This is a genomic window from Weizmannia sp. CD-2023, assembly GCF_036225245.1.
In the GTDB taxonomy this organism is placed as follows: domain Bacteria; phylum Bacillota; class Bacilli; order Bacillales; family Bacillaceae_C; genus Weizmannia; species Weizmannia faecalis.
In genome coordinates, this window is record NZ_JARTJQ010000103.1 from 1 (window position 1) to 43,418 (window position 43,418).

The 43,418-nt window shown below is 43.2% G+C and carries 32 protein-coding genes and 1 pseudogene; 7 read left to right on the forward strand and 26 right to left on the reverse strand.

Annotation, left to right across the window (positions count from 1 at the left end; translation table 11 throughout):
- The 4 genes and pseudogenes from P9687_RS15010 to P9687_RS15025 all read right to left on the reverse strand — a co-directional run.
- Positions 1 to 1,080, reverse strand: a 1,080-nt coding sequence (locus tag P9687_RS15010) for a PTS transporter subunit EIIC (protein WP_328228554.1), incomplete at its 3' end; no start/stop codon positions are given.
- 397 nt (positions 1,081 to 1,477) lie between these two features.
- Positions 1,478 to 2,221 (reverse strand): MurR/RpiR family transcriptional regulator, encoded by a 744-nt coding sequence (locus tag P9687_RS15015; RefSeq protein WP_168985613.1) that lies wholly within the window; start codon positions 2,219 to 2,221, stop codon positions 1,478 to 1,480.
- Between the two features lie 629 nt (positions 2,222 to 2,850).
- Positions 2,851 to 3,819, reverse strand: a pseudogene (locus P9687_RS15020) (AEC family transporter).
- 24 nt (positions 3,820 to 3,843) lie between these two features.
- The gene (locus tag P9687_RS15025) at positions 3,844 to 5,493 is read right to left on the reverse strand and encodes a malolactic enzyme (RefSeq protein WP_328228556.1); all 1,650 of its coding nucleotides are present in this window, start codon (positions 5,491 to 5,493) and stop codon (positions 3,844 to 3,846) included.
- A gap of 539 nt (positions 5,494 to 6,032) precedes the next feature.
- On the opposite strand from P9687_RS15025, the gene P9687_RS15030 reads away from it, so the two are divergent.
- Positions 6,033 to 6,929, forward strand: a complete 897-nt coding sequence (locus tag P9687_RS15030; RefSeq protein ID WP_168985615.1) for a LysR substrate-binding domain-containing protein — start codon at positions 6,033 to 6,035, stop codon at positions 6,927 to 6,929.
- Between the two features lie 718 nt (positions 6,930 to 7,647).
- On the opposite strand, the gene P9687_RS15035 is transcribed toward P9687_RS15030, so the two are convergent.
- From P9687_RS15035 to P9687_RS15060, 6 genes are all read right to left on the reverse strand, one after another.
- Positions 7,648 to 8,397, reverse strand: coding sequence for an SDR family NAD(P)-dependent oxidoreductase (locus P9687_RS15035; protein WP_110134206.1), 750 nt, complete (start codon positions 8,395 to 8,397; stop codon positions 7,648 to 7,650).
- A gap of 297 nt (positions 8,398 to 8,694) precedes the next feature.
- Positions 8,695 to 9,951: a dicarboxylate/amino acid:cation symporter gene (locus P9687_RS15040; RefSeq protein ID WP_035183448.1), complete on the reverse strand. Its 1,257-nt coding sequence runs from the start codon at positions 9,949 to 9,951 to the stop codon at positions 8,695 to 8,697.
- 1,090 nt (positions 9,952 to 11,041) lie between these two features.
- Positions 11,042 to 11,518, reverse strand: a complete 477-nt coding sequence (nrdG, locus tag P9687_RS15045) for an anaerobic ribonucleoside-triphosphate reductase activating protein (RefSeq protein WP_168985616.1) — start codon at positions 11,516 to 11,518, stop codon at positions 11,042 to 11,044.
- Complete coding sequence (locus P9687_RS15050; RefSeq protein ID WP_168985617.1) at positions 11,515 to 13,386, reverse strand: anaerobic ribonucleoside triphosphate reductase; 1,872 nt, start codon at positions 13,384 to 13,386, stop codon at positions 11,515 to 11,517. Before P9687_RS15050 ends, nrdG begins: the two co-directional genes overlap by 4 nt.
- Positions 13,387 to 14,163: 777 nt before the next feature.
- Entirely contained in the window at positions 14,164 to 15,243 is a 1,080-nt protein-coding gene (locus tag P9687_RS15055; protein WP_035183444.1) for a PRK06851 family protein, read from the reverse strand.
- Positions 15,244 to 15,377: 134 nt separating this feature from the next.
- Entirely contained in the window at positions 15,378 to 16,427 is a 1,050-nt protein-coding gene (locus tag P9687_RS15060; protein ID WP_035189972.1) for a 2,3-butanediol dehydrogenase, read from the reverse strand.
- A 448-nt stretch (positions 16,428 to 16,875) separates the two neighbouring features.
- Here P9687_RS15060 and P9687_RS15065 point away from each other — a divergent pair, with 448 nt between their 5' ends.
- Entirely contained in the window at positions 16,876 to 17,901 is a 1,026-nt protein-coding gene (locus P9687_RS15065) for a CdaR family transcriptional regulator (protein ID WP_168985618.1), read from the forward strand.
- A gap of 244 nt (positions 17,902 to 18,145) precedes the next feature.
- Here P9687_RS15065 and P9687_RS15070 read toward each other — a convergent pair whose 3' ends face one another.
- From P9687_RS15070 to P9687_RS15140, 15 genes are all read right to left on the reverse strand, one after another.
- Complete coding sequence (locus tag P9687_RS15070) at positions 18,146 to 19,291, reverse strand: glycerate kinase family protein (RefSeq protein ID WP_168985619.1); 1,146 nt, start codon at positions 19,289 to 19,291, stop codon at positions 18,146 to 18,148.
- Between the two features lie 12 nt (positions 19,292 to 19,303).
- Positions 19,304 to 20,599, reverse strand: coding sequence for a GntP family permease (locus P9687_RS15075; protein ID WP_168985620.1), 1,296 nt, complete (start codon positions 20,597 to 20,599; stop codon positions 19,304 to 19,306).
- Between the two features lie 991 nt (positions 20,600 to 21,590).
- Positions 21,591 to 22,502 (reverse strand): ribose ABC transporter substrate-binding protein RbsB, encoded by a 912-nt coding sequence (gene rbsB / locus P9687_RS15080; RefSeq protein ID WP_429906469.1) that lies wholly within the window; start codon positions 22,500 to 22,502, stop codon positions 21,591 to 21,593.
- Positions 22,503 to 22,550: 48 nt separating this feature from the next.
- Complete coding sequence (locus P9687_RS15085) at positions 22,551 to 23,495, reverse strand: ABC transporter permease subunit (protein ID WP_013860508.1); 945 nt, start codon at positions 23,493 to 23,495, stop codon at positions 22,551 to 22,553.
- Positions 23,479 to 24,978, reverse strand: coding sequence for a sugar ABC transporter ATP-binding protein (locus P9687_RS15090; RefSeq protein ID WP_168985621.1), 1,500 nt, complete (start codon positions 24,976 to 24,978; stop codon positions 23,479 to 23,481). Before P9687_RS15090 ends, P9687_RS15085 begins: the two co-directional genes overlap by 17 nt.
- 46 nt (positions 24,979 to 25,024) lie before the next feature.
- Positions 25,025 to 25,417, reverse strand: a complete 393-nt coding sequence (gene rbsD, locus P9687_RS15095; protein ID WP_035183437.1) for a D-ribose pyranase — start codon at positions 25,415 to 25,417, stop codon at positions 25,025 to 25,027.
- Positions 25,417 to 26,298, reverse strand: coding sequence for a ribokinase (rbsK, locus tag P9687_RS15100; RefSeq protein ID WP_014097051.1), 882 nt, complete (start codon positions 26,296 to 26,298; stop codon positions 25,417 to 25,419). The genes rbsD and rbsK overlap by 1 nt, the downstream gene beginning before the upstream one ends.
- Before the next feature lie 2 nt (positions 26,299 to 26,300).
- A complete protein-coding gene (locus P9687_RS15105) occupies positions 26,301 to 27,278 on the reverse strand; it encodes a LacI family DNA-binding transcriptional regulator (protein WP_168985622.1) in 978 nt (325 codons plus the stop codon).
- A gap of 310 nt (positions 27,279 to 27,588) precedes the next feature.
- Positions 27,589 to 27,810: a hypothetical protein gene (locus tag P9687_RS15110; RefSeq protein WP_168985623.1), complete on the reverse strand. Its 222-nt coding sequence runs from the start codon at positions 27,808 to 27,810 to the stop codon at positions 27,589 to 27,591.
- Positions 27,807 to 28,721 carry an Rpn family recombination-promoting nuclease/putative transposase gene (locus P9687_RS15115; RefSeq protein WP_168985633.1) on the reverse strand — a complete coding sequence of 305 codons (915 nt, stop codon included), beginning with the start codon at positions 28,719 to 28,721 and terminating at the stop codon, positions 27,807 to 27,809. The genes P9687_RS15110 and P9687_RS15115 overlap by 4 nt, the downstream gene beginning before the upstream one ends.
- A 382-nt stretch (positions 28,722 to 29,103) precedes the next feature.
- Entirely contained in the window at positions 29,104 to 29,718 is a 615-nt protein-coding gene (locus tag P9687_RS15120; RefSeq protein WP_017552349.1) for a YcnI family copper-binding membrane protein, read from the reverse strand.
- A gap of 360 nt (positions 29,719 to 30,078) precedes the next feature.
- Positions 30,079 to 31,725 (reverse strand): copper resistance CopC/CopD family protein, encoded by a 1,647-nt coding sequence (locus P9687_RS15125; protein WP_168985624.1) that lies wholly within the window; start codon positions 31,723 to 31,725, stop codon positions 30,079 to 30,081.
- 411 nt (positions 31,726 to 32,136) lie between these two features.
- A complete protein-coding gene (locus tag P9687_RS15130) occupies positions 32,137 to 33,060 on the reverse strand; it encodes a PfkB family carbohydrate kinase (protein WP_014097039.1) in 924 nt (307 codons plus the stop codon).
- 468 nt (positions 33,061 to 33,528) lie between these two features.
- Positions 33,529 to 34,224, reverse strand: a complete 696-nt coding sequence (gene rpe / locus P9687_RS15135) for a ribulose-phosphate 3-epimerase (RefSeq protein WP_168985625.1) — start codon at positions 34,222 to 34,224, stop codon at positions 33,529 to 33,531.
- Between the two features lie 204 nt (positions 34,225 to 34,428).
- Complete coding sequence (locus P9687_RS15140; protein WP_168985626.1) at positions 34,429 to 35,424, reverse strand: LacI family DNA-binding transcriptional regulator; 996 nt, start codon at positions 35,422 to 35,424, stop codon at positions 34,429 to 34,431.
- A 641-nt stretch (positions 35,425 to 36,065) separates the two neighbouring features.
- On the opposite strand from P9687_RS15140, the gene P9687_RS15145 reads away from it, so the two are divergent.
- A complete protein-coding gene (locus P9687_RS15145; protein WP_211161889.1) occupies positions 36,066 to 37,523 on the forward strand; it encodes a PTS transporter subunit IIC in 1,458 nt (485 codons plus the stop codon).
- 127 nt (positions 37,524 to 37,650) lie between these two features.
- Here the strand turns inward: P9687_RS15145 and P9687_RS15150 are convergent, their stop codons facing one another.
- A complete protein-coding gene (locus tag P9687_RS15150; protein WP_168985627.1) occupies positions 37,651 to 38,877 on the reverse strand; it encodes an MFS transporter in 1,227 nt (408 codons plus the stop codon).
- 636 nt (positions 38,878 to 39,513) lie between these two features.
- Here P9687_RS15150 and P9687_RS15155 point away from each other — a divergent pair.
- The 4 genes from P9687_RS15155 to P9687_RS15170 all read left to right on the forward strand — a co-directional run bounded on the left by P9687_RS15155 (position 39,514) and on the right by P9687_RS15170 (position 43,236).
- A complete protein-coding gene (locus tag P9687_RS15155) occupies positions 39,514 to 40,077 on the forward strand; it encodes a Uma2 family endonuclease (RefSeq protein ID WP_168985629.1) in 564 nt (187 codons plus the stop codon).
- Between the two features lie 148 nt (positions 40,078 to 40,225).
- Positions 40,226 to 42,055: a hypothetical protein gene (locus P9687_RS15160; RefSeq protein WP_237340422.1), complete on the forward strand. Its 1,830-nt coding sequence runs from the start codon at positions 40,226 to 40,228 to the stop codon at positions 42,053 to 42,055.
- Positions 42,056 to 42,073: 18 nt separating this feature from the next.
- A complete protein-coding gene (locus P9687_RS15165) occupies positions 42,074 to 42,445 on the forward strand; it encodes a hypothetical protein (RefSeq protein WP_168985630.1) in 372 nt (123 codons plus the stop codon).
- Positions 42,446 to 42,882: 437 nt separating this feature from the next.
- On the forward strand, positions 42,883 to 43,236 hold the full coding sequence (locus tag P9687_RS15170) for an Imm6 family immunity protein (RefSeq protein ID WP_328228916.1): 354 nt from the start codon (positions 42,883 to 42,885) through the stop codon (positions 43,234 to 43,236).
- The last annotated feature ends 182 nt before the right edge of the window (positions 43,237 to 43,418 follow it).

Consider the following 43,418-nt stretch of genomic DNA (forward strand, 5'->3'; position numbering starts at 1 on the left):
TTTACGTGCGGAATATGCGCTTAAACCGCTTAACCCGGCATGGACGACGAACAGAAGCGGCGCGACAAACATAAATGAGAACTCAATCGGTTCGGTTACACCGGCAATCAGCGAAGTCACCGCAGCCGGGATTAAAATTGCTTTTGCTTTTGCCTTGTTTTCCGGTTTTGCGGTATGGTACATGGCAAGACATGCGCCGAGCAAACCGAACATCTTGGATATCCCGCGGGCATCCCAAATGACGCTTTTATCCAGAAGGTGCGAACTCGGATTGGCGAGTTCCGCATAGTAAATATTTCTTGCCCCTTGATAAATATGGCCGCCGATTTCCGCGGTACCGCCTAATGACGTATATAAAAATGGAGTGTAGACCAAATGATGCAAGCCGGTTGGGATGAGCAATCTTTCCAGGGCGCCGTATAAAAACAGCCCAAAGTTTCCACTCCTATGAATCAACGTCCCAAGTGCATTGATGCCATCCTGCATAAACGGCCAAATATACGTAAGTGAAACCGATAACAAAATAACGGTTGGGATTAACACGATAAAAACAAATCTTGAACCCCCGTAAATCTGCATTGCGCCTTTAAATTCGGTGTCAATAAATTTGTTATGGATGTAAACCGTGACGAGCCCAAGAATAATGCCGAGAAACACACCCATATCCAGCACCTGGACACCTAAAACGAGCGTTTGACCGCTGCCGCCGCCTGCAAGTGCCTTCCCGTCAACGAGTAAGCCCCTGAGCTGCATAAATTTGTTCATCGCATTGACAAATACGAGGTAACTTAACACTGCTGTAAAAGCCGCAGTCGCTTTTTCTTTTTTTGCCAACCCGAGCGTAATCCCGACACAGAAGATGAGTCCGAGGTTTCCCAGTATAGGAACAAGGGAACCTGATAAAATCGTGCCAAATCCTGTAAAAAATGGATTATCTAAAAAGGGAACGCTTTCAATTAGCTTCTGATTGGTAAAGACATTCCCGAGTGCAATTAAAATACCAGCAATCGGCAAAATCAAAATAGGGATAAACATTGCTTTGGAAAACCGCTGCATGGCATCCATCACTTTTGCCTTCACCTGCTCCACCTCCAAATGTGAACTTCGTTTACATTGAGTAGTTTAGTCCTTTTATTTTAGACTGTCGATCGTTTCCGGACAGGAAAAAACGCGTTTCACAGATTGAAACACGTTTCACGGATCGAGGTCCAATTTGACAGGGGACAATGACTCTGCTATTTTAGGGCTTGCTGAATAAGCGAAATTCCTAGATTTGGCAAGGATCCTGATAGCTTTGGCAACCATTTAAATGCAAGGGTTTTACAACAAATCCAGGGAAATGCCTGCACTCGAAAGCCGATTCAACGTCCGGAGAAGATCAAATCACCCCTTTTCGCAAAAGGATTCTTCTATATTTTGAGACAGAGGTTGCAGATAAATTGGGCACAAACTCAGCATCGGATTTGTTCAGCAAGCCCTATTTTATTTGTTGAAAATATTCCTTGATCATATATTCGAACAGGATTAAGACATTCGGAAAGAAGAGATTTGGCAACATATTCCGGTCGTCGAGTTTATATTGGTCTGTTATTTTTAAGTTCAAATCAGACAACCCGGCTGCTGTGTTTTCTGTTTCTTTTGTAAAAGAGACGGTAAAAATCCCGTGTTCCTTTGCCAAAAATAGTTTGTCAATCACTTGTTTCGTTTCGCCCGATTTTGAGATGACAATCAGTGCCCCGACATCATCGAGGTTATTTTCAAACACCCCGATCGAATCCGTCCCCGTCGCAAAAATCGCCTTTTTTCCAAGCACCAGCAGTTTTTTGTACATATACTCCGCAATAATGGAGGAAAAACCGGTAGCATAGATAAAAATGAATTTTTCATTTAAATGCAGGACATTTTCGATAAATTTTCCGATACTTTCTTTTGAATTGTACTGTAAAGCCGGCTGCCCCGGTTCAAACGCTGACTGGCCGTCCTGTTCAAGTTCTACTTTTTTAATGAGCGGCAGCAACTGGTAGTACATGTCTACGAATCCTTTATACCCCAGCTTTTTCGATAACCGGATCACGGTGGCGGGAGACGTATAGTTTTCCTTTGCAATCTCCCGCACCCCCATCTGCAGCACATGATCAATGTTTTCAACAATATACTTTAAAATCTGCTCATCCAATTCAGTCAGTTTTTTCCCTTGGATCATTTTCTGAATATCGGCCATATTTCCCTCACGTCCGTATGTTTATGCTTCTATTATACCCGGTTTGAAAAATGATTGAAAACGGCCGGACCCCACCCCAATGTGTAAAACCTGTTCTTCAATTGCGTTAAGACGTTTTTTTCTTTCCTCATCCAGCGATTTGTGATATTATATCCGTGGGAAGACCTCAGGAAGACCTCTCTCTAGATGTTCATTTCAAGGTGTACATTTAGACAATAGAGTGTCTTCCCTTTTTTTCACTCATTTGCCCCTTCGAGTAAAATTTTACATATACGACCCCAATCCATGGTACAAAAGCCACCTGCAACAGAGGTTTAACCTGTTCTTCAATTGCGTTAAAACGCTTTTTTCTTTCCTCATCCAGCAATTCGTGAAATCATATCCATCTAGATGTTCATTTCGCTGTGTACATGTAGACAATAGAGTGTCTCCCTTTTTTTCACTCGTCTGCTTTTTCGAGTAAAATTTTACATATACGACCCGGCGGAAGCGGCGCCTTGCTTTGAGATTTTCTTTTTATGTAAAAACAGGAGACTGCCATTTTGCAATCTCCTGCCCGGTGGTACGGGATTTTGGCCCGCATTCAATAAACTGAATCGTTCACAACGCACTTCATGTTTTGATTCATGTTAAATAAACTGAATCACCTGCATTAAGACAGGAACAACGACAACAAACAACAACGTGCTTGTCGTGACCACATTTGTCGCATAATTGACATCACCGTGTGCTTCTGTAGCCAAAATCGGCAGAACAGCAAGCATCGGGGTTGCCGATTGGACGATTTGCGTTTGCTGCAACATGGCAGGCAAATGGGTGCCGGAGAAGTGGGTGCCCGTTAAAATCAAAACAATCAAAACGGCCGGTGATAACACAAACCTTCCTAAAAGCGCGAATATCGTATCCCGGTCAAACCGGATGCTTGAAAGGCCAGCGTTATACAGCACAATGCCGATATAAACAAGAGATAACGGGGTTACGATACTGCCCACATACGTTAAAGTGGAATCGATAAAGCCGGGTATTGGAATATTGAGAAGCAGGAAAATAAGCCCTGCGATAAAACCCAGTAATGGCGGCGGAAGAATTTTCTTCCAATTGATTTTATGTTTGCTCCCTTTTGATTTATCCTTTGTCGGATCATCATTGGAAATCAAAAATACGCCGAAAGCCCATGTTGAGACCGTATTAATGATATAGTAAATCAAAAAATACGGCAGGCTTTTTTCTCCAAACAACGCGATGTTTAGCGGCAGGCCGATAAAGATGGTGTTCGCATTGACAACAGCGTTCATAAAGATGCCACGGCGGCCCGGCCGGATTTTTAACAATTTGACGAGCGCATAGGATATACAGTAAGAGACGACGACCGAAATCGCCGGGTAAACCAGGCTGCCGGAAAGTTCCACCAAACTGTTGCGGGTAAATTATTTTAACACCGATACGAAGATGGATGCTGGCAGGGCAATTTTCGTAATCAGAGATGAAATACTTTTTCCGAAATTGTCATCAAACCATTTAAACTTTTTCAAAAAATAGCCCAGTGCAATCATTAAAATAATCGTGATCACACTTTGAATTGATTGTAAGAAGACCATATTTTTCACCCTTTTCCCACTGGCTTAGCTGAATACCAGCTCTTTATATTCGGCCTCCCATTTGATATCCCGGATCGCTGTTTTGACGTCCGTAATTTTTTTGCGATTTAAATTTTGATCCAGGACACTTTGGGCGACGACTTCGGCAATCCTTTGCGAAAACGCGGTCAGCTTGGAAACCGGCGGAAGAACGGCAGCGCCGGGCTTTGTTGTGTCCACAATTCCGCCTAATGCATGGCTTGCCTGCGATAAAATTTCCCCGTTTACAAGCCTTGCCGTAGAGGCAATCAAGCCGAGTCCGAGGCCCGGATACATGAGGGCATTGTTCGCCTGCCCGATCTCATAGGTGACCCCTTTATATTGGACAGGACGCGCCGGAATCCCGGTTGCGATCAGTGCCCTTCCATCTGTCCAGGCAATCAAATCTTCTGCTTTTGCCTCCGCCAATTTGGTTGGATTCGATAATGGGAAAATCACCGGACGGCTTGTATGGGCAGCCATTTCTTTAACAATCGACTCTGTAAAAGCACCAGGCTGTGTCGAGGTCCCAATCATAATCGTTGGATGGACGGCTTTCACTACGGCTTCAAGATGCGTGAGTTCACGGCTGTTTGGAAATTCCGCGCGGCTGCGGACAAAACCTTTTTGACCGGGGGTTAAGCCTTCCGTGTCTTCAAACAACAAGCCTTGTTTATCAACCAGGAAGAAATGCTTCCGCGCCTCTTTTTCAGACAACCCATGGCGCATTAATTCATCTAAAATCTGATTGCTGATACCGACACCGGCTGTCCCGGCACCGAAAACGAGAATGCGCTGATCGGCTAGTTTTTCCCCGGAAATGTTCATTGCTCCTAATATGCCAGCCAGGACCACAATGCCTGTGCCCTGAATATCATCATTGAAAGTTGGAATTTGATTTTGGTATTTTTCAAGAATCGTGGCGGCATTGGAACGTCCGAAGTCTTCCCAGTGAATAAGCACTTCCGGAAATAATGCCGTTGCCGCTTTTACAAACAAGTCAATAAAATCGTAATACCGCCCACCGCGGACACGTTTGTGTTTATTGCCCAAATAAAGCGGATCGTTTAACAATTTTTCATTATTGGTGCCGGCATCGATGACAACCGGCAGCACATGGGTAGGATTGATACCAGCTGCGGCGGTGTAAACCATTAATTTGCCGATCGCAATGTCAACGCCGTTTACGCCCCAGTCGCCCATGCCTAAAATCCCTTCCGAGTCCGTTACCACAATCAAGCGAATGTCCCGGCCCCCGGCTGCATTTTTCAACGTATCCGCTACATTTTCAGGATCATCAATGGACAAAAAGGCGGCATCTTGCGGGTTCATAAAAAGTTCATGATAATGTTCAATCGAATCGGCAACTGTCGGGTCGTAAACGATCGGCATAAACTCAACAATATGTTCATCCATTAAATGGTAAAATAAAGTGCGGTTTGTATTGTACAGCGTCATGAGAAAAATTCTTTTCTCTAAATCTGTTGGTTTGCTTTGATATTGGTGATAAGCCTGAACGGCCTGTTCTTCAATGGTTTGCACTTTTGGAGGCAATAGCCCCTCCAGATGGTAAGCTTTTCTTTCTTCTTCGGTAAAACCTGTGTTTTTATTGATAAAAGGATTATTCAAAATTTCTTGAGGTCTGATTGCCATGATGGATATTTCCTCCTTGACTGCATAATTTCTAATGAGTACAGTGAAAACTATAGCAGCGCAAAAAATTTATAGTCAAAACAAGGAGGTAAGCAAAAAAATATTTATATGAGGAAGACATGATTTTGCGGAAATCCGTCTCCTGTGCTATGTGAAGCGCTTAACAAACATTAGGGCCATTTGCACAGAACGAGGGAACGCGGGAGCACCTTTTTTGAACAGAATGTGAAGTTTTTTAATGGACGTGAGATTTTTTATGAACATCAAGGATTTACAATACGATCAAAAGCTGTATCAGGAAAAGCGTTACAAATAACGCGGCCGTTTGCGCAGAACGGGGAACGCGGAGGTACCTTTTTTGAACAGAATGTGAATTTTTTATTGGACGTGAGATTTCTTATGAACATCAAGGATTTACAATACGATCAAAAGCTGTATCAGGAGAAGCGTTACAAATACCGCGTCCGTTTGCACAGAACGGGGAACGCGAGGGTACCTTTTTTGAACAGAATGTGAATTTTTTATTGGACGTGAGATTTTTTATGAACATCAAGGATTTACAATATTATCAAAAGCTTTACCAGGAGAAGCGTTACACAAAAGTGGCGGACTATTTTCATGTCAGCCAGCCGGCAATTACCGCTGCCATCCAGCGACTTGAAAAAGAGCTTGGTACGCAGCTGATTATTAGGGACCAGTCCCATCACGAGATACGTTTTACAGAAAGCGGCCGACAATTTGAAAGGCATGCCACCCAAATGCTGAAAGAACTGGATATTGCCCGGCAGGAAATCAAGGCATTAAAAATGGAAAAGGTCTCCATTGGCTTGCCGCCGATTATCGGGAACTATTATTTCCCGGCCATTTCATCCATGCTGGCCAAAGAGCACCTGCTTCAAAATATCAATGTATACGAAGATGGTTCACAATCGCTGTTTCACAAACTGTTAGCCGGCAAAATTGATATGGCTTTGCTGGGAGCGATCCATCCGCTAGAAGACGAACAGATAACCAACCATTTGCTTGCTCGCAAAAAATTTAAAATTATTGTCAGCCCAAAACACCCGCTTGCCACAAGAAAATCCGTGGCTTTTCAAGAACTCAAAGACGAAACGTTCATTCAACTGAGCGACCATTTTATTCATCCGCTAGCTTTTGAAAGGCTCTCAAAACAAGCCCATATTCATCCCCCTGTTATTTACCGGACAAATGATATTCAAATCATTAAAGGCATGGTTGCTGAAAATGTCGGCATTAGTTTTTTTACAGAAATCGCCGTCTCGGATTATGACCCTGTCATGGCGTTGCCGCTTTCTGACCCCGACCAGCCGGAATTCCTTATTTCCCTGGCCTACCGGTCCAATCACATTTTAACACCTTTGCAGCAAAAATTGGTGGACGTGCTGACGAAGTGGGAACAGCGAATAAACGGTTCCTGATAAACGTTTGCGGCATGGAGGTTAAGTGAAGGAAACATCGATTTTGCTGGATGTCTTAATGTAGGGGGTGTTCTATGTGAAGGAAGCGAGGGAATTTTATCGGATATCTTAACGTAGACGCGTTCTATGTAAAGGAAGACCTTCGATTTTGCCGGGTATCTTAACATAGAAGCACTCTATGTTAAGGAAGACCCTCGTTTTCGCCGGATATCTTAACATAGGGGCGCTCTATGTTAAGGAAGCTCCTCGATTTTGCCGGGTATCTTAACGTAGAGGCATTCTATGTGAAGGAAGCTCTTCAATTTTCCCGGGTATCTTAACTTAGAAGCACTCTATGTTAAGGAAGACCCTCGTTTTTGCCAGGTATCTCAACGTAGACCCATTCTATGTTAAGAAAGGCCTTCAATTTTTACGGATATCTTAACGTAGAGGCACTCTATGTTAAGGAAGGCCCTCATTTTTCCCGGGTATCTTAACGTAGACGCGTTCTATGTAAAGAAAGACACTCGATTTCGCCGGATATCTTAACATAGAGACACTCTATGTTAAGGAAGCTCCTCGATCTTGCCGGGTATCTTAACATAGGAGCGCTCTATGTAAAGAAAGACCTTCGATTTTCCTCTTAACATAGAACACTTCCCGTTATGGAACGCGGGAAACTTCCGGCCATAACCTTGTATACAGCGCCCAATTCCGTAGATTGGGCGCTGTATGCACTCTATTTTGTATTGGTAAACCCACCGTCAATTCGGATGACTTCCCCGTTGATGTACTCCGCTTTAGAAGTTAACAAGAAAGTAACCAGTTCTGCCACTTCTTCCGGCGTACCGAGCCTTTTTTGCGGAATTCCGCGTGTAGCGTTCTCTTTCATTTCCGGATTTGCTTCATAAAAAGCTTTTACCATCGGGGTTTCCGTCGGGCCAGGTGCAATGGCATTCACGCGCAGCCCATCCTTTGCATACTCAGCCACCAAACTTTTCGTTAACCCTACAATCCCATGTTTCGTCGCAGAATATGTTACAACAGAATCCTGGCCAATGACGCCCGCACTTGAAGAAGTATTGACTATGGATCCGCCGCCGTTATTCACCATGACTTCCCCAACGTAACGGGTACCGTAAAGCGCTCCCAATAAATTGATCCCGACAATTTGATTGATTTCTTCAATGGTCGAGTCAAGAAAAAATGTTCCGCTCCCCGAAATGCCGGCATTGTTAAAGAAGTAATCGATTGTGCCAAACCGGTTTACAGTTTGATCCACATAGTTTTTCACTTCTTCCGGCTTTGAAACATCTGCTTTCACGAAGAAGGAATCAACCCCTAACGCCTTTACTTTTTCTACGGTTGCATTTCCGCCTTCTTCTTGAATGTCCACCACCACAATATGAACCCCTTCTTTTGCCAGTCTTAAGGCAACGGCCTGGCCTAAACCGCTCCCACCGCCTGTCACAATTGCCACTTTGTTCATATAAGCATCCTCCTTGGTTTGAAGTTCTTCCCCATTATAATACTTCACAGCGGCAAATGGAAATTTTTGGATCCCCTTTCAAACAGGAATGTTTTTTAAAACGTTTGCGATCCCAAAAAGGGGCTGTCCCAAAAGTCGTTAAACGGCTGATGGGAGCCCCTTGTAAGCATGATACAGTTGGCTGTTTAGGATCATTCATTTGAGCCACTATTCACACAAGCGTTTCATGAAATTCAGGATCATCAGTGCATGAGCCAAATAGAGGGGTTTTTGGGACATCATATGCCCCATTCCCGCTTATGACTGGCGAACCGATTGTGTTTCCGGGCGGGCAGCGAATGCTTCATTTGGATGGAACTCTTTTTCCCATTTGGAAACAACAATACTGGCAAGGCAGTGGCCCGGTGTATTGCAAGCCGTGCGTGCCATATCCAGCACCCGGTCAATCCCGGCAATAATAGCCACACCTTCAGCAGGTAGTCCGACAGCAGTTGCGGTAGCCAGAAGCACAACGAGGGAACCCATTGGAACAGCTGCAATGCCTTTTGAAGTCGCGATCAGAACCGCCATGACAATCAGCTGCTGTTCAAGGCTCATCGGTATCCCAAATGCCTGGGCAATGAAAATGGAAGCAACGGACAGGTACAATGTGGAACCGTCGCAATTTAACGATAGCCCGGCAGGAATAACGAACGAGACAACACGTTTGGAACATCCGAATTTTTCCATCCGCTCCATAAGCTGCGGAAGGACTGTCTCTGTGCTTGTCGTTGAAAAAGTGATCAGAAATAAGTCCCAGACCATCCGAAATACTTTGAAATAAGGAATTTTAAACATCCAGGCAATCAGCGGGAACAGGCCGAAAATGACGATTGCCAGGCCCAGATAGACAACCCCGATCAGTTTGGCCATCGGAATGAAAAGACTGATGCCAAACTGGCCGACGGAAGACGCCATAAGGGCACAGACACCAATCGGAGCGGTAACCATGACCATCTGTGTTAATTTAAACATCACTTTTGAAACCGACTCCATAAATTTCAATGCCGGCTCCGCTGCTTTCCCGATTGCCCCAGCTGCAACACCAAATAAAATGGCAAAGAAAATAACGGCCAGTAAATTATTTTGATCCATTGCATTCACGATATTGCTTGGAATGATGTTGACAATCATCGTTTTAAAATCAACCACTGTAGACGCGTTTGCTTTTACTTGGGAAATATCTGTTTTGGCCAAATGCGAAAGGTCCACCCCAACACCGGGTTTTAAGAGATTCACAAGCAGCAGGCCGATACCCAAAATAAGCGTCGTAATCAGCTCAAACCAAATCACCGTCTTTAGCCCCAATGAACCCATCTTTTTCATATTCCCGTTTCCACCAGAAGCCCCAACGACAATCGTCGTAAACACAATCGGAATGACAATCATTTTGATCAGGTGAATAAACATATCCCCGACCGGCCTCAATTTCGTCCCGAATTCAGGAAAAATGGCACCTAAAATGGCACCTACTATCAAGCCAATCATCACTTGAAAAGCAAAAAATTTTTTCATGTGACATCCTCCCCCCGAATGATAGATGAATCGCACGTAAAAATACGGAAGCTGAAATTTTACCTTTTGTCAGTCCAATTATGTGCCAATTGAAAATCTTCACAATCTATTATACCCGAGATTCAGACGCCTTTAAATTTAAAACTGCTAATCTGCTTTTCTAAACCGTTTCCAAGTAAATCGGTAGTCGGAAAAATCGAGCTATCATACTATCCGTCGAAAGATTTCGGGCTGCCCAAATGAATAAAAGGAAGAAACGGCAGCAACTGCTTTGCGCGTTTCTTCCTTTTGTTTCATCATTCGTCGGAACTAAATGTTCATTTCCTTTTTTATGTACATCCTTTTTTAAACAGTCATCATCGAGTATATTTTTGCCAACCCAAAACCCTGTGCGGGAATCGTTGTAAAACGCTACCCGCACTCGGCGGATCGGTACGATGTGGAATTTAACGTAAGCCTAAACCGGTTATTCGCAAAAATAAATAACATAACTTAAAATGAGTACCCATATAAAATATCCAATGATTGTCCCCGTAACAATTTTCATTGACCTTGTAAAACTTTTCATACAAACTCCCCCATTTGGATAGCGGTTATCCCACTTGTTCGATATACTTTTCTTTACCCTATGGCTGGAGGGTTAAAACAGATAACAGTAGCAATTTGTTTCTTTTATTCCAAAACCGGTAAAATTCTTTCCATTCAGCCAGTATTCTTTCCATCAGTCATTCGACAGCTTTGATTCATGATAAGTGAGGCAATTGAAACAATACTTTAGTATAGTTTTTTAAGATTGATATATTAAAATGTATGGTTCTATTAATCTACCGTTTGGGGAAATCTAGTAAAATCTTCCAATCATTTACTTTATAAAGCAAAAATGTGAGCCTATACCAAGTTAAAGCCATGCATTGCCATTTGGAAATGCGTAGCAAACCTGGCTAAAGATGTGCCAAGAAAAATGATGACGAAGATGACGGATGGTATCGTTTACAATGAAATCTCTCATCATATTATTCATCCGAACAAGCTAGGTTATACACCGGCAAAAACGGAGAGATGGCAACCATCTCTCCGCTTTTGCTTTTGATTAAAACGACTTTTCCATTTCCCACTTTGTTGTTAAATCAATGATCCGCTGATTTCTGCTCCCGCGAAATGATAAGGTTAGATCACGCTCTGCCAATAGAAACGGGCCATCAACGAGCACATCACAATATCGCAGCAACTCCTGTTGATAGGGATCATCGGAAGCAATTAATTGTTCAAATGTATAGCCTGAGTAAACCCAAATATTTTTTCCCAGTGCTTTTAATCGTTTTGCCACTTCGCACGCTTCTTGTGCTTGAAAAAAGGGTTCTCCGCCGGATAAGGTTACATCTGTCAATGGATTGCCAGCCACTTCTTCAACGACGTCTTCAACCGGCATCTCTGTCCCATTATGGATATTCCAACTCCTTGGGTTATGGCATCCCTTGCAAAAGTGCGGACAGCCTGCAAAAAAGATCACGGTTCGCAAACCTTCACCATCAACAACCGAATCGTGGATGATATTCATGACCCTCATTGATGTTTCACCCTTTCACTCTCTTCTGCACGTTTGGCTGAATTCCACCTTTTCATATCGCCAACCAGATAACCGGTTATTCGTCTAATGCGTCCAATCTTATTTTCATCGGCATTGTGGCAAACCGGGCACTCATTATCAATGATTCCCGAATAACCGCAGACGCCGCACTGGTCGACGGGATGATTGATGGCACCATAGCCAATATCATATTGCGCCATGGCTTTTACCAATCGATCCAAAGCACGGACATTTTTTGAAACATCTCCATCACACTCAATATAAGTAATGTGACCGCCATTACACAATTTATGAAAAGAACCTTCAATTTTTATTTTATCAATCGCCTTGATTTTATAGTAAACCGGGATATGGAATGAGTTCGTATAATAGGACCGGTCCGTCACCCCGGGAATTTTTCCAAACTCTTTTTGGTCATTTCGCGTAAACTTCCCTGATAACCCTTCTGCCGGCGTTGCAATTAAGGAAAAGTTTAAATCATAAGTCTCACTTGCTTTGTCCACTTTCTCCCGCATATGCTGAATGATACGATACCCTAATTGATAAGAATCATTGGACTCCCCATGATGTTTGCCTGTCAGTGCAACCAGTGCTTCAGCCAGCCCAATAAAACCAACACTTAATGTGCCATGCTTTAATACTTCTCCTACTTCATCATCCGGTTTTAAGTTTTCGCTATCCTTCCATATATGCTGACCATACAAAAAGGGGAAATTCTTTGCCTGCTTTTTTGCCTGAAAATGAAACCGTTCTAACAATTGTTGAATGGCAAGGTGAAGATAACGATCTAGTATATTAAAAAATTCACATTCATTTTTAGCAATCAGCGCTATTTTTACAAGATTAATAGAAGTAAAGGACAAATTCCCGCGGCGGATACTATTTTCTTTTCCATGGCGGTTTGCCATCACACGGGTGCGGCAACCCATATACGCAATTTCTGATTCCGGCGTGCCGTCATAATAGGGACGATTAAACGTGGAATCTATAAAACTAAAGTTTGGAAATAAACGTTTTGCCGTCGTTTCAAGTGCTAATTGGTATAGGTCATAATTTGGTTCCCCCGGTTCAAAATTAATCCCTTTTTTCATTTTAAAAATTTGAATAGGAAAAATGGGTGTCTCCCCTTTCCCGAGTCCGGCTTTCGTTGCCAACAACATATTTTTTACCAGCAATCGCCCGGCCTTGGACGTATCGGTGCCGTAATTAATAGAGACAAACGGGACTTGCCCGCCCCCACGGGAATGCATCGAATTACAATTATGAATAAAAGCTTCACATGCCTGGTACACATCCCGGTTGGTTTCTTCCCAGGCTAATGCCTCAAGCTCTTCGTTTGTATAGCTGGTGGCATAGGTTTTCAAACGTTTTTTATTTTTATGGAAGGTTTTCTCTATGTAAGGCGCAAGATCATAATCAAACATCGGGAAACTTTGTCCGCCATGCTGCATATTTTGATTGGCTTGGAAAATAATTGCTGCTAAAGCCATCGCGCTGCCAATGTCTTTCGGTTCACGCATATACCCATGTCCGGTATTAAATCCACCCTTTAATACTTCGCCCAGCGGAATCTGGCAACATGTTGTCGTACCTGTTACCATAAAATCAAGGTCATGGGGATAAATAAAATTGTCATCAATCGCCCTTACGACCTCTTTACGAAGCAACATTTGCTTTGCATAATATTTGCTGACTTCAGAAGAGATCTTTGACATTTGCCCCATTGGCGAAGATCCATCCATATTTGCATTTTCTTGCATTAAATCATGATTATGTGAAAACACAATCTCATTTAAGGCTTGCAGGGGAAAATCGCCACTGGTTTCTTGTTCATTTTTTGTAATCATTTTACCGATTCTCCTTTCTAACGCACCGGTTTTGGGCATGAAGAAAACTTGAACGTCCGTTTCTTTGGTGGCACACCATGCATTTTCAATGAAAAAGGGCTGCGGTGTAGTGGCTTAAAATTCCCGCAACATCCTTGGCGAACAACTCGTTCAACCGCGGAATAAACGGCGGCAAAAGCGGTAAAAATTTCATCCTCCGAAACATCAAGTTCTTACCTCTAAAACGCTTCTGATGGGCAATACAGCGGAACAGTTTTGTAGACAGCTCCGGATTTAAACTGGATTCCTTTTCAGACAGATATTGCCTTCTCACCCAAAACACTATATTTAGTATTTATTTTTGAAACAGCCAACTACATATAGTATCCTATCATAGTGTGTTTTGTATTTCAACACAAAATGAGGAGCGTTCCCGGAAAGTACATTTATGATTCGCGTCTTTCTTTTTCTTATACCTGCGGCCAATTTAGGAATCCGTTCCATTTTTAATACGTTGTAGCAACACCGGGGCGCGGGAAACCGGGAAAGTCGTAATATTTTTCAACAAGACGATGGCTCCTCATGTGATGCCTTTCATCAGGCAAATCGGTACCTGAGGAATCGCGTAATGACTTTCATCACTATCTCGAAAAATTGCACTGGCTGCTTTTCATTCCTCTATTGGTGTCGCGTTCACTCGGCATGAGCGTCTACTATGAAAAACACGAACCCTCTCGATGCCTTTCATTTCCTCCCCAAAAAAAGAATGCCGCAATTTCCCGGCGGCATCCCATTTTATCACGATTGCGTTTGCAAACGTTCAGCTTCCTGAATATCTTGGTTGATCTTGAGATAGATCTGATCCACTTTCGCGAAGTCCAGTGCCTCATGGTAGTACATTTCCAGTTCATCATTCAGCACTTTTGCCTCATGCAGCCAAGCGGTTCCTTCTTTCATTTTATCTTTGTACCGCTTATGGGCAGCTTGAATTTCGTTTGCGTATTTTTCATCCGTACCCGGCGTCACCGCAGCCGCGTACATATCGATCACTTCGTCCCCATTTCGCTCAGGGAAATATTCGTGCGGATCGGTACTGTCAAAAATGCAAAACCCGAGTTCCCTGACGATGACCATATCCAGGCTGTTTGGATCAAATCCGCAATGGTAAATCTCAGTCGTGAAACCTTTTTCTGACGCTTTGGACGCAATTTTTCTCAGCATCGTGGATTTGCCGGTGCCGGCCCGCCCTTTTATAAAATAGCGTTTCGATAACCCCTCCGTCAGATTTGGGATAAAGTCAACTGCTCCGTTTGGTGTGGCTGCCCCGAGAAAACGGTGGTACGCCGTTTGGCTCCCGTCCCCGGTTTTCCCGCCAAATAGCTTTTCAATCAGCTGCTGTGTCACCTGGCCTGCTTTTTCAAAGTCCATTTCTTTTAAGTAAATTGCCTCCAAGTCATCATGATGGCGCAAACTTTCCGCAAACGAATGGTACGCAGATTGATAGGCTTCCTGTATACGGCGATTCAGCTCTAATGCATCCCTTTCATATTTGGCGTCCAATGCGTCCTCCAGCATCATAACCGAATCATTTGTTTTCGGTTCAATCACATACGGCGCGTTTCCATCCACGACGCCTGTTTTTAATCCCGGAATCACTACGCCATCCAGCGAATCAGGAGCAGACGGGCAATGAATCAGTTCAAGATCATAACCTTTTTGCTTCCACACTTCCGCCAGTTTTTCCATGATATATGATTTCCCTGTCCTGCCATTTAAAATAAACACGCGATCCAAACCTTGCAAACTTGAATCCAAATAATGCGTAAACCCTTTCCCGGTATTGCCGCCTGCAAAATAGTGCAACACTTTTCCAGCCATATCCCGTCACTCCTCTGTTTGGGTAATTAACGGTTCTCCACATTAGCCTATGCGTCCCGCGAAAAGGTTGTGATTTCTTCTTGCAAAGAAAAGAGCCAGCCCGGAATCAGTCCGGGCTGGCCTCTTTAAACCGTTTATTTCTCCCCGCTCAATTTAACCAAAATTTTCGCCTGGGATTTGTCTTTGGTCAAAGCTTCGAAACCTTTTTCAACGATTTCTTCCAATTGGATATGGCTAGTAACGACGTCTTGCGGTTTCAATTGGCCGGATGCAATCAGGTTAATCGTTTGTTGGAACGTTTTCTTCGTGTAAACAATTGATGCTGTAACGCTAACACCTGTATTCGTTAACTGCATCGGGTTCCATTCTATCGGGCGTGCAAAGATAGAAATGACATCGACAATCCCGCGTGCTTTCGTTGCATCAAGTGCTTGTTTGAAAGTCGGAGCAACGCCGGCCACTTCAAAGGATACATCTACGCCACCTGGAACAAGATCACGGATGGTTTGGACGGCATCTTTTTCCCCGGAGTTAATAATGTCGGTCGCGCCTGCTTTTTTCGCAAGGTCCAGACGAGGTTGCGACAAATCCGCTACGATAATCCGGCTTGCACCTGCTGCACGTGCTGCAACAATTGTCAATAATCCGATCGGGCCTGCACCAAAAATCGCAACCGTATCGCCAAATCTTAAACCACTATCTTTCACAGCCTGTACAGCAACTGCGCTAGGCTCAACTAGTGCAGCTTCTTCCAAAGACAAGGAATCCGGCACGCGGTAAATATTTTTTTCCGGAATGTTGGCGTATGCCGCAAATCCGCCATTGCTATGTAATCCAATAAAAGCGTAGCCATCATAACGATCGAGTTCATCGGGGTTGGTTTCGTGAGTAATCGTCGGGTTAATGACAACCCTGTCGCCTGCTTTATACTTGGTAACCTTTGATCCGACTTCTTCAATCACACCGGCAAATTCATGCCCCATCGTGAGTGGCGCTTTTTCACCGGTAAATTCATTTTCTTCGCCAACAGGGATAAATACCGGTCCTTCCTGGTATTCATGCAAGTCACTGCCGCAAATCCCGGCCCATGCTACTTTTACTTTCACTTCATTCTCCTTTAACGGGCGCAATTCAACATCTTCCACACGAATATCTTTTTCTCCGTGCCATACTGCTGCTTTCATTTCTTCCACTCCCTTTGCCAAATTTTCCGCTGAATATCGTTTACCACAAATATTCTATTATTATAGTAATATTGTTATATATAAATAGCAATTAATACGCTTACATATTTTGGATCTTGGGCCAAAACGAGGTAAAATTGGGCTTTTTTATGATTCAATCAAGGAAACAGTTTTTATAAAATATCTTTAAGGATCCGGATTCAATATGCATGATCCCATCGACTTTCACATTCAGGGAAGGTGATCATCTTCTTATTCCCGTGGCCAATTTAAGAATTTGGCAATTTTAAAACTTTCGTCTCTCTTTTTGGAATTTGAAATAAACGAAAACAAGCATCTGCCCCGCTCCGGTTTTCATTACACTTTACATATTTTTAACCGGTCATACGCACAAGAAAAAAGCTACCACATGTGCTAAAATGGTTCATAAAAACGGGAGGAAAATGGCGTGGATCAGTGGCTGACGAAGGAACTTGCCCAAAAAATTGTGAAAAAAATGATGCTGGATATTCCTTACAGCATCAATATTATGAATGAAAAAGGTATTATTATCGGCAGCGGCGATCCAAAGCGGGTAGGCACCTTGCACCAGGGCGCGGTAAAGGCGCTGAAAACCGGGAAGATGGTTGAAATTTACGATGATCATCGATATGAGAAAAAAGGCACAAACGAACCGCTCGTTGTAAACAGTCAGCCGGTTGGCGTGATCGGAATCACTGGTGATCCGCAAGCTGTCCGCCCCTTTTGCAAACTTGTCAAAACAGCCGTGTCTTTGTTGATTGAACAAAATATGCTCATGGGGAACCAGGAAGCCGAACGGAATCGGAAAGCCGCTTTTCTTGAAACCATCCTGAATGAACAGAAAAACTACTCGCAAGAACTGATACGGGAAGCGGAACGTTATCGTATTCACCTGCATGAAGAAAACAGCGTGGTCCTCGTGAAGCCGAAGGAAAAAAGCAGCCGTTTCGAAACGATATATAAGCCCTTTCCTTTTTTCAAAAAACCGAATGAAAATCTGTATATCCTCATTTTGCAAAATCGAAAAGATATTCAAAAGATAGCTGAAAGCATATGGGCAATCGATCCGTTTGCCATTGTCGCGGCCGGCCTGCACGGTATGAATATTGCTTCCGGTTACCGCCAGGCAAAACTTTGTCTGTCCGTTTGCGAAAAGCTTCATTTACAAAACCGGTTTTTGGATTACGCTGACTGGAAATTTCCTGCTGAATTGTCCCAAACCCGCATTTTTCAGAAAGCCTTTGAAGAAACCTTGAGTTTGCCCGATTTGTATTTAGAAACTTTAACGGCTTTTATCAGCCATAATGGCAATCCTGCAGAAACAGCCCGGGCGCTGATGATTCACCGCAATACACTGTATTACCGTCTCGGCAGGATTGAAGAATTGACAGAAAAAAATCCGTTTCAGCTGTTTGATCTGTTCGAACTGGCATACCGGTTGCTGCGCAGATGAAAAGCGCAGCCTTTTTGCGGTCTGCGCTCGTTTGCGACTTTGTATGGAGGCTATGGGTTGTACAATGGCTAATATCCAGTACCGGAATTTTTAACGACATCCATTGGTTTGTATCATCAGGATGTCTATCTTGAAAATATACGCCGGCTGATTTTCTTTTTTTGATGGTGCCGCGTTCACTGTGGCATGGGCGTCTCATCACCGTTAACTCTTGAAGTCGTTTCGTGAAAATATGACACGCCCTTTACTGCTTCGCTTGCACGAGGAGACGCGCGATATTTTCGCATGTTCTCTCAATATTTGCAGCACCCGTTTGCAAAGCGTCTTCAAGCGCCATTGGGTAGGGCAGGATGCCAAAGATCGCATCAATGCCTTTTTCATATAAAACATCAATTTGTTCCCCGACATAACCGGCAACAGCAATCACGGGTTTCCCATGTTTTTTTGCTGCCTGGGCCACGCCATAAGGGGTCTTCCCGAACTGCGTCTGGAAATCGATGCTGCCTTCGCCGGTCAAAACGATATCAGCATCTTTTACTTTTTGCTCCAATCCGGTGTATTCCACGACAAGCTCGATACCGCTTTTTAACCTGGCACCCGCGAACACCATCAGACCGGCACCGAGGCCGCCTGCAGCCCCTGCCCCCGGGACCTCCGCAACATCTTTGCCAAGCTGTTCTTTAATGATGGCGGCATAATGCGAAAGGTTGGCATCCAAGAGCGCAACCATTTCTTTCGTCGCGCCTTTTTGCGGCCCGAATACATGGGAAGCGCCGTTTTCCCCGCATAAAGGATTGGTAACGTCGGATGCGACAAAAATTTGCACCTCTTTCAAGCGCGGATCAAGGCCGCCCAAATCAATTTCCGCCAAATCTCCGAGTGCGCCGCCGCCAAACGGAAGCATCCTGCCCCTTTCATCTAAAAATTTTACACCGAGCGCCTGTGCCATCCCGGCGCCCCCGTCATTTGTGGCACTGCCGCCAATGCCGATCAGAATCTGTTTTACTTTTTTGTCCAGACAGGCTTTAATCAGTTCTCCGGTGCCGTAGGTTGTGGTAACCAACGGATTTTTCGTTTCTTTTGTAACCAAATGAATGCCGCTTGCAGATGCCATTTCAATTACTGCCGTTTCCCCGTCTCCGAGAATCCCGTAACAGGCTGTGACCGGATGTCCAAGCGGCCCTGTGACGGCTTGCTGATAAATCGTTCCGTCTGTTGCATCCACCAGCGATTGAACCGTTCCTTCTCCGCCGTCTGCCATTGGTACCTGAATGCAAACGGCATCCGGAATCGCTTTTTTAATCCCCGCTTCCATTGCGGCACATACCTCTTTTGCCGTCATGCTTTCTTTAAACGAATCCGGCGCTAATAAAAAAACTGGATTTTTCATCATCTCACCCCATTAAAATAGAAATCCGTATAAAACGGTTGCCACAATCGCCATCGTTCCCCCGACAAGTGCCTCGTACGGAACGACGCTCATTCTTTCTTTTATGGACATATTCATGCTGCTGCCTGTGACATGAAAGTAATTTCCCTGCGGCAGCTGGTCAATGACTGTAGCACCGGTATGAACCATTGCCGCAGCTGCAATCGGAGCAGTCCCCATGTCCAGAATAGCTTTGCTGAACGAACCGGTTGCCAGGATGACCCCTGTTGATGTGGAAGCTGTAGCTGCCGCCATCAAAATGCCGGAAATGGGCGCCAGGAACGTCCCCGAGATGCCGGATGCTTTAATCAGTGCCACCACCTCAGTCGAAAGATTGGAAGCAGAAATGAGACCGGCAATGGCACCGGCTCCGATTAAAATCAGCACGGTTGCCGTCATATTTTGCAGGCCGGACGCTGAATAAGCCAGAATTTGTTTATGGTGGCCCATGGCGATCATTCCCAGAACACCGGCAATCGGTAAGATATACATGGCATCAACTTTAAATGAAGCCAGTACAGAGATATGAAAAATCTCACCGATTGGATTGATCATCAACAATACAATCGCAACAACCGGGGCGACGATGGCCCGCCTTAATGAAGGAAGATCACGGCTGTTGTGATCTGTCTCAATCATATCAGATCCAGTGATTTTTACGCCTTTGTGTTTAACTAAAGTTGCCACAATGACCGTAACGACCAAACCAAAAACAGCCGGAATAAAATCGTAAATCATTAAACGGCTCAATTCCACATGAAACCCATGTGCCGCTGCAATTGTATTCGGATTTGGCGATATCACGTTCCCCGCTTTGCCGCCCCCGGAAAGCGTCAGTAAAAGGGCAAGCTTTGAAATGCCCATTTTCTTTCCGACTGATAATGCGATCGGGGCCACAATTAAGACTGCAACAGGGATAAATACACCCACTGCCGTAATCACCATTGTTGCAAGAGCAAGGGATAAAATGGCTTTTCCTTCGCCAAACTGATTGACAATGGCTTGTGCAATTGTCTCAGCCGCTCCCGATTCCATCATTGTCCCGGCCAATATACCGGCGGCAAGAACCCGGATCACCGTTCCCATCACACTTTGTGTACCGGCAACCAGTATATTCACCGTATCTTCAAGATTCGCTCCTCCAATCAGCGCTCCCAAAATTGCGCCTAAAAACAATGCATATACGGGATTCAACTTTTTTAAAATAAGAATAATGGCAATCGCCAGCCCGATCAATGCACCGATCCAGCTGATTGTAACACTGCCCATGATGTAACCTCCTCGTTTGCTGTTTGTCTTTATAATAGTGAAAACCTTTTCAAAATAACATTGGAAAAGAAGAGAATTTTCTTGTGCATATGCCCAAATTCCGGGTGGTATGAGGTTGACAAGCAGGTCAAATCCTTCTGCGAGATAAACTGCCAAAATGGGCCGCACAACTGGTGAAACATTTTCCCACTTGAATTTCTATACAGTTTGTCTTTTATAAGAACGATGATAAGGACGTTTTTCATCCCGTTTCTTTGCCATTTGTCCTTCATAACATGGATGAAAGACATTTCACGCCAAGTTTCAAGTCAATTTGTCTTTCATGAACCCGATGAAGGACATTTCACATCGAGTTTCAATGCATTTTGTCCTTCATAACAAGGATGAAGGACATTTCACATGCGGATTCAAAGCATTTTGTCTTTCATAACACGGATGAAAGACATTTCACGCGTGGATTCAAAGCATTTTGTCCTTCATATCACGGATGAAAGACATTTCACGCCAAGTTTCAGGTCAATTTGTCTTTCATGAACCCGATGAAGGACATTTCGCACCTAGATTCAAGGCATTTTGTCTTTCATCACCCTAATAAAAGACGTTTCACACCTGAATCCAGACCAATTTTTCCTCATAAGCGAAACGAAAGACATTTCCCCGCTAAACTCAAAAAATATTGACCTCCCCGGTTGGTAAACCATCCAAACATTAAAAACGCACCCTCTTATTAGGATGCTGTTTTAGGCTGGCTGTCGCCCATCTCTTTTCAGCAAGAAGCCGTTAGTGCGGTATGAAGGAAGGACTCTATCACCTAAATGCTCATTTGTCTTTTACTCTGCGGTTTTGTAAATTATGTAAATGAAAAAACAGAACCAAGGTGCCAAAGCTATTGCTTTAAATTAAATTGACGATTATTTTGGCGAAAAAAATCAATAGCCCTGCTGAACGAACTAGATACGAAGGAAAATCCAGTCCGTTCAGCAGGCCATACTTATCTTTCCTTTACCAATTTTAACGGCACAGCAATACGGCTTTTGACTTTTTTCCCTTTTAATATTTTGGACGCGGCCTGAACGGCTTCTTTTCCGATTAGCACAGGCTGTTGGGCAACTGTCGCACTAAACTGTCCTTGTTTAACAGCTTTTAATCCATCATCCGTTCCGTCGAATCCCACCACAATTATATTCTTCCCTGAACTTTTAATCGCTTGGATGGCCCCTAAAGCCATTTCATCATTTTGGGCAAAAACAGCCTGGATGTCTTTGTGCCCTTGCAAAATATTTTCCATTACGTTCATGCCCTGCGTACGGTCAAAATTAGCTGTTTGTTTCGTAACAATATTTAATTCTTTATCTGCAATGGAGTCAAATCCCTGTCCCCGTTCACGTGAAGCAGATGCACCGGGTGTTCCCTGCAACTCTGCAACTTTTGCATTTTCCCCAACCTTGCTTATGATATAGTTTGCTGCCATCTTTCCGCCTTTCACATTATCTGAAGCAACTAAAGTTTCCACTTTCCCCTTATCTGCAGACCGGTCAAGCGTAATCACCGGAATGCCGATGTGGTTCGCGCTTTCAACTGCGGATGAGACAGCCGCAGAGTCTACTGGATTGATGAGTAAAATATCCACACCCTGCTGGATAAGATCTTCTATATCATTAATTTGCTTAGCGGAATCATTTTGGGCATCTGCCGTAATCACTTTCATTCCCTTTTCCTTCGCTTCCTGGAGCACGCCGTTTTTCAATGAAACAAAGAAAGGATTATCCAAGGTAGAAACACTTAAGCCGATTTTCATATCCTTTAATTCTTTATGATGGCCCGGTTTTGCCCATGACGGCGGTTCCATGGAACAGGCAGCTAAAGATAATATAAGCAAACATACAGTCATCATTTTCATCATCATTTTCATCATCTTTTTCATCATCTTTTTCATTATCTGCACCCCGCTTTACGATTTTTTCCGGTCAATTAAGACGGCAATTAAAATGACGACCCCTTTTACGACCTGTTGGTAAAAAGAAGAGACTCCCAGAATGTTTAATCCATTGTTTAATGTACCAATAATAAGTGCACCGACCAGTGTGCCGAAAATTCTTCCTTTGCCGCCTGACAGGCTTGTCCCGCCCAAAACAACCGCTGCAATCGCATCCATTTCATAAGAAGTGCCTGCTGTCGGCTGGGCCGAATTGAGACGCGAAGTTAAGATGGATCCGGCAAGTGCTGCCAATAACCCCGCCAGACTGTAAATTAACCACTTCACCCGGTCTACTTTAATTCCGGAAACAAGAGCAGCTTTTTCATTTCCGCCCACTGCATATGTTTTTCTGCCAAAAGAAGTTTTGTGCAAAATAAACCATAAAATGAAAAATGTGATAACCATCGTAATGGCAGGAACCGGAATGCCTAAGAAATAGCCGCGGCCAAACAACTGGAATGCTAAGTTATCGCCAAGTCCGGTAATCGGATTTCCGTTTGTATATACCATTGTCAAACCGCGGTATATCGTCATGGTTGCCAATGTTGCAATAAACGGGGCGACTTTTCCTTTTGTAATAAACAAACCGTTCACAGCGCCCAACAGCGCACCGATGAGGGCTGAAAGAACGATCGCCAGAATGGGATTCAGGCCTGCAACAATCATTCCTGCCATGAGGGCACTGGATAATGCCAGTGTTGAACCAACAGATAAATCGATTCCGCCGGTTAAGATCACAAAAGTCATGCCAAATGCGATCAATGCGTTAATCGATACTTGCCGCAATAAATTAAGCAAATTCAAAGGAGCAATAAATGAAGGATTCAAAATGGCAACAACAATAAATAACAAGATAAAAGCAAGTAATGGGCCGAGTTTTTGCAGAACAACTGTGCTTTTTTTAGTTGCTTGTTCCATGTTTTTTTCCTCCCGTCGCTAAGAACATGATATTCTCTTGTGTAGCTTCCGCTTTGTCCAATTCGCCGGCAATTTCTCCTTCATGAATAACAAGAACCCGGTCACTCATCCCAAGGATTTCCGGCAATTCAGAGGAAATCATGATGATGGCCATACCCCTTTCCGTTAATTCATTCATCAAATAGTAGATTTCACGTTTTGCGCCTACATCAATTCCTCTTGTCGGTTCATCAAGAATCAATACTTTTGGGGCTGTTCCGACCCACTTTGCAAGAACCACCTTTTGTTGGTTACCGCCGGATAGATCCCCGGCAACTGTTTCTGAGGAAGCGGTTTTAATTTTCAGCCGCTGAATCATCATGTCGACAAATGATTTTTCGTCAGCCGCTTTTATCACGCCATTTGGAGCAAAGCTTTCCAGGTTTGACAGTGCAATATTGTCACGAATTGTAAAATCAAGAATCAGCCCCTCATCTTTCCGGTTTTCTGTGATAAAAGCAATTCCTTTTTGTACTGCATCACTTGGATTTTTAATCCGGACCTTTTTCCCTTCAATAAAAATTTCGCCGGCATCGCAGGGGTCAATGCCAAATAATGCGCGCATAATCTCTGTTCTTCCTGCCCCCATTAACCCTGCAACCCCAAGGATTTCCCCGGATCGGACCGAAAAATGGATGTCCTTGAATTTTTGCCGGCTGGAAAAATGGCGGACTTCTAAAATCGTATTTCCTTGGCGGGCTGTTCTTTGTGGAAATTGCTCTTCTAAATCACGGCCCACCATTTTTCTAACGACTTCCTGATAACCGGTATCTTTCGTCCGTTTTGTATCGACTGTTTTACCATCCCGCATCACTGTAATCCTGTCGCTGATTTGAAAAATTTCATCCATTCTGTGAGAAATATAGACAATCGAAACATGATTCTTTTTCAGTGATTCGATGACAGAAAATAAAGATTGAATCTCACGGTCGGTTAAAGCAGCCGTTGGTTCATCCATAATCATGACTTCAGCATCTGTAAGCAAGGCTTTCGCAATTTCAATCATTTGTTGTTCGCCTACCGAACAGGCACCGGCCAGCCGGTCAAATGGCAAAGAAATGTTTAAACGATCGAATACGCCTTTTGCTAGCGCTTTCATTTCCTTCGTTTTTAAAACGCCAAAGGGACGTGTTATTTCTCTTCCAATATATAAATTTTCAAGGACAGTCATTTCCGGCCAAATATTTAATTCCTGATGGATAAATGCAATGCCGTCCTGTTCCGCCTCTTTTGGATTTTGAAAAAATGTTTCTTTGCCATCAATAATAATTTTGCCTTTATCTTTTTGATGGAGGCCAGTTAAAATATTCATTAAAGTTGATTTTCCAGCACCATTTTCCCCCATTAATGCATGGACCTCGCCGGGCAACAGCGAAAAATTTACACCTTCAAGCACCTTATTGGCACCAAAAGATTTATAGATGTCATGCATTTCAATTTGCATCGGGTTCCCTCCCTTTATTTTTGGCATCCCTTACTTTGTCGCATGCTTAGAAAAAAACACCCGCCTGTAAAATACAATTTGAATAAGCCGTCATTTCCCCGGTACGGATCACCGCTTTTGCTTTTTCTATCATTTTTTTAAAATCCTCATGTGGAACGAATGCTATCAAATTCGGAAACTGTTCATTTAAAAACGCCAGCTGGTCCGGGTTTCCGTCTTTCACTTCTTCTGCCGCAATGACTTTTTCTATCACCATGTCATCACAGACAGCCTTGACCACACTTTTAAACGAAGGGGTTCCCGGAGTTAATGCAAGGTCAATTTTCGGAACGCCTTTAGGAACCGGCAGTCCGGCATCGGCAATCACAAGCCAATCTGTATGTCCCAGGTCCGCCAAGACTTTTGTAATCGAGCTGTTCAACATTCCGTGCTTTTTCATCATCTTTTCCTCCCGTCTACTTCTTCGCGGGTGGGCATGCCGCCTTGTGCCCCGAATTTTGTCACCGACAACGAGGCAGCACGGTTTGCAAACAGGAGCGCTTCTTTTATTTCTTTCCCTTCTGCAACGGCTACTGCAAATGCGGCATTAAAAGTATCACCGGCTCCAGTGGTATCCACTGTTTCAACTGGAAAACTTGGCACGACAATCTCTTCTCTTCCGTCATAAAATCTTGCCCCGTTTTTCCCTTCTGTAATGATTAACTGGTTTGGATGCCGTTTTAATGCTTCGGACCTGTCTATCCCGTTGAAAAGGAAATTGCACTCATGCTCATTTGGCGTCAAGTATGCTGTTTTTTCAAGAATGGCTGGGGAAATTTTTCGTGCCGGTGCAGGGTTTAACAAGAGCGGAATCTGTTTTTTTTCACAAAGTTTCGCGACATATTCAACCGTTTCATATGGGATTTCTTGCTGGATTAAGACAATAGAAGAGCCTTCAAATGCTTCTTTTGCCTTTTCCACATAATCCGGTGTAACAAAATCGTTTGCTCCCTTGATAAAAATAATACTGTTGTCCCCTTCCGCCAACGTAATATGCGCGGTACCGGAACTGCAATGTGTAACCGGTTCCACATATTGTGTAGAGACATGATTTTGACGCAAATTTTCAATTAAGGCCGGGCCATACACATCATCCCCAACACAGCCAACCATGTTTACCTTTGCCCCAAGCCTTGCCGCAGCAACGGCCTGATTTGCTCCCTTTCCGCCCGGCACCGTCTTAAATGAGTGCCCTAAAATGGTTTCTCCTGCCTGTGGCCTTCTGTCAGCTGTCACGACGAGATCCATTGAGATGCTTCCGACCACTGTAATTTGCACCATTTCTATCCGCCTTCCTTTCTTGTTGTTTCCCTGTCTTTAAATGCAATCGGGAGTTTGATCTTCTTTTTCAAATTTGTCTGTTGATGCATGCATTCCAGCAAAAGTTTGGCAGCTTCCATTCCCATCTCATAAGCCGGCTGATGAATGGTAGAAAGCGCAGGATATACAAGCTGGCTGATGGGAATATCATCAAAGCCGATGATTTGCAGTTCATCGGGAATTTTTTTCCCTCTTGCCAATGCCTCCCGCAATACAGCAGTAGCCACCATATCATTGGCTGCAATGATTCCATCTGTATCCGGGTAACAGTCAAACAGCTGCTTTGCTGTTTCAAGGGCATGATGATACGAAAACGCGGTGTTCAATACTTGAAACCTTGCACTGGACCGGCCAAGTTCAGTTAACGCCGCCAAAAACCTTTCCTGGGCAGTGCGCAAATGATGCGGTCCTCTCATCAGTGTGATATTGCGGCTTCCCCGTTCGAGCAAAATTTGCGCAGCCAATTTTCCCCCAGCTTCCTGATCCGCGCAAACGGAAGGAAAGTCATCCTGAATTCGGTCTAGCAATACAACAGGAATGTCCAAACCGGCCCACTGTGAGATGTCATCGCTTGATGTACTGATAATCCCCATCACATTATGCTGTGAAAAGGCTTCTATATAATTCACTTCCTTCTCACGGCTTTCATCACTATTGCCAATCATGACATGGTACCCTTCTTCCTGGAAGAAATCCTCCACGCCCCTGGCAATCTCGGGGAAAAAAGGGTTTGTAATATCCGGGATAACAAGACCGATCAGCTTCGATTGATGGTGATAAAGTGAACGGGCCACTTCGTTTGGTTTGTACGCTAATTTCCGGATGGCAGCCTCAACTGCCTTCCGGGTATTTTCATTGACATATCCCTTTCCGTTCAGCACGCGGGATACCGTCGCCACCGACACACCCGCTTCACTTGCCACATCTCTGATCGTTGCCAAATGCCTCACCTTTCCTGTGTAACCGGTTACAGACAGTATAATAGATCGCGCGAAAAAATTCAACCCATTTATTGAACCGAACAACAATGGAATTTTCTTTGTTTCAAGAACTGCTTCTATAAGCGCCGGCCCGACTTTTGAAAAAATGCACGGGGGCTTAAGCTCCGGACATGGAAAAGTAACGGGTGCCTCCCGCAAGAAACAGCCCGTTTTACATGATAACTGATTTTTATACCCGCGGGCAAAATAGGAATTCGGCAAATCTAAGACAACTTCTTTTTCATCTAAACCTGGAAGCCTGACTCCCATCTTACGAATGCTCCAATTGCTGTTTTATTTTTTCCACAATGAATTGAAGATCCATACCCTCCTGCAACATTTTGATGGCAGTTGGAATCGTTTGTAACAATTCTTTTCTTTCTTCTTTTCTTCCTTTTTCTCTTCCTTCTTCTTTTCCCTTCCTATACCCGCGGTCAAGGTAAGAATTCGGCAGCTTTAGTACTTGTTCTGCTTCGTCACAAACCGGGCTCAATGCTTTTCCCCCTCTATCTGCCTTTTGATTTTCAGGATCTCCTCTTCACTCAAGCCGGATGCTTGGGCAATGATCTTCAAATCCACTTGATTTTTTAACAAGTTGACAATAAATCTTTTTAACTTTTCTTCACCTTCTTCTCTTCCTTCCTCTTTTCCCTTCCTATACCCGCGGTCAAAGTAAGAATTCGGCAGCTTCAATACTTGCTCTGCTTCATCCGGATCCAGCATTTTAATGTTTTCCATTACTTCCGCCTCCTCTTTTTCATTCAGTTTTAAATAAAAATCAAAGAAACCATATAACAGCCTCATTTTTGCAGGGTCGAGTTCCATCCGGGCCAGCATCCGCAGAAACTCCAGTTTGACCTGCACCCGCTCTTTTTTTGTATACCCCATTTTGCTCAGCAATGCTGCAGCAACGGGATTGTTGCTCCGGATATAATCTCTCCAGTTTTTCTTAATCAGATGAATGGATAAATAGTGAAAACGAAGAATTTCGATGTTGTGGAAGGCAAAGGTGTACGTATCGGGGGTCTCTGTTTTCTCCTCATAACTGAATACGGCAATCGGCAATACCGGTTTCCGGTGCCTGAGGCTGATCATCATGTAATAGCGAAACAGGCGTTCAGGAAAAAGTTTCTGGTAATACGACTGGGGCTCTACATGGATGAGAATCACGGTGTCTTTGCCTTTTACCTTCGTCTCGGCAAGGATGTCAACCCGTTTTTGTTCGCCGCCCGGAAAGTCCGTAAACTGTTCCTGCGACAAAAACCGCACCCGGCGGTAGTCGAGATCCGCTGAAAGATCCGGGAAAAAGGCATCCATAAACTCCTGAAAAAAGTTTTGGATCAGCTCCTTAAACAAACGGTCATGCACGTTGTAACCGGCCTGTTTTTCCATTACCAGTTCCAATGGCAAATCGCTCACTCCTTTTCTTATTTTTCAGTTTTATTTTATAGGACAAACGTCCGTTTTTCAATACCTACGTCTAATTCGGAACATTTGCCATCAACGAATTGACAAATTTGGCGGACAACCTGTACGCGCTCAACGTGCTTTGCCCTTTTAAATACTTTTCTTATCAGGATATTGTAAACGGAGACGGCCATAACCCCCTTAACGCTCTCCTTGTACTGCTGCTGATTGCCGCCTTTTCCGCCTGCACTTATTGTTTTACCGGAAACGGGACTTAAATATGTGATATATAGCGGGAAATTCTTGCTTTACGGCATTCTGCCATTTACAATCCGTGAAAAAAGCGCCTGCCGCCCCGGGCGGTGACAGGCGCACATTTTCATTTTTTTCGAAATGCTGTGATCAAGGCAACCAGTGATAGCACAACCGATACGATTGACAAGATGAGCGGCAGGGTGTTGGATGAAGAGCCGGATGTTTTGTCGCCGTTGGTTGTTGTTTCGTGGTTTTGGGCTTGACCGGTGTCCGATCCCTTCACTATTTTTGTAATTGAATGGGGATTGTCGCCGTTTTTGTCCTGCGTCCACTCGACAATACTACCGTCTTTGTAATATTGGTACGCGTCCCAAGCGATTTCGGTCTCATGATCCGGGTTTGCGGCAACAATTGTAAACTGCTGGAACTGGCCCGGTAAAATGCCTTTTCCATCAGCCTTGAAAGTAAAGGCCTTGGTTTTTCCGTCTGAACCTTTTTCGGCCGAATAGGTCCAACCCGGCACCGGTTCATATGATTCAATTTCGACGCCCTTTGGTGTTTTAATTGTGACTTTGGTCGTTGGAATATTTTTTTCTGTCGGCACTTTAATCGTATAGGTTTCCCACGCGCCGGTTGTAGATGTGGTCGGACTCACGGTTACGTGGGCACTTGCTACACCTGCAAACAGAAATAAACCGAAAAATGCCGGCAGCACGACTCTGACAAACTTTTTCAACATTTTTCCTTTTCTCCTTTCATTGGAACCGTTTTTTTATGCCGTCTTTTCCCCCTTAGTCAGGCTGGCTTGTGACACGAATGGAAAAATCTAAGTCAATCGTATTCAAGTCTTTCCAAAACTTAGACATGCCTATTCCAGCCTGATACAGAGAAACTGATCTTTTTCCCCTCAATCAGGCTTGTGACACGAACGAAAAAATCTAAGTCAATCATATGCAAGTCTTTCCAAAACTTAGACATGCCTATTCCAGCCTGATACACAGAAACTAATCTTTTTCCCCTCAATCAGGCTTGCGACACGAGCGGAAAAAATCCACGCCAATCGGTTTTTCCCAAACACACAGAAACTGATTTTTTCCCTTCATTCAGGCTGGCTGCCAACATGAACAGAGAAATCCGTGTCGATGGTATTCAAATCTTTTTTCAAAACGTGGACATGCACGTTCCAATGGCCTGCCATATTGAAATCCATTCCTTTTGCGCGGTAGTAACCGTCTTTGACTTTTTTCAATACTTTCGACTCGCTGCCCATTTCCATTTCAAGCGAAGTAAAAGTTAATGTCACTTGCTCGATATGCTCTATCGGCCGTCCATTGCGGTCTTTCAACGACAATGTAAATGTATTTTCCCCTATCACATTCGGAGTAGCCGAGAACGTCACTTCTTGTTGGTGGACAGTTTTCGTTTCTTTGAACGGTCCGGGTGCCGCCGTCGCAGTCGGTAAGTTTGTCAAAATGACAGAGAGGACAAGTACGGCAATCCCTGTTGCCAGTTCACCCGATACGGATGCAAAAAGTCCTTTTTTTCTGCTTCGCCTTCCGTTCCAAAAATTTAACGCGGCAAGCATGATCATCACGAGAAGCAACAGGATTTTAGCAAACAGCACTTTCCCATAAAAGGTCGTTACGAGTGATCGCAAGTTTGGCACATAGGTGATGCTGCCCAAAACGCCTGTCACAGCGAGCACAACGACAAGGGCAATACCCCATTTTGAAAATGCCCTGATCATCCGAAAATAATGCGGCTTTGTATCCTCATGCCTTGCCAATGGCATAAAGACGGCGAACATGGCCAGGCTGCCAATCCAAATTTCTGCCGAAAGCAAATGGAGAAAATCCAGCGTCACCTGCCATACGGGGTGCGGGGCTGAAGCAGCATGGCCAATCAACGCTTTAGTGAGCACCCATCCAAGCGCAGAAACGAGTGCTGCAAAAAGCAAAACAGGATTTTTCGTCTTTGAATGGAAAAATACCAAAGCAGCCAGGCACAGCAACAGGGCCATCTGTACCAGCCATATATGCCCAAAAGCCGTACTTGTCGTGAAACTTTTTAATACGCTGGCATGAAGCACATGGCGCCATGAAGTCGTCAGTTCAATGGACGCCGTTAAAGGCAAACTCAATAAAGTGCCCACAACCAGGAACAAAATACCCATTTGCAGCATCTTGCCGGATGCTTTCTTTATATATGAATTGTGGCCGGCCTCCCGCGGAACAATGAGCAGGGAAAAGAAAAACATGCCGGCAATACACGCAAAACTGGCATATTGCAGCCAGCGGATCAAAATCAAGTCGATTTTGGGCGTATACCCTGTTTCCGTTCCGGAAGTGGATGGTTGCTTCGCCTCATGTCCGGATCCAACTTGAAAAGGAATAACGCCTTGGACAGGGTGCCCGTCACCGGAAACCGCTTTCCATTGAATTTGATATGTACCTTTTGGCAAATTTGTGCGCAAGCCGCATTCCAAAACAGCCCCATTGCGGGAGTTGATCCTTCCGTCTTTCCGGTCAACCCGCTTCCCATCCTCATCAAATACTTGAATGGAATAATTGACGGGCTGGATTTTTTCATCAAATTGGATGGACACCTTTTTCGGCGGTGCTTTCCATACTTCATTTTCAGAAGGGCTGGATTTTACGATGTACGCATGTGCAGATGCCATGGAAGGTAAAAGTAGCACCCCGAACAAGAGCAAAACGGCAAATAAAAAATACTTTCTGGTCTTCAAATGAACCTCCCTCCTTTCAAAATGAGATCCGCGCGATTTTCCCACGATCAAATCCATCGTATACTTAGAAAAATGCAATAGATACCGGAGGACCGCTCCCCTAGGACAACCACTATTAGCTTAATATATGATTTCACGATTTACAAATGAGAAGGATTTTCAACAAGTGTTTGTGAAAAAGGAAGTACTTGCCACCCCCGCAATCTGCCAAACATCATTTGGCGCTTTACAGGTGACGGGTATTGTAACGGTAAATGCGTTCCTTTTCTGGGTTCGTTTTCCACATTTCAGTTCTTATGCTTTATACTCATCAAAAGCGATAGAATTTAAAACAAAAGACCTGGTTCCCTTCACATGAAAACCAGGTCTTGCCTTTATGGATCATTTGTCAATGCCTGTGGTGATTTGATCTCAACCGATTGTCAAGCCTTGATATTTTTTTATTTCTTCCAATGTTGGAATCGCGTCTTGTCCGCCGGCACGTGAGACTTTGATACCGGCCGCAACCGATGCAAACCGGGCCGCCGCCACAAGATCGTCCGTATCGATTAGCGCATCGGCAATGGCACCGGCATAGCAGTCGCCTGCCCCAACCGTATCCACAGCCTGCACTTGGATAGAATCGACAAAAGTGATTTTGCCTTGCTGAGAAACAAGGCTGCCTTTGCTTCCCATTTTAACAATGGCATTCGGGACTCCGAGTTCATGAATCTTTTGAGCCGCAAGCAGCGCACTTTCTTTATCCGTCACTTTAATACCCGTGATCGCTTCCGTTTCCTGGCTGTTTGGCAGTACAAGATCAGCATATCGGAAAGCCTCCGGTGTAATGCCGCCAGCCGGTGCCGGATCGAGAATAACATACATGCCGCGTTGTTTTGCCAGCTTCATGGCTGCTAAAATCGACTCTTTGCTTGTTTCCATTTGTATCAATAAAATTTTCGCTTTCAAATTCGCGAAAGCTTTTTCAATATCTTGCCCGGTTAATGCTTCATTGGCGCCGATTGTGCCAACCATCGTGTTTTCCCCTGACTGGTCCACAAGTGCAATAAACGTCCCGGTTCCGGCTTTATCTGTCTTCATAACGCCGGTGACATCCACACCCCGGCTGCGCAAATTTTCAAGCATCTGGTTGCCTGCGCTGTCATTGCCGACCGAACCAACCATTGCAACCTTTTTGCCAAGTGTTGCTGCGCTGGCTGCCTGGTTGGCACCTTTGCCCCCCGGCAGCATTTTAATCGATTGGCAAAATTCCGTATTCCCGTATTTCGGATAAGTTTCACAGTTTACCACAACGTCCATGTTAATGCTTCCTACCACCACAACATCGAATTCCATTGTCGGTTCCTCCTCTGTATGTCCGCTTTGAATGATGCAATTGCCACGATGCCTCATCTATCCTGAAAATATAGCGCCGGCTGATTTTCGCTTTCTGATGGTGCCACACTCACAGCGGCATGGATGTCTAATTGGACAAAAGATCAGACGGGATAGGTTGAATTGTCCAATTGGATATCCTAATTAGACAAAAACACTGCGGGGCAAATCAGAATTGGCCAATTGGATTTTCCAATTAGACGTAACCACTGATGAGGCAAGGCGAATTGGCCAATTGGATATCCTAATTAGACAAAAGGTCCATGTCTGCCAGGTGTTTTGTCCCGATAGGAGCTCTAATTAGACAAAAACACTGCGGAGGCAGTCGGAATTGTCCAATTGGATCCTCTAATTAGACATAAACACAAGCGAAGCAGGTTGAATTGTCCAATTAGGTCTTCTTTCCTGAAAATATGCGCCGGCTGATTTTTATTCTCCTGCTGATGCCGCGTTCACTGTGGCATGGGCATCTAATAAGTTTCTCGTACGTTCCACATTTTCCCGCAGCGTGCCTTCCTTTTTAAATACGGCGCTTGTTCCGCACACATACATTGTGGCGCCATTTTCTTTGCAGGTCGGAATCGTGGATGCACCGATATTCCCGTCTACCTCTATCTCAATATTAAATTTGTTGCGTGTGATGATTTCATGGAGCCGGGCAATTTTATCATATACAGCCGGAATAAATTTCTGGCCGGCAAATCCCGGATTTACCGTCATGACAACAACGTAATCGGTTACGTCATAGACATAATCCAGCACATCAAGCGGCGTTGCAGGATTAATGGCGACACCGGCTTTTAAACCCGCGTTCTTGATCCTGGCAAGTGCTCCCTGCAAATTATCGGTTGCTTCTGCATGAATGGAGATCATATCTGATCCACAGTCAGCAAATAAGTCAATGAATCTTTCAGGCTGTTTAATCATTAAATGTGTATCCAACGGTTTATCGGTCAACTTTCGGACGGTCCGGATAAAATCGGGTCCAAGTGTGAAATTCGGCACAAATAAGCCGTCCATCACATCAAGATGGTAAAAATCAACGCCGGCTTCATCCATCTCTTTTATGTTTTCTGCTAAATGTCCCAAATCTGCACACATCAAAGACGGTCCTATTTTATTCATCTTCTTCACTCCTCGTATAACCCCGCGCCATGGGGGGTATTTCGTTTTAAAACGGAAACCGAAACAGGGGCAACGCTCACTTGCATGAAGTCAAAATTAAAAACTTTGCCCCGGACTCATCATTTCCTTTTTTTGCTTCACAAATGGGACGGAATTGCCTTGAATCAAGGTGCAGCTCTCCATCCCCCGGAACCCTGCCGGCTATCAATCAACCGATGACTCCCGTACAACAAGTTCGGGTTTTACTTCATATTTCCTCGGTTTTTCGTTTTCATTCCGGATTAAACGGTTCAATTCCTCAATCGCCAGCCGGCCTACTTTATGTTTTTGCTGGTCAACCGTCGATAATTGTGGCGTGGAGAACCGCGAAAACTGGATATGATCATAGCCAACGATTTTCATATCGGAAGGCACTTTTAACCCGGCTTCCGTACAAGCGCGGATGGCCCCTAACGCCATGGCATCGTTCGAACTGAAAATGCCGTCAAAGGACGCTCCGCTTTTTATCAGGCCTTTCACCGCTTCATATCCGCTTTCCATGCTGAAATTCCCGTAAACTACCTGTGGCACTTGCCCATGCCCATCCTCTTTTAAAACTTCCAGGTAGCCGGTTAAACGGTCATTTGCACTTTTTTCATCTTTCGGGCCCGACAGATGGACAATTTTACGGCATCCGCCTTCTTTTATAAGGTGCCGTACCGCAAGTCTTGCTCCTTTTTTATGATCCACTGTAATGGAAGAATAAGGGTGGTCCGACTGCGATCTGTCGATGGTAATGGTACGGACTCCCCGGCTTTCCAGGAAATCGAGATCTTTTGTTTTCACGTACAGCGAATTAATAATCGCACCTGTTACATAGCTGCTTAGAACGGAATCCAGGTAGTATTTTACTTTTGCCCGTTCATCATCGCTGTTGCATAAATACACATGGTAACCATAAGCATTGGCAGCTTCTTCAATCGCCTTCACCAATTCCGGAAAAAAAGGATTTTCCAATGAAGGAATCAGCAAAGCAATTAAATTTGTATTTCCTTTTGATAAACTTTTTGCCAATGTATTCGGCTTATAGTTCATTTCTTCTGCAATTTTACGTACGCGTTCAATCGTTTCCGGGCTGGCTTCGCCTTTATTGTTCAAAATTCTGGATACCGTTGCAGTTGAAACACCGGCTGCTTTTGCCACATCGCGTATTGTTACCATGAGCATAAACTCCTTTTCGTCTTACGTAACCGATTACGTTACTAATGTAAGCCTTTTTCTTTATTTTGTCAACGGTTTCTTTTTGTAAAATCATTTTTTCTGTATATTTCCCGGTTTCCTTCTAATATTAGATGCTCATGACATATTAAATAGGGCACCCGCGGAAGAATGAAAATTAGCCGGTTAATATTTTCAAGAATTCGATTTACCAGCAACATGCATTTCAACAGCAGATATAAAATGAACTTAAATTTTTCGTGCCAACATTTAATGATGATCAGAATAGACATTGCTTCATATAAAGAAATAGTAATCACTTCTATAGCTGCAAAAAACGTTTGATTTCTCCTCTCCCTCAACTTTTGCGTACAAAGTTCTATGCATTTATGTTAGCAAAAGCCGCCAGAATTGTGCCAAGCCTAAACTTTTTGCCTATTCAACGCTGGCTGAAAAGCGAAAGCCGTTCCATTTTCCCGCAAAAAGGCCGCCTTTCAGAAAAAGGATCAAAATGCTAGAGGAAATTTGGATATATTTTCTTTTATGAAAACGGTTGAATTTTTTTTGGGAGTTTGCTATATTATAGACAATCCTTTTTGTTTCGTTTACGTAACCGGTTACGAGGCAAAAGGAGGGACACCACCATGATGATTGTCGATAAATTAAACGAAGGTTTTCGCTTTTTTATAGACTTAGGCGCACCAGCCATGATGTTTTTTATCATTACCATTTTATCTTTGTGTGTAGGCGTATCTATCTCGCGTTCCATTGAAGGCGGGATTCGGATGGCATTGGCGCTCACAGGTATGAGTGCCGTTATCTCATTATTGACAAGTGCGTTCGGCCCGGCCCTTCAAAACTTTGTGAAGGCAACCGGCGTATCACTTGGCATTACCGACCTGGGATGGGCGCCGCTAGCGGTGATCACCTGGGGATCGATTTACACACTTTATTTTGCTTTTATTTGCCTCATCACAAACTTTATTCTTTTGATTGCGAAGGCAACCAGCACATTAAATGTTGACTTGTTTAATATTTGGAACATTTCCGTTCTAGGATTGCTGATTTTGCATTACTCCGGAAACAATATGATCGTTACAACATTATTTGTCGCATTTGTTTACGCGCTGATGCTGATCAATTCGGATGTCATGAAACCGACCATTAATGAGCTCCTTGATTATGACCAAACCAATATTACAACAACGGCACACCCGTCATTGTTAGTCGCTCCGGTCGCGATGGTGTTTAACAAGGTGATTGATAAATTTCTCCCGTTTATTGATAAATTTGACTTTAATGCCGAAACCCTCAATAAAAAAATCGGTTTCTGGGGAAGCAAATTTGCGATTGGTGCATACCTCGGGATTTTCATCGGTTTATTGGGGCAGCAATCTCTCAAAGATACTTTTGCGCTTGCTTTTACCGCAGGGGTTTCGCTTGAATTGTTTGCTTTTGTCGGCGGATGGTTTGCCCCGGCGATTGACCCGCTATCAGACGGGATTACCCAAATCATGAGCAAGCGATTGCGCGGAAGAAAACTGTTTATCGCCATTGACTGGCCGATTCTTGCCCCAAGAGCAGAAGTTTGGGCGGTAGCCAACATTCTTGCGCCGATTCTGTTAGTGGAAGCCATGTTTTTACCAGGAAACCACGTCTTGCCGCTTGGAGGGATTTTGCTGACGGTGCTGACGCCGGCACTCTTGATTGTTACCCGTGGAAGAGTGATCCGGATGACCATTATCGGAACGGTGATGATCCCATTGTTCCTTTGGGGGGCAACACTCATTGCCAAATTCTTAACATCAGCATCGATTGCCATGCACAGTTTTCCGGCAGGGCTTTCAAAAGGCGCACTCTTCTCATCTGTTGACTCGGATCCAATTGAGAAAATGCTCGCCATCTTGTTTGGGAAAGCAGCTAATACGCTGGATTTGAAGCTCATTGCTTTTTCCATTCTGGCACTGGCTGGATACATCCTGTTATTTGCCTGGTACCATAAACAAATGCGGAAAAGAAATGCAGCCATTAACGAGACCATCCAAGCACAATCCGACCAAAACCAAAGTTCCAGTGTAAAAAAAGTACTCAAAGCTGAATAATGAAAAATACCGCCCTGAAAACTGAAAAAGGTTTTCAGGGTTTTTTAGCTATGGGCGGCTTTTCTTCAATTTCTAAAACGGCAGACAGCCATTTGCACTCTGACAATTTACCGTCTTGTTGCCCCCTCTAGTCAACAGAATCACGATAATCTCTTAATTTTTTCGACATGATCACCGGAATCAGTCCGATGAGTCCAATCACAACTGCTACTAATATTGCCGTCCTTGTTTGAAATATGGTGGAAATAAATCCGCCAATTAAAGCACCAACAGGCACCATTCCTTTTCCTAAAACTCTCCAGATGGCTGCAGCTCTAGCCAACATCTCTTTTCCTACCAATTTTTGTCTCATTGTGAGCACATTAACATTATAAATAGGCGGTGCAAAGCTGATGATCATTTGTCCTAAAATGATGAAGTAAAGAGAAGATGGGCTGGCAATAAAATAAAGAAAAAAGCCTAACGAATATAAAAACAATGACAAGATGACACTTTTGCCGCTGCCAATCTTTTTTGAAAGGTATTTAGATAGAATGGAACCTATTAAGAAGCCTATATTTCCTATACTTAAGACGATTCCAATAAGTGAAGCGTTGAGATGCATCACGCGTGACAAATAATAAACTTGTAGAGATTGAAACAAACCAATGGATAAGACGACGAAAAAGTAGCTCAAAGCAATAGGGGACAGGATTTCATGACGAACCACAAATAAATAGCTTTCTTTAATCTGCCCCCAGTATTTTGTTTGCTTTTTTTCTTGTTTCTCTGCTTGTAATTGATTGGGTAAAAATAGTTGTATTATGCCAGCTGCCAAAAAGCTAAACGCATCGACTAACATAGCAAATGGGACAGTCAGAAGCTGAATAATGGTTCCACCCAGTGAAGGTCCGACTGTTTGGATCGTACCATTCGTGATTTCCAGCCGATAATTCGCTTCCTGTAAATTTTTTCTATCTACTATGAATGGTATTGCAGAAAAGAAAGCAAATCCATTAAAAATGCCTAAACTGCTACTTAAAAAAATACCCCCATAAAAAACAAACAGAGGTAAAGTATGAGTCACTGTAAATAGAAACAACAAAAATAAAACAAAAAAGTTTGCTAAATTGGATACAACCAAAATTCTTTTTTTATTATGTAAATCAGTGTAAACGCCGGCATGAGAACCAAATAATAAATTGGGCAAAAATGTCAGGGCACTAATAATTGATGTCTCCATTGCATTTGTACCATACAAATAGATGCCGACCAAAGGAAATGCGATAATGGACATTTGGTTTCCTATTGAATTAATTGCAGTAGAAGTCCATAAAAGGCCAAAATCTCGATTTATGATTAAATTTTTCAACATTCATTTTCTCACTTTCATAAAGAATTCATGGTTTGTTGACCCATAGCGTTTTTTTATATTTTTTAAGTGATCCTGCCAAATGTTTATAAGCTTCCATTGCCGAATCAAGGGAAGATTTTAAAAATGAATGTTTTTCGTTTCTTAATATATTCAGCATTTAAGATTTCATTGCGATAGGCAATTACATTTTTGTAAAAAATAGCTGCATGGTAAAGACGGTCAAGTTCCCATTGCTTATTTCGTGACGCTCTTTGTTTTCTTCTCCAAGGAATATCTACTTTTAGAGCAGCCTTGCAATTATAATTTAGTTTCCATTTTATCCTCCCCTTTCTTCCGCCCTCCATCATTGTATTTTCAATTGTATCATTTTATGAATAAATTTTAAATATTTTAATTAAAAATTCATATCGTAAATCTCTAATTTTTCGATAGCAATTGAAGTAAGACAGTCAGAAATGAAAATGCAAAATGAGTGAATGTATGGAGCAAGGAATGAAGATATTCGCTAAAATGGGAAGGTCATCGACACATTGGCACCCACAATAGATAGAACCTTGACTTCTTCCACCATGCTGGTAAACAATAAAAGAAAAAGTTCACGGAAAATGGTTGTCCAAAAAGAAAGGAGTCTGGCATATGAGTTTGCCGCATAAACACCCCATTTCTTTGGAGGAATTTTACAAAAGACGCGAACAGCATGAACAAGTTTGTGAATATATAGATGGGATTGTATATATGTCTCCTTCTCCCTCTACTGCTCATCAAAGGATCCAGGGCCGCCTGCACGTCCAACTGTATCATTTGTTGGAAGAGGCAGATTGTGAAGTGTTCCTCTCTCCATATGATATTGAACTAAAAAAAGATGGCATCGAAGGGAAAAAGATTGTTGTTCCTGATTTATCCGTCATTTGCGACAAAAATGGATTGGGGGAAACGCGGTATACCGGGGTTCCAACTTTAATAGTTGAGATTGTCAGCCCCTCTAATCAAGCCCACGATTTAGTCACAAAATTAAATCTGTATATGCAGTACGGGGTAAAAGAATATTGGATTGTGAACCCGATCTTGAAAACGGTCCAATTATATGTATTGAATGATGAAGAAAACTATATTTTAAAAGATGTTGCAAAGGAAGCGGGGTGGGTAAAGTCGCAGCTTTTCCCGGAATTTCAAGTGAACCTCCAAAATTTATTTTCCTGAATTATTTAAAAAGCAGAAAAAACACTGCAAACAAACAAGGGTATTTGGGTAAATTTATAAAATAAGCTAGCCAAAAAAGACGAGGAGTAATTGATCAGTTGCTTGCTCGATAAATCTTGGCTTGACAGTGCTTCATGCAGGTTGAATAATGATTGAGAAAGGTCATTTTTTTAAAATTATAAACACTTTTCAAAGGAGTCTTGCTATAGATGTCAAATATATTCCTTCAGAGTGGGAAAAGTCGGAAGAAGGAATCGGAGAGTTAATCGGGGCAGGACATTTGGGCAAGGGCATGATTGACAATTTAAAGAAAATCAGCGATCTGCTCGAAGAAGCCCAGGCGGATATCGAAAAATACGATGTTGACGGTGTGATCTCTTTTAGTCACACCAGCCACAAAGCTGTTTACAAGGATCTGTTCGAGGATTTCTCCGTGCTCCATCGGTTTGCGGGCAAAGACGACGAGATTGTCGACCGCACCATAGACGAGCCCTTTTACAAAGACATTGACGCGTTTACTGATGCGATGGAAAGCCTCTCCATTCCCGAAATTAAAACGAAAAACCGGATCGGTGCCAAAAAGACGGTCGTCATTCCGGGTGAGTACGGTTCAAACACCATGGACGTCTCTAAAGCCGAAGTCAGCCTAGAAGACCTATTCAACGGCAGTAACGCTTATGCGAAGCAAATGAAAGAGGAATACGACAATTTGAAACTACAAAACCCGGATCAGGGGATTTTCGAAAAAGATTACGAACAGGCTGTCCTGCATTCGCGTGCTTTTCAGTACGACTCGATCCGTGACGCGCAGAAGAAAAAAGAATTTTGGGGCCAGATCGCAAGCCTTGCCGTTATTGTCGGCACCTCCATCATCTGCCCGCCAGCCGGGATCGCCCTTGGCGCGGCTTATGGTGTAGTGGAATTAGGCTCCGCTGTCTCTGGTAAGGATTGGACATCGGGAAGAGAGCTTGAAAACAGTGAAAGAGTATCTCGCGGTGTCTTGGCACCACTCGATATTGTGCCTGGCATAAACGGTATGGCGAAATTTGCAGGCACTTCCCGTGTCGTCAACTATATGGGGGGATTTCAGCAAAGCCGAATTGGTATCGGTATCAACTTTGCGAAGCAGAAACCTGAGCCTATCACCAAATTAGTCAGCAATGCATTGGCACTTGGAAAATCCCGCATTCGCAGCGCGGCAAACCTGGCTAAAGATGCGCCGCAAAAAATGAAGAGGAAGATTACAGATGATATAATTGACGCATCAAGAACAGCGGACTCTGCCTATACTTTTGCCAGAAATATTCCGCCGCGACAGATGGGCCTTGTAGCTGATGGAATCGGGCGTGTACGGGCTCCTGCGGAAAATGGATATGTAATAGAGAACAGTACTAAGGCTATGTTTAGTAAGATTTTAAAGAACCGTACAGAGAGTGGGCTGGTTAAGAAAGGTACAGGCAATGTTCTGCAGACCAGGAAAGTATCCGCAGGGGCAGAAATTATTGCTCAAAGAGTGAGTAAAGCAGAACTTAATTTAACACCAAAGCAGGTACCGTACAAATCTTTAAACAGGGCTCAGCAGAAAATAATAAAAGAAAAAATTGAAAAGCGCACAGTAATAAAAGAAGAATATAAAAGATATCAATGGAATAATAGATTTTTAAAAAGAAGAGTTGCAGGTGTTAACCAATTTTGGAAACAAGAGAAGAAAAGAATTTTATATGGAAAGCCAACAACAAGAGATTGGAATGCAGAACAGAGACAAGAAATTTTAAAAGGAAGAAAACCTCAGTTTGATGGTCAACCAATTATTGGGCACCATACTTATAATGCGATGAATTATCCACATGTATCTAACAGAGGAGAGTTAATCTATCCAGTAACCACTAGAGAGCATTTAAAGGGCTGGCATGGCGGAAATTATAGTAAAAATGCTCCTGGTAGACCAGTTAACCCGAATTTTACAGAGGAATTTTAATAGAAAGGAGCATGATATATGAGCAAAATCGCAATTAAGTTAGCTGCTGATAGCCAACTTAGCAAATATATTATACCATTGAGAAAGTACACAGGATTAGGGATTTCAGAGATAAAAAGTAAAATTGAAAACAACGATTTATTAGCAGCGAGTGATGCAAATAACATTGATGACATGGAGAGTTTAAAAAGCTTAGTTGATATATTAATGAAATTAGGTACTGAGGTAAAAATATTTGACAGTGATAAATATGGCGAGGGAATTTTTGAGTACCAAGAAATTTCTTACGACGAATTCACAAACAATATTGAGCGATTAAAAGAAATTTCGGAAGAATTACAGGATTATGATGATGCTATTTCTGACGAAATTCAACCCCGAAACAATTAATGTTATGAATTAGGGGATGATGGCTTTGATGATGAGTATCCATTAACAGATATCTTAAAAGAGCCATGTGTTCCTGATTATGACAAAAATTACGAGACAGAAGTTTGAAAATTTTTAAAAAAGAAAATAGAGATACGTCATGATATATAAGTTGAAGTAAAATTCCTAACTCAGTATTGGAATGGGTTAAGCAAGTTGCTTCATAACGATTCATCTGTTGGAATCGTTTCGGACACGCATTTAACAGATAAGGACTTCACTCATTTAAGTAAGCCAATACAAGAAAGGTTGACTTAATAATTATATTATAGTTTTTGAAGTTATCCACAATTTCAAAAAAGAAATCCTAACTTATTAATAGATGTCACCTGTGAGACTGAGGTTATCATTCAGAGCAAAAAATGGAATATACGTTGATCAATTAGAGGAGGGTCAGGATGAAAAAATTTGATAACTTAAATATTGATGCAAAAATGGTATATTTATTATTACTTACTGAATTAGTTATTGACAAAACTTCGCAATCTGAAGGCTATGAGATTGCTTTAGAGTCATTGAACAAAGCTTGGGATTGGATTAAATATAAAAATATTGATGCATACAGTCTGTATTTATACTTGGAAAATATGGATGAAAAAGATATTATGACATATATGGAACTCGAAGAAGATCCTGATCTGGAAACTGCTTGGATATGTATAGGAAATGCCTTAGCTTATATAATAAGGGAAGCATACCTTTATGAAAAAGAGAAATACCTGCCGCAGACTGTTTCTGACATCCAAAAATAACCGAAAGTTGACGGTATTGCCTGTCCGGAATTTGACGAGTATAATGTCCTCGTATTTATTCTTGAGAAAGGAAAAGGACATCCCCCATGATGTATAACTGTACCATCAGCTATACGGGGAATGTCCCACCAAAAATAACGATTATGGTTATTGTATCAGATTATAAGCTAATTGAAAATACT

What these genes read in the sequence shown, in the direction of transcription:
- P9687_RS15050 (WP_168985617.1), bottom strand. Translation starts at nt 13,386, where the DNA reads ATGATTACAAAAAATGAACAAGAAACCAGTGGCGATTTTCCCCTGCAA.
- P9687_RS15130 (WP_014097039.1), bottom strand. Translation starts at nt 33,060, where the DNA reads ATGGAATTCGATGTTGTGGTGGTAGGAAGCATTAACATGGACGTTGTG.
- rbsD (WP_035183437.1), bottom strand. Translation starts at nt 25,417, where the DNA reads ATGAAAAAGCACGGAATGTTGAACAGCTCGATTACAAAAGTCTTGGCG.
- rpe (WP_168985625.1), bottom strand. Translation starts at nt 34,224, where the DNA reads ATGAATAAAATAGGACCGTCTTTGATGTGTGCAGATTTGGGACATTTA.
- P9687_RS15035 (WP_110134206.1), bottom strand. Translation starts at nt 8,397, where the DNA reads ATGAACAAAGTGGCAATTGTGACAGGCGGTGGGAGCGGTTTAGGCCAG.
- P9687_RS15055 (WP_035183444.1), bottom strand. Translation starts at nt 15,243, where the DNA reads ATGGCTGGAAAAGTGTTGCACTATTTTGCAGGCGGCAATACCGGGAAA.
- P9687_RS15090 (WP_168985621.1), bottom strand. Translation starts at nt 24,978, where the DNA reads ATGCAAATTGAAATGCATGACATCTATAAATCTTTTGGTGCCAATAAG.
- P9687_RS15170 (WP_328228916.1), top strand. Translation starts at nt 42,883, where the DNA reads ATGAAAAAATTTGATAACTTAAATATTGATGCAAAAATGGTATATTTA.
- P9687_RS15075 (WP_168985620.1), bottom strand. Translation starts at nt 20,599, where the DNA reads ATGGGCAGTGTTACAATCAGCTGGATCGGTGCATTGATCGGGCTGGCG.
- P9687_RS15160 (WP_237340422.1), top strand. Translation starts at nt 40,226, where the DNA reads ATGATTGAGAAAGGTCATTTTTTTAAAATTATAAACACTTTTCAAAGG.
- P9687_RS15120 (WP_017552349.1), bottom strand. Translation starts at nt 29,718, where the DNA reads ATGTTGAAAAAGTTTGTCAGAGTCGTGCTGCCGGCATTTTTCGGTTTA.
- P9687_RS15165 (WP_168985630.1), top strand. Translation starts at nt 42,074, where the DNA reads ATGAGCAAAATCGCAATTAAGTTAGCTGCTGATAGCCAACTTAGCAAA.
- P9687_RS15150 (WP_168985627.1), bottom strand. Translation starts at nt 38,877, where the DNA reads ATGTTGAAAAATTTAATCATAAATCGAGATTTTGGCCTTTTATGGACT.
- P9687_RS15040 (WP_035183448.1), bottom strand. Translation starts at nt 9,951, where the DNA reads ATGAAAAAATTTTTTGCTTTTCAAGTGATGATTGGCTTGATAGTAGGT.
- P9687_RS15140 (WP_168985626.1), bottom strand. Translation starts at nt 35,424, where the DNA reads ATGGTAACAATACGCGATGTGGCAAAAGCAGCCGGTGTTTCAACTGCA.
- P9687_RS15145 (WP_211161889.1), top strand. Translation starts at nt 36,066, where the DNA reads ATGATGATTGTCGATAAATTAAACGAAGGTTTTCGCTTTTTTATAGAC.
- P9687_RS15085 (WP_013860508.1), bottom strand. Translation starts at nt 23,495, where the DNA reads ATGGAACAAGCAACTAAAAAAAGCACAGTTGTTCTGCAAAAACTCGGC.
- P9687_RS15030 (WP_168985615.1), top strand. Translation starts at nt 6,033, where the DNA reads ATGAACATCAAGGATTTACAATATTATCAAAAGCTTTACCAGGAGAAG.
- rbsB (WP_429906469.1), bottom strand. Translation starts at nt 22,502, where the DNA reads ATGATGAAAATGATGACTGTATGTTTGCTTATATTATCTTTAGCTGCC.
- rbsK (WP_014097051.1), bottom strand. Translation starts at nt 26,298, where the DNA reads ATGGTGCAAATTACAGTGGTCGGAAGCATCTCAATGGATCTCGTCGTG.
- P9687_RS15015 (WP_168985613.1), bottom strand. Translation starts at nt 2,221, where the DNA reads ATGGCCGATATTCAGAAAATGATCCAAGGGAAAAAACTGACTGAATTG.
- nrdG (WP_168985616.1), bottom strand. Translation starts at nt 11,518, where the DNA reads ATGAGGGTCATGAATATCATCCACGATTCGGTTGTTGATGGTGAAGGT.
- P9687_RS15070 (WP_168985619.1), bottom strand. Translation starts at nt 19,291, where the DNA reads ATGAAAAATCCAGTTTTTTTATTAGCGCCGGATTCGTTTAAAGAAAGC.
- P9687_RS15155 (WP_168985629.1), top strand. Translation starts at nt 39,514, where the DNA reads ATGAGTTTGCCGCATAAACACCCCATTTCTTTGGAGGAATTTTACAAA.
- P9687_RS15060 (WP_035189972.1), bottom strand. Translation starts at nt 16,427, where the DNA reads ATGAAAGCAGCAGTATGGCACGGAGAAAAAGATATTCGTGTGGAAGAT.